General features: G+C 60.9%; 40 protein-coding genes and 1 tRNA gene (1 of these 41 only partly in view). 31 read left to right on the top strand and 10 right to left on the bottom strand.

The genetic code is table 11. From position 1 onward, the window contains the following. A partial coding sequence (locus tag AB7M25_RS29475; protein WP_454238329.1) for a retention module-containing protein occupies positions 1-10,928 on the bottom strand: 10,928 nt, incomplete at its 3' end. A 358-nt stretch (positions 10,929-11,286) separates the two neighbouring features. On the opposite strand from AB7M25_RS29475, the gene AB7M25_RS29470 reads away from it, so the two are divergent. The 12 genes from AB7M25_RS29470 to AB7M25_RS29415 all read left to right on the top strand — a co-directional run bounded on the left by AB7M25_RS29470 (position 11,287) and on the right by AB7M25_RS29415 (position 27,364). After that, positions 11,287-12,639, top strand: a complete 1,353-nt coding sequence (locus AB7M25_RS29470; protein WP_454238328.1) for a TolC family outer membrane protein — start codon at positions 11,287-11,289, stop codon at positions 12,637-12,639. Positions 12,640-12,681: 42 nt separating this feature from the next. Next, complete coding sequence (locus AB7M25_RS29465) at positions 12,682-14,838, top strand: type I secretion system permease/ATPase (RefSeq protein WP_429518346.1); 2,157 nt, start codon at positions 12,682-12,684, stop codon at positions 14,836-14,838. Continuing rightward, the gene (locus AB7M25_RS29460; protein ID WP_429387351.1) at positions 14,828-16,192 is read left to right on the top strand and encodes an HlyD family type I secretion periplasmic adaptor subunit; all 1,365 of its coding nucleotides are present in this window, start codon (positions 14,828-14,830) and stop codon (positions 16,190-16,192) included. Before AB7M25_RS29465 ends, AB7M25_RS29460 begins: the two co-directional genes overlap by 11 nt. A gap of 370 nt (positions 16,193-16,562) precedes the next feature. Continuing rightward, entirely contained in the window at positions 16,563-17,450 is an 888-nt protein-coding gene (locus AB7M25_RS29455) for a TauD/TfdA dioxygenase family protein (protein ID WP_429387353.1), read from the top strand. Positions 17,451-17,468: 18 nt separating this feature from the next. Next, entirely contained in the window at positions 17,469-18,494 is a 1,026-nt protein-coding gene (locus AB7M25_RS29450; protein WP_015092949.1) for an ABC transporter substrate-binding protein, read from the top strand. Positions 18,495-18,499: 5 nt separating this feature from the next. Continuing rightward, entirely contained in the window at positions 18,500-19,360 is an 861-nt protein-coding gene (locus AB7M25_RS29445; protein WP_116582493.1) for an ABC transporter ATP-binding protein, read from the top strand. Positions 19,361-19,381: 21 nt separating this feature from the next. Beyond that, positions 19,382-20,248: an ABC transporter permease gene (locus tag AB7M25_RS29440; protein WP_007977620.1), complete on the top strand. Its 867-nt coding sequence runs from the start codon at positions 19,382-19,384 to the stop codon at positions 20,246-20,248. Positions 20,249-20,356: 108 nt separating this feature from the next. Continuing rightward, complete coding sequence (locus tag AB7M25_RS29435) at positions 20,357-21,286, top strand: LysR family transcriptional regulator (RefSeq protein ID WP_454238327.1); 930 nt, start codon at positions 20,357-20,359, stop codon at positions 21,284-21,286. A 209-nt stretch (positions 21,287-21,495) separates the two neighbouring features. Continuing rightward, positions 21,496-23,028, top strand: coding sequence for an MFS transporter (locus AB7M25_RS29430; RefSeq protein WP_454238326.1), 1,533 nt, complete (start codon positions 21,496-21,498; stop codon positions 23,026-23,028). Positions 23,029-23,054: 26 nt separating this feature from the next. After that, the gene (locus AB7M25_RS29425) at positions 23,055-24,119 is read left to right on the top strand and encodes an HlyD family secretion protein (RefSeq protein WP_454238325.1); all 1,065 of its coding nucleotides are present in this window, start codon (positions 23,055-23,057) and stop codon (positions 24,117-24,119) included. Next, entirely contained in the window at positions 24,116-25,663 is a 1,548-nt protein-coding gene (locus AB7M25_RS29420) for an efflux transporter outer membrane subunit (RefSeq protein ID WP_429561031.1), read from the top strand. The genes AB7M25_RS29425 and AB7M25_RS29420 overlap by 4 nt, the downstream gene beginning before the upstream one ends. Positions 25,664-25,780: 117 nt before the next feature. Then, entirely contained in the window at positions 25,781-27,364 is a 1,584-nt protein-coding gene (locus tag AB7M25_RS29415) for a glycosyltransferase family 39 protein (protein WP_429387363.1), read from the top strand. 18 nt (positions 27,365-27,382) lie between these two features. Here the strand turns inward: AB7M25_RS29415 and AB7M25_RS29410 are convergent, their stop codons facing one another. Both AB7M25_RS29410 and AB7M25_RS29405 read right to left on the bottom strand, forming a co-directional pair. Further along, entirely contained in the window at positions 27,383-28,141 is a 759-nt protein-coding gene (locus AB7M25_RS29410) for a slipin family protein (RefSeq protein ID WP_429387365.1), read from the bottom strand. 2 nt (positions 28,142-28,143) lie between these two features. After that, the gene (locus tag AB7M25_RS29405; protein ID WP_104451599.1) at positions 28,144-28,677 is read right to left on the bottom strand and encodes an NfeD family protein; all 534 of its coding nucleotides are present in this window, start codon (positions 28,675-28,677) and stop codon (positions 28,144-28,146) included. A 199-nt stretch (positions 28,678-28,876) separates the two neighbouring features. On the opposite strand from AB7M25_RS29405, the gene AB7M25_RS29400 reads away from it, so the two are divergent. From AB7M25_RS29400 to AB7M25_RS29350, 11 genes are all read left to right on the top strand, one after another. Continuing rightward, on the top strand, positions 28,877-29,338 hold the full coding sequence (locus AB7M25_RS29400) for an aminoacyl-tRNA deacylase (protein ID WP_104451600.1): 462 nt from the start codon (positions 28,877-28,879) through the stop codon (positions 29,336-29,338). A gap of 132 nt (positions 29,339-29,470) precedes the next feature. Next, positions 29,471-29,716 carry a DUF2789 domain-containing protein gene (locus AB7M25_RS29395; RefSeq protein WP_429387367.1) on the top strand — a complete coding sequence of 82 codons (246 nt, stop codon included), beginning with the start codon at positions 29,471-29,473 and terminating at the stop codon, positions 29,714-29,716. An 82-nt stretch (positions 29,717-29,798) separates the two neighbouring features. Then, positions 29,799-30,044 carry a type II toxin-antitoxin system prevent-host-death family antitoxin gene (locus AB7M25_RS29390; RefSeq protein WP_007975643.1) on the top strand — a complete coding sequence of 82 codons (246 nt, stop codon included), beginning with the start codon at positions 29,799-29,801 and terminating at the stop codon, positions 30,042-30,044. After that, on the top strand, positions 30,034-30,315 hold the full coding sequence (locus tag AB7M25_RS29385; protein WP_007975642.1) for a type II toxin-antitoxin system RelE family toxin: 282 nt from the start codon (positions 30,034-30,036) through the stop codon (positions 30,313-30,315). Before AB7M25_RS29390 ends, AB7M25_RS29385 begins: the two co-directional genes overlap by 11 nt. A 132-nt stretch (positions 30,316-30,447) precedes the next feature. Next, positions 30,448-30,876 (top strand): MarR family winged helix-turn-helix transcriptional regulator, encoded by a 429-nt coding sequence (locus AB7M25_RS29380; protein ID WP_454238324.1) that lies wholly within the window; start codon positions 30,448-30,450, stop codon positions 30,874-30,876. Further along, positions 30,873-32,945 carry an FUSC family protein gene (locus AB7M25_RS29375; RefSeq protein ID WP_429387370.1) on the top strand — a complete coding sequence of 691 codons (2,073 nt, stop codon included), beginning with the start codon at positions 30,873-30,875 and terminating at the stop codon, positions 32,943-32,945. Before AB7M25_RS29380 ends, AB7M25_RS29375 begins: the two co-directional genes overlap by 4 nt. Then, positions 32,942-33,151, top strand: coding sequence for a DUF1656 domain-containing protein (locus AB7M25_RS29370; protein ID WP_007975639.1), 210 nt, complete (start codon positions 32,942-32,944; stop codon positions 33,149-33,151). The genes AB7M25_RS29375 and AB7M25_RS29370 overlap by 4 nt, the downstream gene beginning before the upstream one ends. Further along, on the top strand, positions 33,148-34,035 hold the full coding sequence (locus tag AB7M25_RS29365; protein WP_429397663.1) for an efflux RND transporter periplasmic adaptor subunit: 888 nt from the start codon (positions 33,148-33,150) through the stop codon (positions 34,033-34,035). Before AB7M25_RS29370 ends, AB7M25_RS29365 begins: the two co-directional genes overlap by 4 nt. Continuing rightward, positions 34,032-35,480 (top strand): efflux transporter outer membrane subunit, encoded by a 1,449-nt coding sequence (locus AB7M25_RS29360; RefSeq protein WP_454238323.1) that lies wholly within the window; start codon positions 34,032-34,034, stop codon positions 35,478-35,480. The genes AB7M25_RS29365 and AB7M25_RS29360 overlap by 4 nt, the downstream gene beginning before the upstream one ends. 93 nt (positions 35,481-35,573) lie before the next feature. Further along, entirely contained in the window at positions 35,574-36,209 is a 636-nt protein-coding gene (locus AB7M25_RS29355; RefSeq protein WP_104451604.1) for an NADH:ubiquinone oxidoreductase subunit N, read from the top strand. 283 nt (positions 36,210-36,492) lie between these two features. Then, a complete protein-coding gene (locus tag AB7M25_RS29350) occupies positions 36,493-37,998 on the top strand; it encodes a YdgA family protein (protein ID WP_454238322.1) in 1,506 nt (501 codons plus the stop codon). 72 nt (positions 37,999-38,070) lie between these two features. On the opposite strand, the gene AB7M25_RS29345 is transcribed toward AB7M25_RS29350, so the two are convergent. Then, a complete protein-coding gene (locus tag AB7M25_RS29345; protein WP_454238321.1) occupies positions 38,071-39,600 on the bottom strand; it encodes an FAD-dependent oxidoreductase in 1,530 nt (509 codons plus the stop codon). 139 nt (positions 39,601-39,739) lie between these two features. On the opposite strand from AB7M25_RS29345, the gene AB7M25_RS29340 reads away from it, so the two are divergent. Both AB7M25_RS29340 and AB7M25_RS29335 read left to right on the top strand, forming a co-directional pair. Continuing rightward, positions 39,740-40,300, top strand: a complete 561-nt coding sequence (locus AB7M25_RS29340; RefSeq protein ID WP_218475562.1) for a YbhB/YbcL family Raf kinase inhibitor-like protein — start codon at positions 39,740-39,742, stop codon at positions 40,298-40,300. Positions 40,301-40,343: 43 nt separating this feature from the next. Next, on the top strand, positions 40,344-40,607 hold the full coding sequence (locus tag AB7M25_RS29335) for a hypothetical protein (protein ID WP_429561023.1): 264 nt from the start codon (positions 40,344-40,346) through the stop codon (positions 40,605-40,607). A gap of 78 nt (positions 40,608-40,685) precedes the next feature. Here AB7M25_RS29335 and AB7M25_RS29330 read toward each other — a convergent pair whose 3' ends face one another. The 4 genes from AB7M25_RS29330 to AB7M25_RS29315 all read right to left on the bottom strand — a co-directional run bounded on the left by AB7M25_RS29330 (position 40,686) and on the right by AB7M25_RS29315 (position 42,482). Next, entirely contained in the window at positions 40,686-41,015 is a 330-nt protein-coding gene (locus AB7M25_RS29330; protein WP_429387387.1) for a hypothetical protein, read from the bottom strand. 61 nt (positions 41,016-41,076) lie between these two features. Then, entirely contained in the window at positions 41,077-41,607 is a 531-nt protein-coding gene (locus tag AB7M25_RS29325) for a DUF5384 family protein (protein WP_429387390.1), read from the bottom strand. A gap of 10 nt (positions 41,608-41,617) precedes the next feature. Then, on the bottom strand, positions 41,618-42,127 hold the full coding sequence (locus AB7M25_RS29320) for a hypothetical protein (protein WP_102700142.1): 510 nt from the start codon (positions 42,125-42,127) through the stop codon (positions 41,618-41,620). Positions 42,128-42,405: 278 nt separating this feature from the next. Then, a tRNA-Arg gene (locus AB7M25_RS29315) sits at positions 42,406-42,482 on the bottom strand. A gap of 348 nt (positions 42,483-42,830) precedes the next feature. On the opposite strand from AB7M25_RS29315, the gene gabD reads away from it, so the two are divergent. The 3 genes from gabD (at position 42,831) to AB7M25_RS29300 (ending at position 47,098) form a co-directional block, all read left to right on the top strand. After that, the gene (gene gabD, locus AB7M25_RS29310) at positions 42,831-44,273 is read left to right on the top strand and encodes an NADP-dependent succinate-semialdehyde dehydrogenase (protein WP_104450792.1); all 1,443 of its coding nucleotides are present in this window, start codon (positions 42,831-42,833) and stop codon (positions 44,271-44,273) included. Positions 44,274-44,469: 196 nt separating this feature from the next. Further along, positions 44,470-45,747: a 4-aminobutyrate--2-oxoglutarate transaminase gene (gene gabT / locus AB7M25_RS29305; protein WP_007975624.1), complete on the top strand. Its 1,278-nt coding sequence runs from the start codon at positions 44,470-44,472 to the stop codon at positions 45,745-45,747. Positions 45,748-45,883: 136 nt separating this feature from the next. Further along, positions 45,884-47,098, top strand: coding sequence for a response regulator (locus AB7M25_RS29300; RefSeq protein WP_104450793.1), 1,215 nt, complete (start codon positions 45,884-45,886; stop codon positions 47,096-47,098). A gap of 102 nt (positions 47,099-47,200) precedes the next feature. Here the strand turns inward: AB7M25_RS29300 and AB7M25_RS29295 are convergent, their stop codons facing one another. Then, complete coding sequence (locus tag AB7M25_RS29295; RefSeq protein WP_429387397.1) at positions 47,201-48,190, bottom strand: sensor domain-containing diguanylate cyclase; 990 nt, start codon at positions 48,188-48,190, stop codon at positions 47,201-47,203. Between the two features lie 250 nt (positions 48,191-48,440). Then, the gene (gene desA, locus AB7M25_RS29290) at positions 48,441-49,625 is read right to left on the bottom strand and encodes a delta-9 fatty acid desaturase DesA (RefSeq protein ID WP_007975621.1); all 1,185 of its coding nucleotides are present in this window, start codon (positions 49,623-49,625) and stop codon (positions 48,441-48,443) included. A gap of 146 nt (positions 49,626-49,771) precedes the next feature. On the opposite strand from desA, the gene dibA reads away from it, so the two are divergent. The 3 genes from dibA to AB7M25_RS29275 all read left to right on the top strand — a co-directional run. Then, a complete protein-coding gene (gene dibA / locus AB7M25_RS29285) occupies positions 49,772-51,685 on the top strand; it encodes a phosphodiesterase DibA (protein WP_429518353.1) in 1,914 nt (637 codons plus the stop codon). 267 nt (positions 51,686-51,952) lie between these two features. Next, positions 51,953-52,135: a sulfur starvation response protein OscA gene (oscA, locus tag AB7M25_RS29280; protein ID WP_007975618.1), complete on the top strand. Its 183-nt coding sequence runs from the start codon at positions 51,953-51,955 to the stop codon at positions 52,133-52,135. A gap of 115 nt (positions 52,136-52,250) precedes the next feature. Then, on the top strand, positions 52,251-52,730 hold the beginning of the coding sequence (locus tag AB7M25_RS29275; RefSeq protein WP_102701901.1) for a sulfate ABC transporter substrate-binding protein. It continues 534 nt past the right edge of the window; the window shows 480 of its 1,014 coding nt (coding positions 1-480); it begins with the start codon at positions 52,251-52,253; its stop codon lies off the right edge, out of view.

The raw sequence follows: 52,730 nt of genomic DNA, 5'->3' as shown, positions 1-52,730 counted from the left end.
TCGAACGCGTTGTAATGCTCGGTGATGTACTGGTGCACGTTGCTGGTGGTGACTTTGCTGATTTCCACGCCGGATTGCTGCGCCACGAAGGCTTGCATGGCTTGGTAACCCTCACCGGCAATGCCGTTGAAACTCACCAGGTCGCCGAACAGGATGTCGTTGCCTTCTCCACCGCTGACGGTGTCGTGCCCCGGCATCGTCGCTTCGGTATGGCCGATGATCGAGTTGGCCAGATCCTTCGGATCGATGTTGGTTTGTGGCGTTTGATTCGAGTCGTACGGCTTCAGGTCGTTGAGGCTCACTCCGTTGTTGAGGCCAATGGCCTCGACATTCGACAGTTTGCTCAGCAGTGCAAAGCTGCCGGTGGAGTTGCTGGTGGTGTCCCAGTCGGTGCTGTTGCCGTCGCCGTCACGACCCGAGAACTCGTAGGTACCGTCACCCTGGGCATGCAGATAGCCGAAGTCCTTGTATGACCAGTTATCTCCGTTGTCATTGCCATTGCCATTGCCATTGCCATTGTTGCCATTGTTGCCGTTGTTGCCGTTGTTGCCGTTGTTGCCATTGTTGCCGTTATTGCCGTTATTGCCGTTATTGCCGTTGTTGCCGTTGTTGCCATTGTTGTCGTTGCTGCTCTTGGTCCAGACCGTCACGTATCCCGAGGCGGTGATGTCGATCTGGTGCGTGCTGTCGGGGAACAGGCTGACCGCTTTTCCAAGCTGATAGTTGCTCGTGGTGATCAGGCTATCAAGCGTTGTGCTGCCATACAGGGTCGGGTTGGTCGACTCGCCGCTCTGGTAGTAAGTCGGCTTGCCGTCAGTAATGAAATACGTGAGATTCTTCGCCCCGGTGTTGGCCACGGCGTCCGCGCTCTGGAACCAGTTGGCCGTGGTTTTGAACACGTCCTCGTAGTTGGTGCCGCCGCCGGATGACATCGAGTCCAGTATCGCCTTCAACTGGGTCAGCGCATTCGGGTCATTGAGGTTCACCGACACCGACTTGTTGACCTGGGTGTCGAAGTCCGCCAGGAAGATGTTCACCGTGCCCGAGTTGCTGCCCAGGCTTTGCTTGAGGGTGTTGAACACCGACGTCAGCGAGTCCTTGGCCGAGTTGATCGACGAGGAACTCATACTGCCGGAGCTATCGACCATGAAGGCGATATTGTAGTTCTGACCCGGTACGACCGTCAGCCCACCGATATCCGCCACCACGATGTCATTGCCATCGGTGCCGGTGACATTGTCATTATCTGCGGTGGCAGTGAGCGGGTTATAGACCGCTGGATTGATCGTGATCGGAATCTGCGTCGTATTGCTGGCCGAGTCTCCCTGGCTCTCGGTCGAGACGGCCGTCACTGTCAGCGTGTTGGTGCCGGTGGCGTACGGTGCCGGGGTGTAGCTCAACTTGCTCACGTCCCACCCGCTGAGGTTGACGACGCCGTTACCGGTTGTGCCGGTAAAGGTGTGCATGCCATCGGTCAGGGTCGCGCCTGCCGGGATGCCGCCGATCGAGGTAATGGTCTGGGTTTCAGAGCCATCAGTGTCCACTGACGTTACCTTCAAGCCCAACGAGATGCTGCTGTTCTCGGCCACCTGAGACGTGGTGGCGGTCACGATCGGTGTATCCGCGACCGGGGTCACACTGATGTCCAGCGTAGTGCTTGAACCGGTATTGGTGGTGTAGGTCACAGTCGGAACCTTGCCACTCCAATTGTTGGCAGGGGTAAAGCTGTAGTCACCGTTGGCACCGAGCGTCAGCCTGCCCACGTTTGCGATGGTGGCAGTGCCCCCCGCGCTGTACTCGATGCCACCAATGGTGAACTTGGTCACGCTGAGAGCGTTGTCCACATCGCGGTCGTTGGTCAGTACGTTACCGGTGGCGATCTGGTCCTCAAGGGTGGTTTTGAGGTCCGCAGCCAGCACACTTTGGTCATCGACTGGCGTGACGCTAATGTTCAGGGTCGAGGTGACGTTGGGTCCCAAACCGTCGGTGACGGTGTAGGTGACAGTTGGCACCGTGCCGTTGTAGTTGGCGGCCGGGGTGAAGGTGTAGGCCCCGCTGGCTGCGATCACCAGTGTGCCGACATTGGTGATGGTCGCCGTGGTGCCGGCCGTGTAAGTGGTCGCACCGATGGTGAAGTTGACCACGCTGACCGGGCCGTCGACGCTCGAGGTGCCGGAGAGGACGCTGCCGGTCAAGGCGGTGTCTTCCAGGGTGGAGGGCGTTTCGTTGGCGTCGGTGAAGTTGTCGTTGACCGGCGATACGCTGATGTTCAGCGTACTGCTCGAGCCAGTATTGGTGGTGTATGTCACCTGTGGAACATTACCATTCCAGTCGGCAGCCGGCTTGAAGGTGTAGTCGCCGTTGCTGGAAATGATCAGCGTACCGACACCCGTGATGGTCGCGGTCTGGCCCGCCGTGAAACTGCCGTTGACCTCGTTCACACTGAAACTTGAGACGCTCAGGGCATTATCGACGTCGTGGTCGTTGGTCAGCACGTTGCCGGTCGCGTTGTGATCTTCTTCGATGGTACTCCTGTCCACCTGCAGCACGCTGGCGTCATCGACGGCAGCCACGTGCACCACCAGTGGCAGCGAGGTGCTCGCGCTTGGGGCATCGCCGTCTGTGGCGGTGGCCGTTACGGTCAGGGGAATGTCGCCATTGAAGTTCGTCGGTGGTGTCAGCTTGAGTGTGGACAGGTTCCAACCCGTAATGTCCACCGACGTCGAGCCGTTGGCAGCATTGAAGGTGTGGGTGCCATCGGTGAGGCTGGAACCCGCTGGCAAGCCGCTCAGTGTGAGGGCGAGCGTTTCCGAACCGTCGGCGTCATTGGTGTGGGCCTGGATGGTGGACAACAGGATCGCGTTGTCTTCAAGGCCCGAGTTGAGCACCTGAGTGACATTGATGTTGTCCAGCACGCCGCCCAGGCTGTTGCTGTCCCCTGCGCGGAACTCGAGTTTCTGGTTGCCATCGGCCGTGACCGGAATGTCGAAGCTGTAGTGCTGCATGCCCGTGGTCGAGGTGTTCAGGGTGCCAATGAGTTGACCGCCCCAGTACACGTTGATGAGCGAATTATCTACACCGGCACGCGGTGCATAGTCGAACGACACGTTGTACGTGGTGCCGGCCTTCGCATCGATAGTGGTGTAGAGGTTGCTCGCATCACCGGTATTACGCTCAAGTTCGATGACCTGGTTACCGCCGCCGGCGCCGTAGACGCTGGCTTTGCCGATTTCGACCATGCCCCCGCGGTTGTCAGTATGCCAGGCGCCGTTGCCGAGATTGCTGACATTGACGTCGCTGTGCGAACCATTCACAGCGACTTCCTGGAAGTCGGTCGAGGCAACAACACCGCCACCGGTCAGCGACAGGCTCGGGGTATCGGTGACTGGCGCAACGACGATGGTACCGGTCGCCGAAGTAGCAGAAGGCATGCCCCCGTTGTCGGTCGCGTTGTAGGTGAAGCTGGTGGTGCCACTCCAGTCGCCGGTGGGCTTGAAGTAAACCGTTGCACCATTGGCCGTTGCGGAGATCGCGCTGCTGGTGGTCAGCTCGATGGTCCCGGCGGCGTCTGCGTAAAACTTGCCATTGGCCGGCACGCTGGTCAGGGTGAAGTGATTGACGCTGCCGTCAATGTCATTGCCGCCGAGCTGCACGGCGATCAAATGATCTTCATCACCCCTGGCCGAAGTGGCGTTAACGGTCGGAGCGTCGTTGACCGGGTTGACCGTAATGTCCAGCGTGCTGGTGGAATGGGTGTTGGTGGTGTAGCTGATCTGTGGAACCGTTCCGTTCCAGTTCGCGGCAGGGGTGAAACTGTAATCGCCGTTGGTGGCGATAGTCACAGTACCGACGCCGGTGATAGCCGCGACTTGACCCGCGGCAAAGGAGCCGGGGACGCCTTGTATGGTGAATGTCGCGACACTCAGAGCGTTGTCGACATCGATGTCATTGCCAAGCACGTTGCCCGTTGCAGCGTGGTCTTCATCGATGGTCTTGGTATCTGCAATCAGGACGCTCGGGTCATCGACCGGGGTGACGTTGATGTTCAGGGTCGAGGTGACATTGCTGCCGGAGCCGTCGGTGACGGTGTAGCTCACCGTGGGTACCGTGCCGTTGTAGTTGGCGGCCGGGGTGAAGGTGTAGGCGCCGTTGGCCCCGATGACCAGGGTGCCGATGTTGGCGATGGTTGTGGTCTGGCCGGCGACGTACGTGGTCTCACCGATGGTGAAGTTGACCACGCTGACTGGGCCGTCGACGCTGCTCGTGCCAGTGAGCACGCTGCCGCTGATGGCGGTGTCTTCAGCGGTACTCACGCTTTCGCTGCTGTCGGTGAAGCTGTCATCGACCGGGGTGACATTGATGCTCAGGGTCGAGGTGACATTGCTGCCGGAACCGTCGGTGACGGTGTAGCTCACCGTGGGTACCGTGCCGTTGTAGTTGGCGGCCGGGGTGAAGGTGTAAGCGCCGTTGGCGCCGATCACCAGGGTGCCGACGTTGGCGATGGTCGCGGTCTGGCCGGCGGTGAAAGTGCCAGGAACGCCATCGATGGTGAAATTAACCACGCTGACTTGGCCGTCGACGCTCGAAGTGCCCGTCAACACACTGCCGCTGATGGCGGTGTCTTCTGCGGTGGTCACGCTTTCACTGAGGTCGGTGACGCTGTCGTCGACCGGCGTCACGTTGATGGTCAGGGTCGAGGTGACGTCCGTGCCCGAGCCGTCGGTCACGGTGTAGCTCACCGTCGGCACCGTGCCGTTGTAGTTCTCGGCTGGGGTGAAGGTGTAGGCGCCATTGGCGCCGATCACCAGGGTGCCGACGTTGGCGATGGTCGCAGTCTGGCCGGCGACGTAGGTGGTCTCGCCGATGGTGAAATCAACCACGCTGACTTGGCCGTCGACGCTCGAGGTACCGGTCAACACACTGCCGCTGATGGCGGTGTCTTCTGCGGTGGTCACGCTTTCACTGAGGTCGGCGAAGCTGTCGTCGACCGGGGTGACGTTGATGGTCAGGGTCGAGGTGACATTGCTGCCCGAACCGTCGGTGACGGTGTAGTTCACCGTCGGCACCGTGCCGTTGTAGTTCTCGGCTGGGGTGAAGGTGTAGGCGCCATTGGCGCCGATGACCAGGGTGCCGACGTTGGCGATGGTCGCGGTGCTGCCAGCAGCGTAGGTGGTATCACCGATGGTGAAATTAACCACGCTGACTTGGCCGTCGACGCTCGAAGTGCCCGTCAACACACTGCCGCTGATGGCGGTGTCTTCAGCGGTGGTCACGTTTTCGCTGAGGTCGGTGAAGCTGTCGTCGACCGGGGTGACGTTGATGGTCAGGGTCGAGCTGACGTCCGTGCCCGAACCGTCGGTCACGGTGTAGCTAACCGTTGGCACGCTGCCGTTGTAGTTCTCGGCTGGGGTGAAGGTGTAGGCGCCATTGGCGCCGATCACCAGGGTGCCGACGTTGGCGATGGTCGCAGTCTGGCCGGCGACGTAGGTGGTCTCGCCGATGGTGAAATCAACCACGCTGACTTGGCCGTCGACGCTCGAGGTACCGGTCAACACACTGCCGCTGATGGCGGTGTCTTCAGCGGTGGTCACGCTTTCGCTGAGGTCGGTGAAGCTGTCGTCGACCGGGGTGACGTTGATGGTCAGGGTCGAGGTGACATTGCTGCCCGAACCGTCGGTGACGGTGTAGTTCACCGTCGGCACGCTGCCGTTGTAATTGGCGTCCGGGGTGAAGGTGTAAGCGCCGTCGGCGCCGATGACCAGGGTGCCGACATTGGCAATGGTCGCCGTCTGACCGGCGGTGAAAGTCCCAGGAACGCCGTCGATGGTGAAGTTCACCACGCTGACTTGGCCATCGACGCTGCTCGTACCAGTGAGCACGCTGCCGCTGACGGCCGTGTCTTCAGCGGTACTCACGCTTTCGCTGAGGTCGGTGAAGTTGTCGTCGACCGGGGTGACGTTGATGGTCAGGGTCGAGGTGACGTCCGTGCCGGAACCGTCGGTCACGGTGTAGGTAACCGTTGGCACGCTGCCGTTGTAGTTGGCGTCCGGCGTGAAGGTGTAGGCGCCGTTGGCGCCGATGACCAGGGTGCCGACATTGGCGATGGTCACCGTCTGTCCGGCGACGTAGGTGGTATCACCGATGGTGAAGTTGAGCACGCTGACTTGGCCGTCGACGCTCGAAGTACCCGTCAACACACTGCCGCTGACGACGGTGTCTTCAGCGGTGGTCACGCTTTCACTGAGGTCGGTGAAGCTGTCGTCGACCGGGGTGACGTTGATGTTCAGGGTCGAGCTGACGTCCGTGCCCGAACCGTCGGTGACGGTGTAGCTGACCGTTGGCACTGTGCCGTTGTAATTGGCGTCCGGGGTAAAGGTGTAAGCGCCGTTGGCGCCGATGACCAGGGTGCCCACATTGGCAATGGTCGCCGTCTGGCCGGCGGTGAAAGTGCCAGGAACGCCGTCGATAGTGAAATTAACCACGCTGACTTGGCCGTCGACGCTCGAAGTGCCAGTGAGGACGCTGCCGCTGACGGCGGTGTCTTCAGCGGTGATCACGTTTTCACTGAGGTCAGTGAAGTTGTCGTCGACCGGGGTGACGTCGATGTTCAGGGTCGAGCTGACGTCGGTGCCGGAACCGTCGGTCACGGTGTAGCTCACGGTCGGCACCGTGCCGTTGTAGTTCTCGGCGGGGGTAAAGGTGTAGGCGCCGTTGGCCCCGATGACCAAGGTGCCGACGTTGGCGATGGTCGCCGTCTGGCCGGCAGTGAACATGCCAGGAACGCCATCGATGGTGAAATTCACCACGCTGACTTGGCCGTCGACGCTCGAAGTGCCAGTGAGGACGCTGCCGGTCACGGCCGTGTCTTCAGCGGTACTCACGCTTTCACTGAGGTCGGTGAAGTTGTCGTCGACCGGGGTGACGTTGATGGTCAGGGTCGAGGTGACGTCCGTGCCGGAACCGTCGGTGACGGTGTAGCTGACGGTCGGCACTGTACCGTTGTAATTGGCATCCGGGGTAAAGGTGTAGGCGCCGTTGGCGCCGATGACCAGGGTGCCGACGTTGGCGATGGTTGCGGTGCTGCCAGCAGCGTAGGTGGTATCACCGATGGTGAAATTAACCACGCTGACCTGACCGTCGACGCTCGAGGTACCGGTGAGGACGCTGCCAGTTACGGCGGTGTCTTCGCTGGTGGTCACGCTTTCGCTGAGGTCGGTGAAGCTGTCATCGACCGGGGTGACGTTGATGGTCAGGGTCGAAGTGACATTGCTGCCGGAACCGTCGGTGACGGTGTAGCTGACCGTTGGCACGCTGCCGTTGTAGTTCTCGGCGGGCGTAAAGGTGTAAGTGCCGTTGGCCCCGATGACCAGGGTGCCGACGTTGGCGATGGTGGCGGTGCTGCCAGCGGCGTAGCTGGTCTCACCGATGATGAAATTAACCACGCTGACTTGGCCGTCGACGCTGCTCGTGCCAGTGAGCACGCTGCCGCTGATGGCGGTGTCTTCGGCGGTGGTCAAGCTTTCGCTGAGGTCGGTGAAGTTGTCATCGACCGGGGTGACGTTGATGGTCAGGGTCGAAGTGACATTGCTGCCGGAACCGTCGGTGACGGTGTAGCTGACGGTCGGCACGCTGCCGTTGTAGTTCTCGGCGGGCGTAAAGGTGTAAGCGCCGTTGGCCCCGATGACCAGGGTGCCGACGTTGGCGATGGTGGCGGTGCTGCCAGCGGCGTAGCTGGTCTCACCGATGATGAAATTAACCACGCTGACTTGGCCGTCGACGCTGCTCGTGCCAGTGAGCACGCTGCCGCTGATGGCGGTGTCTTCAGCGGTACTCACGCTTTCGCTGCTGTCGGTGAAGTTGTCATCGACCGGGGTGACGTTGATGGTCAGGGTCGAGGTGACGTCGGTGCCCGAGCCGTCGGTGACGGTGTAGCTCACGGTCGGCACTGTGCCGTTGTAGTTGGCGTCCGGGGTGAAGGTGTAGGCGCCGTTGGCTCCGATCACCAAGGTGCCGACGTTGGCGATGGTCGCGGTGCTGCCGGCAGCGTAGCTGGCATCACCGATGGTGAAGTTGACCACACTGACGGGACCGTCGACGCTCGAGGTGCCCGTCAACACACTGCCGGTCACGGTGGTGTCTTCAGCGGTGGTCACGCTTTCGCTGCTGTCGGTGAAGTTGTCATCGACCGGCGTGACGTTGATGGTCAGGGTCGAGGTGACGTCGGTGCCCGAGCCGTCGGTGACGGTGTAGCTCACGGTCGGCACTGTGCCGTTGTAATTGGCGTCTGGAGTGAAGGTGTAGGCGCCGTTGGCGCCGATGACCAAGGTGCCAACATTGGCGATGGTCGCGGTCTGGCCGGCGTTGAAAGTACCAGGAACGCCGTCGACGGTGAAGTTCACCACGCTGACCGGGCCGTCGACGCTGCTTGTGCCAGTGAGGACGCTACCGGTCACCGGGGCATCTTCAGTGGTGGTCACGCGCTCACTGGCATCGGTGAAGCTGTCGTCGACCGGCGTCACGTTGATGTTCAGGGTCGAGGTGACATTGCTGCCGGAGCCGTCGGTGACGGTGTAGCTGACCGTTGGCACCGTGCCGTTGTAATTGGCGTATGGAGTGAAGGTGTAAGCGCCATTGGCCCCGATCACCAGAGTGCCGACATTGGCGATGGTCGCGGTCTGGCCGGCGGTGAAAGTCCCAGGAACGCCGTCGATGGTGAAGTTCACCACGCTGACCGGGCCGTCGACGCTGCTTGTGCCAGTGAGGACGCTACCGGTCACCGGGGCATCTTCAGTGGTGGTCACGTTTTCACTGAGGTCGGTGAAGCTGTCGTCGACCGGGGTGACGTTGATGGTCAGGGTCGAGGTGACATTGCTGCCCGAGCCGTCGGTGACGGTGTAGCTCACGGTTGGCACGCTGCCGTTGTAATTCTCGGCAGGCGTGAAGGTGTAAGTGCCATTGGCCCCGATCACCAGGGTGCCGACATTGGCAATGGTCGCCGTCTGACCGGCGGTGAAAGTCCCAGGAACGCCGTCGATGGTGAAGTTCACCACGCTGACCGGGCCGTCGACGCTTGAGGTTCCCGTCAACACACTGCCAGTGACGGCGGTGTCTTCAGCGGTGGTCACGCGTTCGCTGGTATCGATAAAACTGTCATCGACCGGGGTGACGCTGATGTTCAGGGTCGAGGTGGCATTGCTGCCGGAGCCGTCGGTGACGGTGTAGTTCACCGTCGGTACGCTGCCGTTGTAATTGGTGGCTGGGGTGAAGGTGTAAGCGCCGTTGGCGCCGATCACCAGGGTGCCGACATTGGCGATCGTCGCCGTCTGTCCGGCGGCGTAGGTGGTATCACCGATGGTGAAATTAACCACGCTGACCTGACCGTCGACGCTGCTCGTACCGGTGAGGACGCTGCCGCTGATGGCGGTGTCTTCAGCGGTGGTCACGCTTTCGCTGATGTCGGTAAAGCTGTCGTCGACCGGGGTGACGTTGATGGTCAGGGTCGAGCTGACGTCCGTGCCGGAACCGTCGGTGACGGTGTAGCTGACCGTCGGTACGCTGCCGTTGTAATTGGTGGCTGGGGTAAAGGTGTACGCGCCGTTGGCCCCGATCACCAGGGTGCCGACATTGGCAATGGTCGCCGTCTGACCGGCGATGAAAGTCCCAGGAACGCCGTCGATGGTGAAGTTCACCACGCTGACCGGGCCGTCGACGCTTGAGGTGCCCGTCAACACACTGCCAGTGACGGCGGTGTCTTCAGCGGTGGTCACGCGTTCGCTGGCATCGATAAAACTGTCATCGACCGGGGTGACGCTGATGTTCAGCGTAGAGGTGGAACCGTCGGTAACGGTGTAGCTCACGGTCGGCACCGTGCCGTTGTAATTCTCGGCCGGGGTGAAGGTGTAAGCGCCGTCGGCCCCGATCACCAGGGTGCCAACGTTGGCGATGGTCGCCGTCTGGCCCGCTGTGAAGGTGCCAGGAACACCGTCGATGATGAAGGTGACCACGCTCAGGGCGTTATCGATGTCGCTGTCGTTGCTCAGCACATTGCCGATCGCGGCGATGTCTTCAGCAATGGTTTGGGTGTCGGCAGTCAAAACGCTCGGATCATCGACCGCTGTCACGGTGAGGTCCAGAGTGCTGCTCGAGCCGGTGTTGGTGGTGTACGTGACTTGCGGTACGGCACCGTTGTAGTTGGCGTCCGGAGTAAAGGTGTAGTTGCCGTTGGCGCCGATGGTCAACGTACCGACGCCGACGATGGTCGCTGTCTGGCCTGCGGTGAAACTGCCGGTGACGCCGGCGATAGTGAAGCTGGTGACGCTGAGCGGCGACTCGGCATCGCTATCGTTGTTCAGTACGTTGCCCGTCGCGACGCTGTCTTCGGCCAGAGTGCCCGTATCCGCGGTCAGTACACTCGGAGCGTTGATGGTCGTGATGGTCGTGATGTTCTGGTTGCCAGTATCGAGCGTAGTGGGAGTAGTCGTGGAGTCAGGACCGGTGGTTGGGAAGCCGATGGTCGGGTCGACGCGGCCAGCCGTGGCGTCGAGCATCACGAAGCTGTGACCGCCCCCGGCGGCACCACCCGAACCTGCGGCAGTCGGGCCGGCAGCGGTGGCTTCAAGGTCTTTGGTCGGGTCGGCACCGGCGGCAATGGCCTGTTGCAGCTCTTCAACGGACGGCGCGGCTTGTGCGGTGGCGGCTGCCAGGTCAGCGCTGGATTCCGGCGCGTCAGCGCTCCACTGGGTATCGCGGCCCAGGTCGAGGGTGCGGCCATCGGCCAGTTCCAGAGACACGGCACCGGAAAGGCCAGTGTCGATCTGGTCCCCGGCGAACAGTTTGTCGCCTTCAACGAGAACGCGGCGGATGCCCTCTGGGGACACCACGAAAACTTGACCGACAATGCTTTTGACGATGGCAACAACACTGCTCATTGAAGACTCTCCGGGGTGTCACGTTCAGTAGACTTCCATAGACCTGATGGCATCTGCACCGACCAGTCTGGACGTTACATTGCAAAATAGATGCACAAGTTTGACGGCCTAATTCGTCAATATTTTGGCTATATTTTTTCGTTATTAACTTTATGCCAAACTATTGACCTTCTTGGGGCCATCCTAAACAATCGTCCCAGTAATGTCACATTGATATTTCAGCTGTGACCCTGTCTTCGGTGTGTGACCCAGTTCCGCTTTTGAGCTTTCCGACATACGGTCATTCCGCTTGCCATCTTCCGACAACGCGCGCCTTTCAGCCGTGATTCAAGACAAGAAGTCCTGGGAAATTCCTACAATGCGTTTGCCTTTGTTCATGGCTATACCCTTCGCTCTCGCCGCGTCTTTCGTACAGGCGCAATCCTTACCCGAAGCCATGCAACAGGCACTGGATGTCCATCCGGAAGTCCAGGCAGGGGTAAACAGTCGTTTGGCTGCGGACTATCAGTTAAAGGCCGCGCAAGGGGGATACCTCCCACGGGTCGACTTGCTGGGTGGTTATGGCCGCGAAGGCACTGACAGCGTCACCACACGCGGGGACGGCAGCAACCACCACTGGGAAAATCTGAACCGCAGTGAATCGAGCTTGCGACTGACCCAGATGGTTTTTGACGGTTTTGCGACGTCCAGCGAAGTAGGGCGTCAACAAGCCACCGTCAACTCCCGCGCCTATTCGCTGCTGAGTACTTCCGAGCGTACCGGGCTGACCGTGGCCCAGGTCTATCTCGACGTGCTGACCCGGCGTGAATTCGTGCGCCTGGCCGAGGACAACCTCAAGAGCCATCAACGCATTTACGACCAGATCCAGCTGCGCACCCAGCGTGGTGTCGGCAGCGGCGCCGATCTCGATCAGGCGGAGGCGCGGATGGCCCAGGCGCGCAACAACCTGATCACCGAGCAGACCAACCTGGCTGATGCCGAGACCAACTACCTGTCCGCTGTCGGCCAGATGCCCGATCAACTGGAGCGCCCGGCGAGTTTCCTGGCGCTGATGCCGGCCAATCTGAATGAAGCTCGCGCGCAGATGCTGGAAAACAGCCCGATCCTGCGTTCGGCCGAATCCGACATCGCCGCCGCCGAAAAGCAGTACGACACGGCCAAGTCGACCTTCTACCCACGTTTCGATGCTGAGCTGGGTCGCACCGCCGACAACGATATCGATGGTCAGAATGGCCACAACAACGAATGGCAGGCCATTCTGCGCATGCGTTTCAACCTGTATTCCGGCGGCAGCAACAAGGCCGACCTGGAGTCCAAGGCCTACCTGTCGAACCAGGCGCTGGACATCCGCAACAACGCCCTGCGCCAACTGAATGAAGAACTTGGCCTGGCCTGGAACGCCCTGAACAATGCCAATGCCCAGGTGCCGATCGCCCAGCAGTACGTTGATCACAGCACCGCCGTGCGTACCGCTTATCAGCGTCAGTTCAGCCTTGGCGAGCGCACGCTGCTCGATTTGCTCGACAGCGAAAACGAGTTGTTCTCCTCTTCTCGGCGTCTGGCGGAGATCAAGAACAGCCAGTTATTTACTCAGTACCGAATCAAGGCGACCATGGGCGAGTTGCTCAAGAGCCAGGGAGTGGTCGCACCGTTGGCATCCGTTGTGCAGAACGACGTGAAGCCGACGGTCCAATTGCCCGGTATGAATTGAGCGGGACCTTCTTTGTTCAATTGTTAGCCAAGAGTGCCGAGCGTGGAATCAGAAGTCAGTCGGGTTCAACTCATTCATGATCCGCGCGCGTTGCATGACGATCCATTGCTGGATGGCCTGCTTGCTCTTTGCATGCTGCACCAGAAACCGGCCAGCGCGGCCATGCTCACCACCGGCCTGCCACTGCCCGAGCAGCGTTTGAGTGTCGAGCTGCTGCCACGTGCGGCGGCTCGCGCGGGGCTGCAAGGTCGGGTGCTGCAGCGTAAGCTGGGGGACATTCCGGCGATTGCCATGCCGGCATTGTTGCTGCTCAAGGACGGTCGCAGCGCCGTCCTGCTTGGCTGGCAAGGCGAAGATCAGATGCGGGTGCTGCTCAGCGAAAGCGATGGCGGTGAATCCCTGGTCAGCCGCGAGCTGCTGGCCGACGATTACACCGGCAAGGTCTTTTTTGCCCAGCCGCAGCACAAGTTCGACGTCAATCACGGCACGCTGATTCCGCGTGCGCGCTCGTGGTTTCGCGACACCCTCAAGCGTTCGCGCTGGCTGTACGCCGACGCCATTGCCGCCAGTTTTCTGATCAACATCATTGCCATGGCCGCGCCGTTGTTCGTGATGAACGTCTACGACCGTGTCGTGCCGAACCAGGCCGAAGCGACGCTATGGGTGCTGGCCGTCGGCATCTCTGGCGCCTACCTCTTCGACCTGATCCTGAAAAGCCTGCGCAGCCTGTGCCTGGATCTGGCGGGCAAGAAAACCGACCTGATTATCTCGGCCACGCTGTTCGAGCGCATCGTCGGCATGACCATGAAGTACCGGCCGGCACGGGTTGGCAGTTTTGCCCAGAACATCCATGAATTTCAGAGCCTGCGCGATTTCCTCGCCTCGCTGACCCTCACCAGCCTGATCGACCTGCCGTTCACCCTTCTGATTTTCATGGTTATCGCGATCCTCGGCGGCCATCTGGTGTGGATACCGGTGCTGGCATTCCCGATCGCCCTGGCCATCGGCTATGCGTTGCAGAAACCCCTGGTAGCGACGATGGAGCGGACCATGGCGCTGGGGGCCGAGCGTCAGTCGAGCCTGATCGAAACCCTGGCCGGGCTGGATGCGGTAAAGGTCAACAACGCCGAAAGCGAACGCCAGTATCAGTGGGAACAGACCATCGGCACCCTCAGTCGCCTTGAATTGCGGGTGAAGATGCTGTCCGGCCTGGCGATGAACATCACCTTGCTGATCCAGCAACTGGCCGGGGTGATCATGATCGTCTTTGGTGTGTACCAGATCATCGACGGTCACCTGAGCATGGGCGGTCTGATTGCCTGCTACATGCTCAGTGGCCGTGCGCTCAGCCCGCTGGCGTCGCTCTCCGGGTTGCTGACCCGCTATCAACAGGCGCGGGTGACCATGACGTCCGTCGACCAAATGATGGAGCTGCCCCAGGAGCGCAATTTCGAAGAGCGCCCGCTCAGCCGCAAGGTGTTGCAGGGCGCCATTGAATGCCGCCAGCTCAATTTCACGTACCCCCAACAACAGAACCTGGCGCTGAAGAACATCAATCTGGTGATTCGTCCCGGCGAGAAGATCGGCATCATTGGCCGAAGTGGCTCGGGCAAGAGCTCGCTGGCGAAACTGCTGGTAGGGCTCTATCAGCCGGATGATGGCTCGTTGTTGGTCGATGGCGTGGATATCCGCCAGATCGACGTCAGCGAGCTGCGCTACAACATCGGCTACGTGCCCCAGGACATTCAGCTGCTCGCCGGTACGTTGCGCGACAACCTGGTTTCCGGTGCGCGGTATGTCGAGGACGAACTGGTGTTGCAAGCGGCAGAGCTGGCCGGTGTCCACGAATATGCGCGCCTGCATCCGCAGGGTTATGAGCTGCAAGTGGGCGAGCGCGGGCAGAACCTCTCCGGCGGCCAACGGCAGAACGTGGCCCTGGCTCGTGCGTTATTGCTCAATCCGCCGATCCTGCTGCTCGACGAGCCGACCAGTGCCATGGATAACACCGGTGAAGAGCGCCTCAAGCAGCGCCTGGCAGCCGTTATCGAAAACAAGACCGTGGTGCTGGTGACGCATCGGGCATCGCTGTTGTCGCTGGTGGATCGGCTGATCGTGATCGACCGCGGGCAGATACTCGCCGACGGTCCGAAAGCTGCGGTGATGGAAGCGTTGAAGAAGGGGCAAATCAGTGTTGCTTAAGTCGGGTAAGGGTTCGATCCTTCGCTACTTCAAGGGCTCTGCTTCGCTTGAGGGCCAGCCGCTGCCGGAGGTCAACAAGGCGTTGATCGAAGATGCGCCGCGTGTGGTGCGGCTGACGATCTGGGCGATCATCGCGTTCTTCGTCTTCCTGATGCTCTGGGCCAACTTCGCGGTCATCGACGAAGTGACCAAGGGGGATGGCAAGGCGATTCCGTCGTCGAAGATCCAGAAAATCCAGAACCTTGAGGGCGGTATCGTTTCCGAGCTGTTCGTCAAGGAAGGCCAGATCGTCGACGCCGGTGCCCCGCTGCTTCGCCTGGACGACACGCGATTTGCCTCGAACGTCGGTGAAACCGAAGCCGATCGGTTGTCGATGGTACTACGGGTCGAGCGCCTGAGTGCCGAGGTCGACGATCGTCCGCTGAACTTCCCCGAGGATGTACTCAAGGCCGTGCCGGGTCAGGCCAAGAGCGAAGAATCGCTCTATATCAGCCGCCGCCAGCAGTTGCATGACGAGATTGGCGGCTTGCAGGAGCAGTTGATCCAGCGTCAGCAGGAGCTGCGCGAGTTCACCTCCAAGCAGGCGCAGTACCGCCAGCAATTGGGCTTCCAGCGTCAGGAAATCAGCATGTCCGAGCCATTGGTGGCCCAGGGCGCGGTATCGCCGGTGGAAGTCCTGCGCCTCAGGCGTGCCGAAGCAGAGACCCGTGGCCAGCTCGACGCCACCACCCTGGCTATTCCGCGAGCCGAGTCGGCGATCAAGGAAGTACAGCGCAAAATTGACGAAACTCGCGGCAAGTTCCGTAGCGAAGCCCTGACCCAGCTCAATGAAGCACGCACCGATCTGAACAAGGCCCAGGCCACCGGCAAGGCCCTGGAAGACCGGGTCAGCCGGACGCTGGTCACCTCGCCGGTACGGGGTATCGTCAACAAGCTGCTGGTCAACACCATCGGCGGGGTTATCCAGCCAGGCAGCGACCTGGTGGAAATCGTGCCGCTGGACGACACCTTGCTGGTCGAGGCGAAGATCCGCCCGCAGGACATCGCGTTCCTCCATCCGGGGCAGGAAGCGACGGTGAAATTCACCGCCTATGACTACACCATCTACGGTGGGCTGAAGGCCAAGCTGGAACAGATCGGTGCCGACACCATTACCGACGATGACAAGAAAACCACCTATTACATCATCAAGCTGCGCACCGACCGCAGCCACTTGGGCACCGACGAAAAACCCCTGTTGATCATTCCGGGAATGGTGGCTTCCGTGGACATCATCACCGGCAAGAAGACTATCCTCAGCTACCTGCTCAAGCCGATCATCCGCGCGCGGGCCGAGGCGCTGCACGAGCGCTAGATCTTAGTGGATTCACTGGCCCCATCGCGGGCAAGCCCGGCTCCCACAGGTTTTTGTGTCAAACACATGATCGTGTTTTAACAACGAACCTTGTGGGAGCCGGGCTTGCCCGCGATGGGGCCAGTCAAAGCACCACAAACCTGCCAGTAAGTGACAAATAACGTCACTCCTCAATCCATGCAGTCCCTTTTCAATCGCCATATCGTTATTCATTAACGGTATTTAAATTTCAATTCTTATATCTATAAAGTCAATCTCCTGCGTACCTGCCGACCAATCGGCGCGCCGCACGACACGAACCAACACGGGATCTCCGTGAGTTTCTGATCGACGCGCGCGCCCTTGAGCGTGCCGTGCGTGGGAGTGATTTATGTCTGCAGCCTCAGCTTCGCCAAGCATCGCGCCACAATTCTTTGAGATCCGCCCGTTCAGCGGAGCGGTGGGTGCCGAAATCCTCGGCCTCGATTTGTCCCGCCCGATCAATGATCAGGACTTCGCCCGCATTCACCGCGCGCACCTGGACCATCATGTGGTGGTGTTCCGCGACCAGCGCATCACCCCGCAACAGCACATCGATTTCAGCCGTCGTTTTGGCGTATTGCAGATTCACGTGCTCAAGCAGTTCCTGCTGGCAGGGCATCCGGAAATCCTCATCGTTTCCAACATCGTCGAAAACGGCCAGAACATCGGCCTGGGCGACGCCGGCAAGTTCTGGCATTCCGACCTCTCCTACAAACAACTGCCGAGCCTGGGCTCGATGCTGCATGCCCAGGAGCTGCCAGCGGAGGGCGGCGACACCTTGTTCGCCGACATGCACAAGGCCTGGGACAACCTGCCCAAGGCACTGCGCAAAGCGGTGGAAGGCCGCTCGGCTGCGCACTCCTACACGGCGCGTTACAGCGAAACCAAATTCGAAGGCAACTGGCGCCCGACCCTGACCCCGGAGCAACTGGCCCAGGTCGCCGAAGTCGTCCACCCGGTCGTGCGTACCCACCCGGAAAACGGCCGCAAGGCCTTGTTCGTCAGCGAGGGGTTCACCACCCGCATCGTTGGCCTGCCGGAGGACGAAAGCCAGCAACTGTTGGCCGAGCTCTACGCCCACAGCGTGTTGCCGCAAAACATCTACCGCCATCAATGGCAACCCCATGACCTGGTGTTCTGGGACAACCGTTCGCTGATCCACCTCGCCGCCGGCTGCCCCAGCCATCTGCGCCGCAAGCTGTACCGCACCACCATCCAGGGCGACGCGCCTTTCTGAATTGCCGGAGAATTGATCATGTCCAAACGTCTGCCCTTTGCACCCCTGGCCGCCGCCATCGGCCTGGGTTTCAGCCTGATCGCCGGCAGCCTGGTCGCGCCGACCGTGGCCCATGCCGAAGGTGAAATCCGCATCGCCGAACAGTTCGGCATTGTCTACCTGCTGCTCAACGTGGTGCGCGATCAGAACCTGATCGAGAAGTACGGCAAGCAGGAAGGTATCGACATCAAGGTCGACTGGACCCAGCTCTCGGGCGGCGCGGCGGTCAACGATGCGCTGCTGTCCGGCTCGATCGACATAGCCGGTGCCGGTGTCGGCCCGCTGTTGACCATCTGGGACCGCACCCACGGCAAGCAGAACGTCAAGGCCGTGGCTTCCCTCGGTAACTTCCCGTACTACCTGGTGAGCAATAATCCCAAGGTCAAGACCATCGCCGACTTCACCGAGAAGGACCGTATCGCGGTGCCGGCCGTGGGGGTTTCGGTGCAGTCGCGCTTCCTGCAGTACGCGGCCGCCAGGCAGTGGGGCGACAAGGAATTCAACCGCCTCGACAAGTACACCATCGCTGTTCCGCACCCCGACGCGACAGCAGCGCTGGTAGCCGGTGGCACCGAGTTGACCGGGCACTTTTCCAACCCGCCATTCCAGGATCAGGCGCTGGAAAATCCCAATGTACACGTGGTGCTGAACACCTATGACCTGCTTGGACCGAACTCGCCGACCGTTCTATTCGCCACCGAGAAATTCCGCAATGAGAATCCGAAAACCTACAAAGCCTTCATCGAAGCGCTGACCGAGGCCGCACAGTTTGCGCAGAACGATAAAGGCGCAGCGGCGGACACTTACATCCGCGTGACCAAGGCCAAAATCGACCGCGCCGCGTTGCTGAAAATCATCGACAACCCGCAGTTCGAGTTCAGCGTCACGCCGAAAAACACTTACCCGTTGGCCGAGTTCCTCTACCGCGTCGGCGCGATCAAAAACAAACCGGACTCGTGGAAGGATTATTTCTTCCAGGATGCCAAGCCGCTGCAAGGGAGCTGACCGAAATGAACGCCCCTTTGCAAGGCCACACGGTCAGCAATCCGATCGCGGCAGCCCAGGCGCTGCTGTCGGTCGACAACGTCAGCCTCGAGTACCGCACGCCGCAGCGGGTAGTGCGGGCGACCCATCAAGTCAGTTTCGAGATCGACCCGGCGGACCGTTTTGTCCTGCTCGGGCCGTCCGGTTGCGGCAAGTCGACCTTGCTCAAGGCCGCTGCCGGCTTCATCCAGCCAGTGGAAGGCGAGATCCGTCTGCAAGGTCAGCGCGTCGATGCGCCGGGGCCGGACCGGATCGTGGTGTTCCAGGAGTTTGATCAACTGCCACCGTGGAAAACAGTCAAACAGAACGTGATGTTTCCGCTGCTGGCCTCGAAAACCCTCAAGCGCAAAGAGGCTGAAGAGCGGGCGTTGCACTACCTGGACAAGGTCGGTCTGGCGGCGTTTGCCGATGCCTATCCGCACACCTTGTCCGGTGGCATGAAGGCTCGGGTTGCCATCGCCCGGGCGCTGGCGATGCAGCCGAAAATCCTCCTGATGGACGAACCTTTCGCTGCCCTCGATGCGTTGACCCGACGCAAGATGCAGGAGGAACTGTTGCTGCTCTGGGAGGAAGTGCGCTTCACGCTGCTGTTCGTCACGCACTCCATCGAAGAGGCGCTGGTGGTGGGTAACCGCATTCTGTTGCTGTCACCGCACCCGGGGCGAGTGCGGGCGGAAGTGCACAGCCACCAATACGATTTGCACAGCCTCGGCGGTGTGGCGTTTCAGGAATCGGCGCGCCGCATTCACCGGCTGTTGTTCGATGAAGGTCAATCGCCGCAAGCCGAGCATGAGCTGGATTTCGCTGACATCCGCATCGCGTATTGAGCCAGTTGAGAGGAGGGCCCGATGAGCCATTTATCATCCCCGCGTGAAGCGTTCGAAACGGTTTTGCAGCCACTGACCAGCGTGCCGCTGGAGCGTGAACTGCCCCTTGGCCAGCGCCTGTGGCAACAGGGCTGGTTGCGTAAAAGCCTGATCCTGGTGTTGCTCGCCGTGCTCTGGGAAGCCGTTGCGCGCTATCAGAACAACGACTTGCTGCTGCCGAGCTTCTTGCAGACCGCTCACGCGCTGTACGACGGCCTGCTCAGTGGCGAGCTGCTGGGCAAGGTATGGATCTCTCTGGTGGTGTTGCTCAAGGGTTACCTGATCGGCATCGTCCTGGCGTTTGGCCTGACGACACTGGCGGTGTCGACGCAATTCGGTCGCGACTTGCTCAGTACCCTGACGTCGATGTTCAACCCGTTGCCCGCCATCGCGCTATTGCCGCTGGCACTGTTGTGGTTCGGCCTGGGGCAGAACAGCCTGATTTTCGTACTGGTGCATTCGGTGCTTTGGGCCTTGGCGCTGAACACCTACGCAGGGTTTCTCGGCGTCTCGGAAACCCTGCGCATGGCTGGGCGTAACTACGGCCTCAAGGGCATGCGTTTTGTGCTGTTCATCCTGATCCCGGCGGCGCTGCCGTCGATCCTCGCCGGGTTGAAAATCGGCTGGGCGTTTGCCTGGCGGACGTTGATTGCTGCCGAGTTGGTGTTTGGCGCGACCAGCGGCAAGGGGGGGTTGGGGTGGTACATCTTTCAGAATCGCAATGAGCTGTACACTGACAAGGTGTTTGCCGGTCTGGCGGTGGTGATTCTGATTGGGTTGCTGGTGGAGAATCTGGTGTTTGATTCGTTGGAGCGGGTGACGGTGAAGCGCTGGGGGATGCAGCGCTGATCGGAAATCAAAAGATCGCATTGCTCTGGAGGCGCTGCCGAAGGCTGCGATTTTTTGATCTGCTAGCATTGCACCTGGATCAATCCTGATCGGCCATGAGTGCCCTGCATGCAACTCCCGGACATGAACCTGCTGGTCGCCCTCGACGCCTTGCTCGACGAGGGCAGTGTGGTGGGGGCGGCGCGGCGGATGAACCTGAGCCCGGCGGCCATGAGCCGGACGCTGACGCGCATTCGCGAAGCCATTGGCGACCCGATCCTGGTGCGCGCCGGCCGCGGCCTGGTGCCGACACCCAAGGCGCTGGAATTGCGCGAGCAAGTGCGCAGCGTTGTCGAGCAGGCCGGTCTGCTGTTTCGGTCGGCCGATGCGGTGGAGCTGAGTTCGCTGCGGCGGCGGTTCAGTATTCGGGCCAACGACTTCTTTGTCGGTGTTTACGGCGGCAAGTTGTTCGACACCCTCGACCGGCAGGCGCCGCACTGCGAATTGCGTTTCGTCCCGGAAGGCGATGGCGATGATGAGGCCTTGCGCGAAGGGCGGATCGATCTGAGCGTCAGCAACACCCGTCCGGTGACCCCGGAAGTGAAGGTTCAGAACCTGTTTTCCACCCACTTCGTCGGCCTGGTGCGCGAGGATCATCCGCTGCTGGACGAAGAGATCACGGCTGAGCGCTATGCCGGTTATTCACATATCAGCATGTCCAGGCGCGGCATTGCCCGGGGGCCGATCGATACCGCGCTCAATGCCCTGGGCCTGGAGCGGCGGGTGGCGGTGATCGCGCCAAGCTTTCATGCGGCGATGTTTGCCTTGCCCGATTCCGACCTGATCCTGCCGGTGCCCAAGGAAGCCTTGCTGAGTGTGCGGCGGCTGGGGTTGAAACTGCGCTCGTTCAACCTGCCGATTCCGTTGCCGACCCTGATGCTGACCCAGGCCTGGCACCCGCGCTTCGACAAGGACCCGGCGCACCGCTGGCTGCGTGAAACCCTGAAAACCTGCTGCGATGAAACGTGGCTGGCTGCTCAGCCTGAAAGTCACCGCTGACCCCCTGTGGGAGCGGGCTTGCTCGCGAAGGCGGTTCATCATTCAACATTGATACTGGCTGACCCAACGCCTTCGCGAGCAAGCCCGCTCCCACAAGGGGTTTTGTATCATTGCGTCTGGCGCACTTATAACCTGCCGATAAGTTGATTTTCGTCAGGCATCACGCTTTTTAGAATGCTTCGGTCTTTCCACGCCGGAGCTCGCAGTACATGACTTCCCTTACGGTCACGGCACCTGTCGCGGCGGCCAGCACGGCAGCCGCACCGCCGGTCTTCGGCCCGCGGATCATCATCGGCCTGGTGGGCGTGCTGCTGGCGGTGCTGGTGTCGGGCCTGAACGAGATGGTGACCAAGGTCGCGCTCGCCGACATCCGCGGTGCGTTGGCCATCGGCTACGACGAAGGCACCTGGCTGGTCGCCTGTTACACCGCGACGTCGGTGGCGGCCATGGCGTTTGCGCCCTGGTGTGCGGTGACGTTCTCGTTGCGGCGTTTCACCCTGTGCGCCATCAGCCTGTTCACCCTGTTGGGTGTGTTGTGCCCCTTCGCCCCGAATTACGAAAGCCTGCTATTGCTGCGCACCTTGCAAGGCCTGGCGGGCGGCGCACTGCCCCCCATGTTGATGACCGTGGCCCTGCGGTTTCTGCCCGCCAACGTGAAGTTGTATGGCCTGGCCGGCTATGCCCTGACGGCGACGTTCGGTCCGGGCCTGGGCACGCCATTGGCCGGGCTGTGGACCGAATACGTCGGCTGGCAATGGACTTTCTGGCAAATCATCGCGCCGTGCCTGATTGCCATGGTAGCGGTAGCGTATGGCTTGCCCCAGGACCCGCTGCGCCTGGAGCGCTTCAAGTCCTTCAACTGGCGCGGATTGCTGCTGGGCTTTCCCGCCATCTGCATGCTGGTGATCGGCATCCTGCAGGGCAACCGCCTGGACTGGTTCGAGTCGAACCTGATCTGCGGATTGCTCGGTGGCGGGCTGTTGCTGCTGGTGCTGTTTTTGGGCGGCGAGTGGGCGCAGCCGATGCCGTTTTTCAAGATGCAGATGCTCGGCATCCGTAACCTGTCCTTTGCCCTGCTGACCCTGGCGGGCGTGCTGGTGGTGTTGCAGGCGGTGATCATCATTCCGTCCAGCTACCTGGCGCAGGTTCAGGGTTATCGCCCGGTGCAGACCGCACCGATCATGCTGCTGGCGGCGCTGCCGCAATTGATTGCGCTGCCGTTGGTGGCGACGCTGTGCAACTTTCGCTGGGTCGATTGCCGCTGGGTATTGGGCATCGGCCTGAGCATGCTGGCGTTGTCGTGCGTCGGCGGCTCGCAACTGACGTCCGCGTGGATTCGCGACGATTTCTATGTGCTGCAATGGCTGCAGATTTTCGGTCAGCCCATGGCGGTGTTGCCGCTGCTGATGCTGTCCACCGGCAGCATCAACCCGATGCAAGGGCCGTTCGCATCGGCCTGGTTCAACACTGTCAAAGGCCTGTCGGCGGTCATCGCCACCGGGGTGATCGAAGCGCTGACCACGGCACGTCTGCATTTTCACTCGACCATGCTGGTCGATCGTCTCGGCAACTCGCCGCTGACCGAGCGCGACAGCGCAAGTCTCGCTCATCGTCTGCATGAGCAAGCGCTGGTGCTCACGTCCTCTGATCTTTACCTGTGCATGGCCGGTGTCGCCGTGACCTTGATCCTGCTGATTTTCTGGCTGCCGACGCGGATCTATCCGCCGCGCACACCGACCTGAATGCTCCACTGAAACAGAAGGTTTTTATGAACACCCAAGCAAAGCAGAAAGTCGCGGTGGCCGTGGCCGTCGCATTGGCCGTCGGAGGGGCGTTGTACCTGGCAATGCCCGGCCTGTTCGGCCAGCGTACCCAGCAGAACACCAACGATGCTTACGTCTCGGCGGATTTCACCCTGGTCGTGCCGCGGGTCGCCGGGTTTATCAAGGAAGTGCTGGTCGAGGACAACCAGCAGGTCAAGGCGGGGCAATTGCTGGCGCTGATCGATGACCGGGATTTGCGCGCCGCCGCTCAGGCCGCCGACGCCGAAACGCTGGTGGCCAGGGCGCAACTGCAAAACGCCCGGGCGACCCTGGAGCGCCAGGCCTCGGTGATTGCCCAGGCGCAATCCTCGGTGGTTTCGGCCAAGGCGGAAATGGCCTTTGCCGAGCATGAATTGAACCGCTACAAGCACCTCGCCGGGGTGGGCGCCGGCACGGTGCAAAATGCGCAACAGGCGCAAACACGCATCGACCAGGCCGGCGCGCGGCTGGCCAATGCCACGGCGGTACTGGCGGCGGAGCGCAAGCAGGTGGAGATCCTGACGGCCCAGCGCGATGCGGCAGAAGGTGGTCTGAAGCGGGCGCAAGCGAAGCTGGAAATGGCCAGCTACGAGTTGTCCTATACGCGGATCGTGGCGCCACAGGACGGTATGGTCGGAGAGCGCGCGGTGCGGGTCGGTGCCTACGTGACGCCGGGCAGCAAGATCCTTGCCGTGGTGCCGCTGGCGCAGGCTTATGTGATGGCCAATTTCCAGGAAACGCAACTGACTGATGTGCAGCCGGGGCAGGCGGTGCAAGTGCGCGTCGACAGCCTGGGCGGTGCGGCACTCAACGGTCGTGTCGAAAGCATCGCACCGGCCACCGGGGTGACGTTCGCCGCGATCAAGCCGGACAATGCCACTGGCAACTTCACCAAGGTGGTGCAGCGGATACCGGTGAAGATCGTGCTGGAGCCGGGACAACCGCTGGCCGAGCGCTTGCGGGTGGGGATGTCGGTGGAAGCGAGTATTGATACTGTCAGCGCCAAGGCGAAAGAGGTTGTTCAGCGATGAAGATTTTCGTTGATCGCGCTGGCGCCTTCGCGAGCAAGCCCGCTCCCACAGTTGACCGCATTCCCCTGTGGGAGCGGGCTTGCTCGCGAAGAGGTCATCAGCCTCGCCTGACTTTTTCTGCCTTGCTTGTGCTGAGCCTGTCAGCCTGCACCGTCGGCCCGGACTTCCAGAAGCCTGATGCACAGCAAATCACCGAATGGGCAAAACCGGCCAAATCCGCCGCCAGCCAGGCCATCGCCGAAACAATGGCCGAGCGCTGGTGGGAAGTGTTCCACGACCCGAAACTCTCGGCCTTGAGCCAGCGCGCCCTGACCGACAACCTCGACCTGAAGCTGGCGGGCAGCCGTTTGCAGCAAAGTCGTGCGGTGCGTCAGGTCATCACTGCCAACCGCTACCCCAACACGGCCGCCAGTGGCAGTTACGGGCGCAATCGCAACAGTGGTGAAGGCTTGAACGACCCGTCAGGACACAACGGCCAATCCGCCTTCAACTTGTGGAATGCCGGCTTTTCCGCTTCCTGGGAGCTGGACTTCTGGGGCCGCGTGCGTCGGGAAACCGAAGCGGCCGACGCCACTTTGGAGGTTGCCGAGAACGATCGGCGTGGTGTGCTGCTGTCGGTGCTGGCCGAAACCGCCCAGGACTACATTCAATTGCGCGGTGTGCAGAACACCCGGCTCGTCACCGAACAGAACCTCGACGTCGCCCGCCATAGCCTCAAGCTTTCGCAACTGCGCCTGGCCGACGGCGTCGCGACGGATCTGGATGTCGCCGAAGCCGCCGCGCAGGTGGCGGCCATCGAATCGCGCCTGCCCGCGCTGGAGCAGCGCCAGTGGCAACTGATCAATGCCTTGAGCCTGTTGATGGGCGAAGCGCCCCAGGCATTGGCGGCGGAGTTATCCACAGACGCCCCGGTGCCACAAACGCCGCGCCAGGTCGCCATTGGCTTGCCCTCGCAACTGGCTGAGCGTCGGCCGGACATTCGCCAGGCCGAAGCGCGACTGCATGCCGCCACGGCCAGCATTGGCGTAGCCAAGGGGGATTTCTATCCGCGCATCACCCTGTCGGGGAACATCGGCTCCCAGGCCATGCAGCTGAGCGATTTCGGCTCCTGGGGTTCGCGTTCGTTCGGGATCGGCCCGCAGTTCAGCTTGCCGTTGTTCGACGGTGGGCGTTTGCGGGGCGTGCTCCAATTGCGCGAAGCACAACAACAGGAAGCGGCCATTGCCTATCAGCAAACCGTGTTGCGCGCCTGGCATGAAATCGATGACCAACTGACCGCCTACAACGCCAGCCAATTACGCCGCGACAGCCTGGCCGAAGCCGTGCGTCAGAACCGCATTGCGCTGGACACCGCGCAACAGCAGTACGTTGAGGGCGTGGTGGATTTCGTCACCGTACTCACCGTGCAAGGGGCGTTGCTGGCCACGCAGGAGCAGTGGGTCGAGAGTTCGACCGGCGTGTCGCTGGCGGCCGTCGGGTTGTACAAGGCGTTGGGTGGGGGGTGGGAGTCGGTGTATCCGTTGACCGAGACGGCGCAGCGCTGACGGTGCAGCCGCCGGCTATCGCTCCATCAGCGTGTCGGCATCGACGTTGCTCGGCTTGAAGGTCTAAAGTGATGCGCAAACAATCGGGCTCTTCACTCAACTTTACAAGGGGAGGCAATGGAGGCGCGCAGAGAAACGCCGATGGGCGACACTCAGGGACCACACGCCAATCCTGGTTTCGCCAGGGGCGCGCAACCGTTGATCCGCTGGGCGCGGGAGCATTGGCTGGTGCCGATTCTGGTATTGGCCGCGCTGGTGCGATTCTACGATCTGACCGCTGCCGCGATTTGGGGCGACGAGGGCTCCAGCCTGCTGCTGGCCCGTTATTCATTACCTGACATCTGGGTGCACGCCGCCTACGACGTGCACCCGCCGCTGTACTTCATACTGCTGCACGGCTGGATCGCGATGTTTGGCGACGGCATATTGTCGATCCGCTGCCTCAGCGCCCTGCCGGGGATCGCCTCGGTCGGGCTCGGCGTGTGGCTGGTCGATCGGCTCGCCACCCGCCGAGCCGCAATATGGGCCGGCGTCCTGTTGGCGCTGCTGCCCACGGCGGTGCGCTACAGCCAGGAAGTGCGAATGTATTCGCTGCTGGGACTGTGGTTGCTGGGGGCAACCATTGCGCTGGTGTACTGGATCCGCAAGCCGCAGCGCCGGCGCTATCTGGTGATCTATGTCGTGCTGATGAGCGCGGCGTTTTACACCCATTACTTCACAGCCCTGTGCGTGCTCTGCCATTGGTTGTACCTGGGGATCATCCGCGTGCAGCCGGGGCATCGTCTGCGGCACATCCAGCGGAATGACTGGTGGCTGGCCAATGTGGCTATCGTGGCATTGTATCTGCCGTGGCTGCCGGGGTTTGTCGACCTGCTTCGGCACCTGGATCAGCTCAGGGCCAATGGCGATGTTGGCTGGGAGTTGCCCGTCAGTCTGGACTCCTTACCCTCGATGGTCTGGTCATTGCTGACTCAGGACGACGGCGAAAGCCTGCCAGTACTGCTTTTCATTGCCTTGCCTTTGGCCTTGCCGTTGCTGGCATGGGTGGCGCTGGCGCGTGACCGAAGCGTGTCCCGCGGCAGTGCGTTGCTCGCGGTCTACACCTTTGTCCCGATGCTGCTGGTGTTCGCGGTGTCGTTTTTTTCGCCGATATTCATCGAGCGATACCTCACCGCCTATGCGCTTGGCCTGCCGTTGCTGGCGGCATTGGCGATCGATCGCCTGTACAGCGGCTCCCGGGTGCTGGCCCTGACGGTGCTGGTGCTGTTCGTCGGTGTGGAACTGGTGGGCCTGAAAAACAATGCGACGGTAGACGTCCATGATCAGGTCAATGTCCTGGTGGAGGACGTCAATCTGCATTTTCAGCCGGGCGACCGGATCGTCACCAGTGACATGCTCTGGTACTTGAGTTACGTCTACTACAACCGCACCAATACCCAGCCCCTGCTGTACACCCCGCCGCGAACCGATGGCACTTCGAGCCGGCCGAATGACTATGGTTTCGGTACCTTGACGACGCCAGACGTGTATCTGGACCACTTGAGCGATCTGCCCAAGGGCACGGGAAGAATCTGGCTGATCGGTACCGCCGACGTTCCGGACGAGTTTGCACCGTTGCCGGCGCAATGGCAGATCGCTCGTCAGATGAAAGCCGGTGGGGTTGTCGCGAGGTTGTACCTGTCCGGCAATGCCGGGCAATGAGTGACGACATCGCAACCTTCAAGATTTCGACGACAAGTCAGCCATGCCCTTGAGCAATTCGATCGGCAATGGAAAGACGATGGTCGAGCTCTTGTCGCCGGCAATCGAACTCAGGGTCTGCATGTAGCGCAGTTGCATGGCCCCCGGTTGGCGGCCAAGCATTTCGGCGGCCTGCATGAGTTTTTCCGAGGCCTGCAATTCGCCTTCGGCGTGGATCACCTTGGCGCGCCGTTCCCGCTCGGCTTCGGCCTGCTTGGCGATGGCACGGACCATCGATTCGTTGAGGTCCACGTGCTTGATCTCGACGTTGGCGACCTTGATGCCCCAGGCGTCGGTCTGGGCGTCGAGCACTTGCTGGATGTCCAGGTTCAACCGTTCGCGTTCGGCCAACAGTTCGTCCAGTTCGTGTTTACCCAGCACCGCCCGCAACGTGGTTTGCGCCAATTGGCTGGTGGCGGCCAGGAAATCCTCGACCTGGATGATGGCCTTCTGCGGATCGAGCACGCGGAAATACAGCACCGCGTTGACCTTGACCGACACGTTGTCGCGGGTGATCACGTCTTGCGGCGGCACGTCCAGCACCACAGTCCGCAAGTCGACCCTGACCATTTGCTGGACCACCGGAATCAGCAGGATCAGGCCGGGGCCTTTGACCTGCCAGAAGCGCCCGAGCTGGAACACCACCCCGCGCTCGTACTCGCGCAGGATGCGGAACGTCGACCCCGCCAGTGCGATGAGCAACAGCAGCAGCGCGACAAGACCTAATTGCAAACCCATGACTATTCTCCGCCCGGCGCCGCGTCAGCCGCGGCCACTTGCAGCAGCAAGCCCTTGCGCCCCACCACCCGCACCCGTTGCCCGGGTTGCAGCGGCGTAGCGCTGAGTACCTGCCATTGTTCTCCTTGCAGATGAATCCAGCCGCCATAGGCGTTGCCGGCCTGCAATGACGTCACTGCCGTCACGCTGCCGAGCAACCCGGCATCACCGCTGACGGTGTGGCGCGGTCGGGTCTTCAGGGCGTGAATCACCAGGTAGATCAGTAGCAACGCGCTGACCACTGCCAGGCCGATCATCAACGGCACGGGCACTTCGGTGTTGGACAGGATCACCGCGCCGATCACGAACATCACGATGCCGCCCAGGCCGATCACGCCGTAATTGGGCAGGGCCGCCTCGGCGATCAGGAACGCGATGCCGAAGGTGATCAGCCAGATCCCCACGGGATTGGGCAGCAGCAATACAACCGTGTCGGCAGCGCAGGCCGATCCGCTCAACGCCAACAGCAACGCAACTGCACAGCAACGCGTGTTCACTTGACCCTCCGGGAGAGTCGGGGAGTGGCTCTGAGTACAGTTTAGTTGAGCCTCGGCCTGTATGAATTCTGCTCAATTCTCGTCGTCGGCCGATGGGCGGATTTCCCGCCGGATCACGCCGGCGGGCCTAGACTTTTACTACGCAAGCAACGCTTTAACCATCGTCTGCCAGCAATCACGGCGGACACCGAGGTGCATCATGCGTATGGCAAGAACTGTGCAGCGAAGCCTGGAAAAGGCTCAATGCGAATATGACATCGTCAGCCACCCCCACTCGGCCAGCAGCCTCGAAACGGCGCGGGTCGCCGGTATTCCTGCCGAACGGGTGGCCAAATCGGTGATCCTCGACGATCACCATGGGCACTACCTGATGGCCGTGCTGCCCGCCAGCCGTCACCTTGACCTGAGCAAGGTCCGCAGTAGCGGTGAGTGGCAGGTTTCCCGCGAAAGCAACCTGGCGCACCTGTTCGACGATTGCGAACGCGGTGCCGTACCGGCGCTGGGTGAGTCCTATGGGTTGGAGGTGATCATCGACCCGCTGCTGACCCGGCAGAAAGACATCTATCTGGAGGCGGGTAACCACGTCAACCTGGTGCGTATGGACATGCCCGAGTTCCTGAAAATGGTGCCCCATGCGGAGGTGCGGGAGTTGAGTCATTGAGTTTTGCACTGCCAATGCTGACGTCTTCGCGGGCAAGCCCGCTCCCACAGGGACTGCGATTAACCTGTGGGAGCGGGCTTGCCCGCGAATGACCGCGCAGCGGTCCCCTAAATTGGTCCCCAGGAGTTCAACATGGAAAGCCCGACCCACAACCTGCCATCCCTGTTCAAACAACTCGGCCTGCCGGACGACGCCGAAAGCATCGATAAATTCATTGCTACCCATTCACCGCTCAAACCGGAACTGCACCTTGCGGATGCATTTTTCTGGAGCCAGAGCCAGGCGGAGCTTCTGCGTGAGGAGATACTCGATGACGCGGATTGGGCGGAAGTGGTGGACCAACTGGATGTGATGTTGAGGAAGGGGCGGGGGGTGTAAATAACGGATAGGCGGCGGTTCACAGAGGTTGCTCTGATCGAACGAATTGACCAAAATTAAGACCTTATTTGAGGTCTTAATTATGCAAAATGTTTTGGCCGATATGGCTGTCAGCGTGTCTGAACTAAAGAAAAACCCCTCTGCCGTTTTGAATGGCGCCCATGGAGGGCCTGTTGCGGTGCTCAATCACAATCGCGTCATGGGCTACATGGTTCCTGCCGATGTGTTCGAAGCCATGATGGAGCGCCTTGATGATTTGGAGTTGGCGGAACTCGTGCGTTCTCGTCGTCATGAAACGCCGATCCCGGTAACGCTGGATGACTTATAAGCTCGAATTTCTCCCGTCTGCACGCAAAGAATGGGACAAGCTGGGGCACACCGTGCGTGAGCAATTCAAAAAGAAACTGTCAGAGCGGCTTGAGGTGCCTCGAATCCAGTCTGACGCGCTGCATGGCATGCCTGACTGCTACAAGATCAAGCTGAGGTCATCGGGGTATCGACTCGTCTACGAGGTGATAGATGAGCGCATTGTTGTTTCTGTCGTTGCAGTAGGAAAGCGTGAACGCAGTGAGGTGTATGAGCGCGCCAGGAAACGTTGAGGGCTCTCGGCAGGTCGCTGTTACGTATTTGTTTCAAAACTTGACGGAAAATCCTCTCCAATGCAATATTGATAGTTAGCAAACTAACAGTGTGTATTTTCCCTCGTGCCGAACAACCTCGACGTTCTCCAGATGAACATCAGCAGCGCCATGGTGGTGGCCGCCAGGCATTGGCGCAAAATCTGCCAGACCACGCTGGTCAACTATGGAATCTCCGAAGCCTGCGCCGTTCCGCTGTTGATGATCGGGCGCCTGGGCGAGGGCGTGCGCCAGGTGACGGTGGCGCAAGCCGCCGGGATGGAGAGCCCATCGCTGGTGCGCCTGCTGGATCAACTGTGCCATTCCGGTTACGTCTGCCGGACCGAAGATACGCAGGACCGCCGCGCCAAATGCCTGAGACTGACCGAAACCGGCCGGGAGCTGGTGCAGGCGGTCGAAGTGGAGCTGGTGCGCTTGCGCCAGGAGGTCCTTGAAGGCATTGACCAGAGTGATCTGGAAGCTACGCTGCGGGTACTGAGAGCTTTTGAAGCGGCCACGCCGCCATCGGTGGCCAACTCTTGAACGGATTTTTCGCAGGCATGCCCCCGGCGCGAGACTGGTTCTACGGGGTCCGCACCTTTGCCGCATCGATGATCGCGCTGTACATCGCCCTGCTCATGCAAATGCCGCGTCCGTACTGGGCGATGGCCACGGTGTACATCGTTTCCAGCCCGTTTCTCGGCCCTACCAGTTCCAAGGCGTTGTACCGGGCAGTCGGCACCTTTATCGGCGCGGCGGCGGCGGTGCTGTTCGTGCCGATGTTCGTGCAGAGCCCCTACGTGCTGGTGGTGGTGATTGCGCTGTGGACCGGCACGCTGCTGTTTCTGTCCCTGCATTTGCGCACTGCGAACAACTACGCCTTGATGCTCGCCGGTTACACCTTGCCGTTGATCGCCCTGCCGGTGGTGAACAACCCGCTGGGGGTGTGGGACGTGGCCGAGGCGCGGACCGAAGAAATCTTTCTCGGCATCGCCGTGGCGGCGGTGGTCGGTGCCATGTTCTGGCCGCGGCGCCTGGCACCGGTGTTCAATGATTCGGTGAGCAAATGGTTTACCGATGCATCGACCTACAGCCTGCGTTTCCTCAGCCGCAACGTGCAGCCTGAAGAGGTCAGTGCGTTGCGCGCATCGATGGTCGCCACCTTCAACTCCCTGGAGTTGATGATCGGTCAGTTGCCCCACGAAGGTTCGCGTCCGCAAACGGTGCGCAACACCAAGGAGTTGCGTGGGCGGATGATTCACCTGCTGCCGGTAGTCGATGCCCTTGACGACGCGCTTTATGCCCTGGAACGGCGTACGCCCGAGCTTGTGGATAAGTTCGCGCCGCTGCTGACGGCCACCACCGAATGGCTCGAGCACAAGGATGCCGACCTCGACCGCTGGCAAGCACTCAAGGATCAACTGGAGGCCCTGCAACCTGCCCCCGAAGCGTTGGATGATCGCAAGCAGCTGCTGTTCTCCAACGCGATTTATCGTCTCGGCGAGTGGATCGATTTGTGGCAGGACTGCCGCAGCCTGCAATACGCCATCCAGTGCGAAAGCCAGGACAGCTGGCGTGCGGTGTATCGGCACTGGCGGCTGGGGCGGCTGTCCCCGTTTCTGGATCGCGGCCTGATGTTGTATTCCGCGGCTTCCACCGTCACCGCGATTATCGTGGCCTCGGTGTTGTGGATTCTGCTCGGCTGGACCGATGGCGGCAGCGCCGTGATCCTGGCGGCTGTGGCGTGTAGCTTCTTCGCCTCGATGGACGACCCGGCGCCGCAGATTTACCGGTTCTTTTTCTGGACGGCGATGTCGGTGGTGTTCGCCAGCCTTTATCTGTTTCTGGTGCTGCCCAACCTGCATGACTTTCCGATGCTGGTGCTGGCGTTTGCCGTGCCGTTCATTTGCGTCGGCACCCTGACGGTCAAGCCGCAGTTTTACCTGGGTATGTTGCTGACACTGGTCAACACCTCGTCCTTCATCAGCATTCAGGGTGCCTACGACGCCGACTTCCTCAGCTTCGCCAACTCCAACCTGGCCGGTCCCATGGGGCTGCTGTTCGCGTTTATCTGGACCCTGATCGCCCGGCCGTTCGGGGCCGAACTGGCAGCCAAGCGCCTGACCCGTTTCAGCTGGCGTGACATTGTCGGCCTCTCCGAGCCGGCCACGTTGTCCGAACATCGGCTGTTGGGCATAAAGATGCTCGATCGGCTGATGCAGCACCTGCCGCGCCTGGCCATGACCGGCCAGGACTCCGGCGTGGCCCTGCGGGAAGTGCGGGTGGCGCTGAATCTGCTGGACCTGCTCGCTTATACGCCGCGGGTCCTCGGTGTGCCGCAGGTGCTGCTGCGCCAGGTGGTGGCCGAGGTGGGCGAGTACTTCAAGGCCTGTCTCAAGGCCGGTGAGCGCTTGCAGGCACCGAGCCCGCTGCTGATGACCCTCGACCGCACGCGTCGCGCCCTCAGCGGTGTCGGCGATGACGAAACCCGCCGGCATCTGCTGCACGCCCTGAGCGGCCTGCGCCTGGCACTGTTGCCCGGCGTCGAATTCGTCGGTGCCGCCGAGCCCGAAGAACCGCTTCCCCATGGCATTGATGGAGCGCCTTTATGATCGGTGACCTGGATGTCAGCGGGGTGTTTCTGCCCACGCTGCTGGTGCTGATGGGCATTACGTATGTGTTGTACCTGTTGGTGCACGGGGTGCTGACGCGCCTGCACTTTTACCGTCTGGTCTGGCACCGGGCATTGTTCAACGTGGCCCTCTACGCCCTGCTGCTTGGCGCCGTGGACTCACTCAGTCGATACCTGATGACATGAAAAAACCCTTTCTAACCCTTGGTCGCGTGGTGTTGACCCTGCTGATCGTGAGCTTCGCCGTGGTCGTGGTCTGGCGCATGGTGATGTATTACATGTTCGCGCCCTGGACCCGCGATGGGCACATCCGTGCCGACATCGTGCAAATCGCGCCGGATGTTTCCGGGTTGATCCAGCAAGTGGAGGTGCGTGACAACCAGTTGGTCAAGCGCGGCCAGGTGCTGTTCAGCATCGATCAGGACCGCTTCAAGCTGGCCCTGCGTCAAGCGAAGGCGGCTGTCGCCGATCGCGAAGAAACCCTGGCCCAGGCCCAGCGCGAGGCCAAGCGAAACAAAGGCCTCGGTAACCTGGTGCCGGGTGAGCAACTGGAAGAAAGCCAATCGAAAGTGGCCCGCGCCCAGGTGGCCCTGATGGAAGCCCAGGTGGCGGTGGACAGCGCGCAGCTCAACCTCGACCGCTCGGTGATCCGCAGCCCGGTGGACGGCTACGTCAACGACCGTGCGCCACGGGCCCAGGAGTTCGTCAGCGCCGGGCGTCCGGTGTTGTCGGTGGTCGACAGCAACTCGTTCCACATCGACGGCTATTTCGAAGAAACCAAACTGAACGGCATCCATATCGGCCAGAGCGTCGACATCCGGGTGATCGGCGACAATGCGCGCTTGCGCGGGCACGTGGAAAGCATCGTTGCCGGTATCGAAGATCGCGACCGCACCAGCGGCAACAACCTGCTGCCCAACGTCAATCCGGCCTTCAGTTGGGTGCGCCTGGCCCAACGGATTCCGGTGCGCATCGCCTTCGATGACGTGCCGGAAGATTTCCGCATGATCGCCGGGCGCACCGCCACGGTATCGATCATCGACGATCAGCAACGGGAGCCGGCGCAATGAGCAAGGCCTCGGGTTTGGCGGTCGCCGGTTTAGGTTTGCTGCTGTCGGCGTGCCAGATGGTCGGGCCGGATTATCATTTGCCCGAAGAGGCGGCTGTCCATCGTCCAGACTTCCAGGGCGATCTGGCGGTCGACGGCAAAACGGTGGTGTCCGCACCGGTACCGGCCGATTGGTGGCGCCTGTACAAGGACCCGCGACTCGACCAGCTGGTACAGCAGGCCATGGCCTCCAACACCGATTTGCGCGTGGCGGCGGCCAGCCTGTTGCGGTCTCGCGCTCAGGTGGATGAGGCCCAAGCGGCAGGCGGCTGGAGCGGCGGCGTGCAGATGGGGGCCCAGCGCTTGCAGGAGTCCGGCCAGGCGTTCCTGATACCGGAAAAAGTGCCGGTGGCCAACATTGGCGACATCGGCATCAGCGCGTCCTATCAGTTCGACCTGTTCGGTACCTTGCAGCGCGGTATCGAAGCGGCCAAGGCCAATGCCGATGCGACGCAGGCCGCCGCCGATACGGCACGCATCACCGTGGTGGCCGACGTGGTACGGGCCTACACCCAGGTGTGCGCGGCCAATGAAGAGCGGGAAATCGCCCAGCACTCCCTCGACCTGCAAGCGCAAAGCACCACACTGATCCAGCGCCTGCGCGATGCCGGGCGTGGCGATGAAACCCAGGTCACCCGCTCGCAAACCCAATTCAAATCCCTGCGCGCCGACATGCCGCGCTATGAGGCCTCACGTCAGGCCGGGCTGTATCGCCTGTCGATGTTGCTGGCCAAGCCGGTGGACCAACTGCCGGCCGGCACCGCCACCTGCGATGAGCTGCCGAAAATCGCGCAATTGGTTCCGGTGGGCGATGGCGCCGCGTTGCTCAAGCGTCGCCCCGATGTGCGGCAGGCCGAGCGGCGGCTGGCGGCCGCGACGGCCGGTATCGGTGTTGCCACGGGTGAGCTGTACCCGAATATCAGCATCGGCGCGACCATCGGTACCGTCGGTATTCTCGACGATCTCGGCGACCCATCGACCAACCGCTGGGGCTTTGGCCCGTCGCTGACCTGGAAGGTGCCGACCAACGGCGCCCGGGCGCGCATCCGCGAAGCCGAGGCGGTGACCCAGGCGACACTGGCGCATTTTGATGGGGTGGTGCTCAACGCGATTCGTGAAACCCAGACCAGCCTTGCCCAATACACGGCCTTACTGCAACGCCGCGACGCCTTGGCCGATGCCGAGCAATCGGCCAAACTGGCGGCTGAACAGACCCATCGCTTCTTCCAGGCCGGCCGCGAATCATTCCTGGCGGACCTGCAAGCGACCCGCACCTACACGGATGTCACGGCGCAATTGGCCGCTGCCAACACCCAGGTGGCCGCCAGCCAGATCGATTTGTTCCTGGCGTTGGGCGGCGGCTGGGAAAGCGGACGAACGCAAGCGTCGAACTCCGGCAAACCCTGAGGCCGTTGCTATGCTTTGAAGTGTTGGAAGGGCGCCTCGTGCAAAGCGCCCTTTCTTCGCACAAGGCTCGCGCAGGTCAGGGGGAAACCAACAATGAAAAACCCTTATGCTCTCGGCTTCTGGTGCGCCGTCGTGGCGTTGGTGCTGCTGTCGGCCACCTATTTCTACGGCGTCATGCTGGCCCACCAGATCGACAAGGCTCTGGCGTTCCTCGACAGTGCCGTCGCGTTGATAGCCGTGATGTCCGTTGCGGTGGTGGCCTGGGCGTCGGTCCAGAATCAGCGCATCAAAAAAAGACAACTCGAACAAGGCAAGACCCTGGTCCTGATCTGGGATACCAAGGTGGCGTTGCGTCGTGTCGAAACGGTGTTCGACCGTTATTTCTGGGGCAGTTACTGGCAACCGGGGCGCACGTTTCAGGAAGTCATGGGCGAATTGACCGGCACGCCGCTGGAAAAAAGCCTCGATACCCTGAAAAAACAATGCCTGGCGCTGGACCGGCAAGTGGCTGACGACGGTCGGCACTGGCTCAGCAATGCCCGGGAACTGGCCGATGTCGCCACGGCCATGGCCCGCGAACGCTATCAACTGGACGTCTGCGACCCACGCGCGGAAGTGACGGGTGGAGCGGTGATCAACCGCGACTTCGAAGTGCTGGTGTACACCTGGACGGCGCGGCTTAAAAGCTTTGATCATCAGCTGGATGAGATCGAAGTCCAGTATTCCTGATTCTGTGTTGGCTGTTCTGACGCTATCGCTGGCAAGCCAGCTCCTACAAGGATCACTCGATACCTGTAGGAGCTGGCTTGCCAGCGATGACGGCAGGACATCCGCCAAAACTCTGTGCCCTTTGTGAACCCCCCCCAAGACACTCTTTCACCTTTAATCATTGGGCCGTTCGTCGCGCCTGATGCTAATCTGCATTCCACTTTCAGCGCAGTCGAGCCGCAACCCGTCATGGGTTCAGGGAAGACGACCACACTTTCAACAACGGACATTGAACGGGTCATACATGAACAAATCAGCAGGCGTGCTACTGGGAATTGTTGTCGCAATCGGTGCCATCAGCGCAGGCGGAGCCTGGTTCACCGGCACCAGGCTTGAAGGTGTGCTCAATAGCTCGATTGCCGATGCCAACCAGGAGCTGCAAGCGGCCATGGTCGGTTCCAACGGCACCGCGTCGCTGGAGCTGGTATCGCTGGAGCGTCATGTATTCAGCAGCACCGCGCACTATCGTCTCAAGGGCGAAGGTGAAATGTTCGGCGAAGCACCGGTCGAGCTGCTGTTTGTCGATCACATCGAACACGGCCCGTTGCCGTTCTCGCGGCTGATGTCGCTGAAGTGGCTGCCGGTCCTGGCGACCAGTCACTACGAACTGGAAAAGACCCCGCTCACCGAGAAGTGGTTTGCCGCCGCCAAGGACAAATCCCCACTGACCGGCGTGGTCAACATCGGCTATGACAATGCCACCAATGGCACCTTCGAGTTGCAGCCGCTGGAAATGGCGCTGGATGACAAGTCGAGCATGAAATTCTCCGGCCTGAGCATGGACGTCGACGCCAGCGCCAAGGCGCAGAAGGTCAAGGCCAACGGCTACATGGACAGCCTGAAAGTGACCACCGTTTCCGAAGACCAGGCACCGGTGCAGGTTGAGTTGAACGGCCTGACCCTGGCCAGCAACCTGACCAAAAGTACCTACGGTTTCTACATCGGCGAGAACGTCCTTGAACTGGCCAGCGGCAAATCGACTTTTGGCGTCAAGCAGTCGGTGCTGGACTTCAAGAAATTCGAGATGAAGAACCTGACGGAAGAAAAGGGCAGCAACGCTTCCGGGCGTGCCGATTACAAAGTTGGCGAAGTGTCCCTGAACGGCAAGGCCATCGGTTCCGGTGCGCTGGCCATGAGCGTGAAGAACCTCGACATTCCGGCCACGATGTCGTTGATGCAGGTCTACCAGAGCAAACTGCAACCGTATGAGCGTGCGGCGGCCGAAGCGACGGCCGCGGGCCTGCCGGCACCGGAGCTGAAACTGACCGAAGCCGAAGAAGCGCTGCTCAAATCCAGCCTGGAAAAACTGCTGGCGGCCGGGCCGCAAGTGGCTCTGGAAAACCTGTCGTTCAACACCGCCAACGGCGAGAGCCATGCCAACATGGTGCTCGACCTGACCAAGCCACAAGCCATTGACCTGCCGACCGATCAGTTGGTCAGGCAGTTGATCGCACTGCTGGACTTCAAACTGCAAGTGTCCAAACCCATGCTGGTCGACGTGCTCACCGTGCAGTCGCAAATCGACGGTCAGACCGACGCCAAGCTGATTGCCGATCAGGCCACCGCCACCGCAGACATGTTCAGCAGCATGGCGGTCGGCAGCCAACTGGCAAAACTGGACGGCAACAACATCGTCACCACCTTGCGTTACGCCAACAATCAGGTGGACTTCAACGGCCAGAAAATGACCGTCGAAGAGTTTGCCGGTTTTGTCATGAGCAAGTTTGCGGAAACTGGCGCCACCGAATAACGGCGGCCGTTTACCTGGGAACGCCCGGCCTCTGCATTGCGCAGATGCTGGGCGTTTTGCTGTCCGGCATCGCTAGTTAACGTCACGGATCAGGCGCCATGCCTCATCCCAGGGCAACGGTTGTTTCATTCGCTCGGCAAGCATCGCCATGGCCCGGTCCATCTCGCAGGCTAGCGCCGCGGACACCACGCCATTTTTTCCGAACAGGCCTATGAAGGGCGGATCGTAAGGGTCGCCCTTGAACTCGACTTCGTCCCAGGCCTCGGCGTGCCCGAGGTAGTCGTAGGTCTTGCCGAAATGCCAGGTCCAGAAAAACGGCACGTCGAGGTAATGCTCGTCCCCGCCCAGCATATTGGCCGCTGCGATCCGCGCCTGTTGTTGGGCCAGTCGCCAGTGTTCGATGCGCACGTATTGGTTGTTCAGCGGGAAGGTGGCGATATCGCCAGCCGCCCAGAGGCCGTCGGCCACGCGCATTGCGCCGTCGACACGCAGCGACTGATCCTGTTCTTTCGCCAGCCCGGTGAAAGCGGCGGTGGCCGGCGTGACGCCAATGCCGACCAGCACCAGATCGGCCGCCAGGCGTTGGCCGTTGTCCAGGCGCACGGCTTCGACCTTGTCCGTTCCTTCGATCTGCGCCGCATTGCCTTGGGTATGAAACATCACGCCATGGGCTTCATGCCGCGCGCGAATGGCCTTGCCGACCGTTTCGCCGAACTGTTTGGCAAATGGCACTGCGTGGCGGGCCAGCACGGTCACGTCCAGGCCAAGCTGGCGCAGGGACGAGGCGGACTCCATGGCAATAAAACTGTCGCCGATGATCACCACACGCTGGCCGGCGCTGGCGCTGTGCAGAATCTGCTGCGCATGGGCTCTGGAGCGTAAAACGAACACTTGCGGCAAGTCGGCGCCGGGCAGCGTCAACAAGTTGGGTATGCCGCCGGTGGCCAGCAGCGCGGCGTCGTAGGTCAGTGATTGGCCGTCAGTCAGCCGCAGTGTGCGGTTTGATGCGTCCAGGCTGGCCACTTCGCCCTGCAGGCGCTCGATCCGCTGCTCCCGGTAAAACGCCTCGTCGCGCAGCGGCGGAACCTCCTGCGGCGGCATTTCCCCGGCGATCACGTATTTGCTCAGCGCGGTGCGGTCGTATCCGGCATCGGCTTCGCGGTCGATCAACAGCACCCGGCCACCGAAACCTTTCTCGCGCAACGCCGCCGCTGCCGCCGTGCCTGCCGCGCCAGCGCCGATAATGATGAAGGTTCGTGGATCGTCGGCCGGTGGCGTGTGGGCGTCCGATAATGGCTGGTCGCTGACCCAGATGTCGCCGTCACGGACCTCGAGGGGATAGCGCTTGAGACTGTCCAGGGCTGGCGGTTCGCACAGGCCGCCATCCTCGATCCGAAACTGCGCCTTGTGCCACGGACAGGTCAGGCGTCCGTTGCATACTGCACCGTCAGCCAGCGGGGCGCCGGCATGCGGGCATTCGGCCTGATAAGCGCGAAGTTGCTCACCGGCCCGCAACAGGAGAATCTTGCTGCCCTGGACTTGCACTTCCAGACCCCGGTCTTCGGGCACATTGGTGACACGCGCAACGCGATGCAGAGTCATGATTGCTCTCCAGACAGACGTTTACTTATGAGTCTGGTGCTTATCGCGAGGTTCAGCCAATTCCCCCCTGCCACGGCGTGAACGGTCCGGCTATAGTTTGCACGCCGACGACGGCCCAACACGCACAAGGTGCTCCGGTATGACCCGATTGACCTCAATCAACGCTTGGCTCGCAGCCGCCGCTGTCGCCCTTTGCGTGCAGTTCCCGGCGCAGGCCCAGGAACGCTTTACCCTGAATATTCCCGGAGTTTCCGATGACCGTCTGTTCACATCGGCCGCTGCGAGCGATTCCGCAGGTTGTGGCGGACACAACATTTCCCCGGCATTGAACTGGAACGCCGGCCCGGCTGCCACCCAAAGCTATGCCATCGTCATGCACGACCCGGACGGCCAGAAAGGCCAGGGCATCGATCAGTGGGTGCATTACGGCATCAAGGCCGGCACCCACCAGATCCCGGCCGGTGCCGGGAGTAAACCCGGCCTCGAGGGCGTTGGCGGTACCAACAGCCAAAACACCATCGGCTACATCGGCCCTTGCCCGCCTGTTGGCGATAGCGCGCACCACTACATCATCCAGATCTACGCCCTGGACCTGGCCCCGGACGCCTTGCCCGCCGGCCTGACCCGTGCGCAGCTGCTGGAAAAAATCAAAGGCCACGTCCTGAGAAACAGCAGCGTGGTACGGCGCTATCACCGCTAAACGCGGATTTGCAGAAAACTGAAGTGCGAAGCATCGTGGGGATTTGGCATCCGCCCCCGAAAGCGCGCACTATCAGGCCATAGCCGATGCGTTGGAGGATGCCGTGGCAAAAAAAATCGACCGCATCGCCCAAATGCTCAACTGCCCGCAAAAGGGTGAAGAACTGCGGCGAGCGATTACCGAGAGTCGCAAGGATTTTCTGCTGAACCAGCCGGAAGAGGACGTTGTTGAAGACGACGACCTTGAGGAGGAGCTTTTCGAGGACGACGAGGATGAGTACGACGAGTTCGACTGGACCACAGAATGAAAAAAACCGCCTTTGGCGGTTTTTTTTTGGGGTCCAGGCAAAAGCCCTGAAGTGTTGTGACTGGCGTAATTACAAGCGTTAAAGCCCGTTGGGGAGAAACTTGGTTGCGCCGCTGACATCATCGATTTTCTTGATGCGAAAGGCTTTCAGGCAAGTTTCGTCGCGGGTGTTGGTGTCGGAGCAATATTGCTTGATGAAATCGGCAAAGATCAAATCCTGGCCATTAACGGTGAGGACGCGCTTGTAATATTCACCATTGATACCCTGGGCTTGACGACTGTCAGTCATCTCCTGATCCACCACCAGGCGTCCGTGCAGGTCGACAGCGGGGACCTGGGCTTTGGGATCTTCTTTGGAGCAGGCGCTCAGGAGCAGGCCTGCGGCAATCAGCGTACATAAACGCAGCATAGGAATTCATCTCTGATAACGGATGCCCCGGACCAGAGTCCGGGGCAGATCGATAGGAGGATTACTCGCCGAACAAGCGGCTGGAGCGATTGACTTCAGCCTTGCCGGAATCTTCCAGAAGAGCCTTGGCACCTGAGGTCACATTGCGTGCCGAGTCGGCTTCAGACTGGATCACGTCGGTGCGTGCCGCGCTGTCACGCAACTCCGCATCGATGTAGTCGTTGGCGCGTGCGGTGCGCGCGCGTTTCGCCTGCAGTGCCAGGCGGCGCTCTTCCAGCTCCAGTGCGCGTAGCTCGTCTTCGTAGCCTTCTTCACGGGTTTGAACACGCTTGTGTTCAAGCTCCTGTGACTTGCGCTGCTCAAGGGCCTTTTGCTGCGCAGCTTGCTGTGCCGCTGCCCGTTGCCGACGGTCAGCCGCGATACGAGCATCCTCGCGTGCCCGGTCGGCTGCCGCCTGGCGGACGCGTTCGGCCTGAGCGGCTGCTTCAGTCTGTTTGGTCTGCTGTTCGACTTGATACAGGCTGTCGAACTGGTTTGCCAATACCGGCAGGGTGAGCAGTGCGAGGGCGGAGCCCAGAACAATATGTTTCATGTCCGACCCCTTAGCTCTTCTTGGGTTCTGGACAGGTCGCATTCGGCTGAATGCGTGTTTCGTTGGAGACCGTCATCACCATCAGGGAGATTTCGCCAACCTTGAACTCACAAGGGCGACCCACCTGGGCAGACGTGTAGATCTTGCCGCTTTCGGAATAACCAATCAGCACGCCCGGTACCAGGGTGGTGTCATTGACCAGCGAGCCTGCCATGGCGCCTGCAGCGCCACCGGCTACACCGCCGACAATGGCCGTGTCGGTGTTTTTCGTGTTACCCAGAGCGGCACCACCGATCAGACCCAGCACCCCACCCGCCATCATGGCGGCTTTTTTGTTCTTTTCGTTGCTGACTTTTATCTTGCTCGGCGAAATCGTCAGGATTTTTACGGTTTTAGCTTCCTGCTGGCTGTTTACCTGACTGGCGTCGAATACATCTGCTTGATATTCCTCACCGGACGTTTGGCATCCAGCAAGAACAGCAGCAATCGAAAGCACCAGGCAGCGTTTTAGCATCATCATTTCCAATATCTCTATGAGCGTAAGAAATCCCGAGCGGGACAATCCATTGTGATTTGAGGGCAATGTGCCACTATTCTAATCAAACTGAACAAGGTAAGGCCAAGAAAAGTTTGGAGCGAGGGAGGATTGGGTGTGCCAGGCTGGAGCCGGGTAGCGCGTCGTTATGCGCAACGTTCGGGGGTAGTTTCTCTAGAAGGGGGCCGCATCCATGACGGCGAACACACGCCCACAAAAAAGCCCCAGGCCCATAAGGCCTGAGGCTTTCTCGTTACAACGTATGGTGCACCAGGCGGGATTCGAACCCACGACCCCTGCCTTCGGAGGGCAGTACTCTATCCAGCTGAGCTACTGGTGCAGCGGGCGCCATGATACTCATATGCACTGCGGGCGTCCATGCTGCTGAATCGCCTGCGTTTTTTTAAAGCTGTAACGGGCGTTTGCTACGTTGATCAGAAAATACGGGCAAAAGCGTCGTTTTCGTTCTTTTTTTCGAACAGCCTATTGTCCTTTACCCCCTTTGATCCTAGGATTCGTTTGAGATTTCAAACGCTCTTGTCTGGGTGCTGAACCGCACGAGTTCAATCAGTGCGCTATTTATGTGCTTCAGCCCGGTGAATGATTTCCCTGACGGCAGCCTATCGAGGCGCCTTTCTACAATCATAATTTGCTCCGCGCGTGCGCGGTGCTGTTAAGGAAAGCCGACATGCAGCTTAAAGACACCCAGTTGTTCCGCCAGCAAGCCTTCATCGATGGCGCGTGGGTTGATGCCGACAATGGTCAGACGATCAAGGTCAACAACCCGGCAACGGGCGAAATTCTGGGCACCGTGCCGAAAATGGGCGCTGCCGAAACCCGCCGTGCAATCGAAGCCGCTGACAAAGCGCTGCCGGCCTGGCGTGCACTGACCGCCAAAGAACGTGCGAACAAGCTGCGTCGCTGGTTCGAACTGATCATCGAGAACCAGGACGACCTGGCTCGCCTGATGACCCTGGAACAAGGCAAGCCATTGGCCGAAGCCAAGGGCGAAATCGTCTACGCCGCTTCCTTCATCGAGTGGTTCGCCGAAGAAGCCAAGCGCATCTACGGTGACGTGATTCCGGGCCACCAGCCAGACAAGCGCCTGATCGTGATCAAGCAGCCAATCGGCGTGACCGCTGCAATCACCCCGTGGAACTTCCCGGCTGCCATGATCACCCGTAAAGCCGGCCCGGCCCTGGCCGCCGGTTGCACCATGGTGCTCAAGCCTGCTTCGCAAACCCCGTTCTCGGCCTTTGCCCTGGCCGAACTGGCCCAGCGTGCCGGCATCCCGGCTGGCGTGTTCAGCGTTGTTTCCGGCAGCGCCGGCGACATCGGCAGCGAACTGACCAGCAACCCGATCGTACGCAAGCTGTCCTTCACCGGTTCGACCGAAATCGGTCGTCAACTGATGTCGGAATGTGCCAAGGACATCAAGAAAGTGTCCCTGGAGCTGGGCGGCAACGCGCCGTTCATCGTGTTCGACGACGCGGACCTGGATAAGGCCGTCGAAGGCGCGATCATTTCCAAGTATCGCAATAACGGTCAGACCTGCGTCTGCGCCAACCGCCTGTACATTCAGGATTCGGTCTACGACGCGTTCGCCGAGAAGCTGAAAGTGGCTGTGGCCAAGCTCAAGATCGGTAACGGTCTGGAAGACGGCACCACCACTGGCCCGCTGATCGACGAAAAAGCCGTGGCCAAGGTGCAAGAGCACATCGCTGACGCCATTTCCAAAGGCGCCACCGTGCTGTCCGGCGGCAAGTCGATGGAAGGCAACTTCTTCGAGCCGACCATCCTGACCAACGTGCCGAACAACGCCGCCGTGGCCAAGGAAGAAACCTTCGGTCCATTGGCTCCACTGTTCCGCTTCAAAGACGAAGCCGATGTGATCGCGATGTCCAACGACACCGAGTTCGGTCTGGCCTCGTACTTCTATGCTCGCGACCTGGGCCGTGTGTTCCGTGTGGCTGAAGCCCTGGAATACGGCATGGTCGGCGTCAACACCGGGTTGATCTCCAACGAAGTCGCGCCGTTCGGCGGCATCAAGGCCTCGGGCCTGGGCCGTGAAGGCTCCAAGTACGGCATCGAAGATTACCTGGAAATCAAATATCTCTGCCTGGGCATCTAAGCTCGAAGGTATAAGCCGGGAAGGCATTGCTTGAAACGCAAAGGGCACGAGAGCGCTGTCCCTTTGCGTGCGTAAAACCGGAATATTCTCGGTGGCCGGGAATGCCGTGGCAGTCGATCATCGCATGCTGCCGCCGCTGTTCCCCGCTGCTTAATCCTTGAACCACGCCGCCCGATGAGCGGTGAATGAGGAATGTATGAGCAAGACTAACGCTTCTTTGATGGCCCGCCGTACCAATGCAGTTCCACGTGGTGTTGGCCAGATTCACCCGATCTTCGCCGAGTCTGCGAAGAACGCGACCGTGACCGACGTTGAAGGTCGTGAGTTCATCGACTTCGCCGGCGGTATCGCCGTGCTCAACACCGGCCACGTGCACCCGAAAATCATCGCGGCCGTGACCGAGCAGCTGAACAAGCTGACCCACACTTGCTTCCAGGTGCTGGCCTACGAGCCGTACGTAGAAGTGTGCGAAAAAATCAACGCCAAGGTGCCAGGTGATTTCGCCAAGAAAACCCTGCTGGTGACCACCGGCTCCGAAGCCGTGGAAAACTCGATCAAGATCGCCCGTGCCGCTACTGGCCGTGCCGGCGTGATCGCCTTCACCGGCGCCTACCACGGTCGCACCATGATGACCCTGGGCCTGACCGGTAAAGTCGTGCCTTACTCGGCCGGCATGGGCCTGATGCCAGGCGGCATCTTCCGAGCGCTGTACCCGAACGAACTGCACGGCGTAAGCATCGACGATTCGATCGCTTCCATCGAACGCATCTTCAAGAACGACGCCGAGCCGAAAGACATCGCCGCGATCATCATCGAGCCGGTTCAGGGCGAAGGTGGTTTCTACGTGGCTCCAAAAGAGTTCATGAAGCGTCTGCGTGCCCTGTGCGACCAGCACGGCATCCTGCTGATCGCTGACGAAGTACAGACTGGCGCTGGCCGTACCGGTACTTTCTTCGCCATGGAACAGATGGGCGTTGCTGCCGACCTGACCACTTTCGCCAAATCCATCGCTGGCGGCTTCCCGCTGGCCGGTGTGTGTGGCAAGGCCGAGTACATGGACGCCATCGCTCCAGGCGGCCTGGGCGGCACCTACGCCGGTAGCCCGATCGCTTGCGCCGCGGCCCTGGCCGTGATGGAAGTGTTCGAAGAAGAGCACCTGCTGGATCGTTGCAAGGCCGTTGGCGAGCGTCTGGTGACTGGTCTGAAGGCCATCCAGGCCAAGTACCCGGTGATCGGCGAAGTCCGTGCCCTGGGTGCAATGATCGCTGTCGAGCTGTTCGAAAACGGCGACAGCCACAAGCCGAACGCCGCCGCTGTGGCATCGGTTGTGGCCAAAGCTCGCGACAAGGGCCTGATCCTGCTGTCCTGCGGCACCTATGGCAACGTTCTGCGCGTCCTGGTACCGCTGACCTCGCCGGACGAGCAACTGGACAAAGGCCTGGCGATCATCGAAGAGTGCTTCGCCGAGCTGTGATCACTTAGTGTGACCTGATCGACAAAAAACCCGCTTCGGCGGGTTTTTTCATGCCCCTGGAAACACATCCCGCGCATTAACGCTGTATCGAATGGCCCGCATTGGCTAAGGTTCCTGCATTGCCAGGGAGAGCTGTATGACGACTGTCATTTTACCCGCGGTTCCGAGAGTACTGATCGCCGAGGCCGACCCCTGGTCCCGGGATCTGCTCAAGGAAGTGTTGTTGAACGTACGCTGCGATGCGCGGCTGGATTTGTGCGCCGATGGCCAGCAGGCGCTGGAGTTATTGGCTGCCAACCCTTATGACCTGGTCATCGCCGATTGGGAGTTGCCGGGTGTCGATGGCCTGAATGTCCTGCGCAACATTCGCCAGCGCAAACGCAACCCGCCGCTGCCCTTCATCCTCATGAGCAGTCGCAACGACAGTGCCAGCGTGCGCGAGGCCTTGCCGCTGGCGCCGGCCGCGTACCTGACCAAACCCCTGAATATGGAAAGCCTGACCCATCGGTTGCAGGGGTTGCTGCTGCACGCGGGGGAAGAAGTCTCGTGCGAAGTGCCGGCGCTGGCGCCGGGCATGACGTTGTCGGTGTTTCTGGAGCGTCGACGGGAGTTGGCCGACGGCGCGCCGCTGATGACCGACGTGCAAGTCGCGGTCAAACGCAGCCTCAATCCCAATGGCCTCGACCTGACGGTGCTGGAAGACGAAATCCGCACCGATCCGCAGGTCACGGCTGTGCTGATTGCCGCTGCCAACAGCGCGGCCCAGCACCGCGGCGCCGGTGTGCAAACCCTGTCCCAGGCGCTGCATCGCCTGGGCACCGGACAGAGCATGAACCTGATTCTCGGCCTCGCGCTCAAGCGCAGTGCCCGGCTCAGCGATCCGCAATTGGCCGACTATGCCGAGCGTTACTGGGAGCTGTCACTGCACACTGCCGAATACGCGCGAACCCTGGCGCGCTTGCTCGATCTGGACCAGGAGCGTTGTTATTGCGCCGGCATGTTGCATCGTCTCGGCGATCTGGCGTTGCTGCGCTGTCTGCAGGAATGGCAACAGGCTGGCGGCGCACTGGACGAGTTGGAAGAAGTGGGTGAGGCGCTGGTTGAATATGGCGCGGCCTATGGCTCGGCCCTGCGTACACGCTGGCGCCTGCCGCTGGAGTTGCGGGAGCTGATTGCGGCGGCCTACCAGCTCGGTGGCGGGGTTTATTCCCGCGAAGCGCTGGTGATGAACATGGCGGCGCAGATGGCGCGCCTGACCGAGCATGAGGGCATCGAGGAGCTGGCCAAGAGCCGGACGGCGCGGTTGCTCAAGATCGGCTTGCCGGAGCTGATGCGGTTGCGCAAGAAGTAAGCTCCCCCGCTTACCCTTGTAGGAGCTGGCTTGCCAGCGAAGGTGGTGTATCTGATACACCGGGTTGTCTGGATCGCTGGCAAGCCAGCTCCTACAGGGGCCTCAGGCAGTGACAATCCGGTTCTTGCCCTCGCGCTTGGCCTGATACATCGCGGCATCCGCCCGGGAAAACAGGTCCTCCACGTTTTCGTCCGAGGCGCTCAGGCTGGTCAGGCCCTGGCTGACAGTGATGCCGAACGCCCGGCCTTCATGGTTGAAACTCAACTGCTGAATCTGCCGATGCAGGCGTTCAGCCACTTGCAGGGCCATTTGTGGCGTGCACCCGGGAAACACCGCAGCAAATTCCTCACCGCCAATGCGTCCGAACAGGTCGCGACGGCGCAGTGCTGCGCGGCCGCTTTCGGCAATGCGTTGCAGCACGTTGTCGCCTTCCTGGTGACCGTAGGTGTCGTTGATCGTTTTGAAGTCATCAATATCCAGCATCAGAAACGACAGCGGCTCGCCCTGTTGCCGGGCGTGTGCGAACTCGCGGTGAGCGCATTCGAAGAAATGATGGCGATTGCTGCTCTGGGTCAGCGCGTCGGTGGTGGCCAGGCGATGCAGTTCGGTTTCCATCTGCTTCTTGTGGGTGATGTCTTCGGCAAAGCCGACGATGATCACCGGTTGCCCCGGCTCGGCCAGGCGATTGATGAAGCACTTGTCGCTGAGCCAGCGCACCTGGCCGTCGGCGGCAATGATTCGATACTCGCGGTCTTCGACGGCGCCTTTGTCCAGCACTTCGGCCAGGCTGCGTTCGGCGTAGTCGAGGTCGTCAGGGTGAATGCTGTCGCGCCATTGATTGCAGTCGGCCAGCAACAGATCGGCTGAACGGCCAAAGATCCGTTCATAGGCCGGGCTGACGTAAAGCACCCGGCGGGTTTCCCAATCGAATGCCCACAGCACCGCGTTGACGCTTGCCAGCAAGGTGTTGAACAGCTGTTCCCGTTCGGTCAGGCGTGCGACTTCGCCTTGGGCGTGCATCAGCGCCATCAGGGTCTGCGCGGCCTCGGGCCAATGTGACGGAGATGAGTCTTGCAGGTTCTTTTGGGCCATCGACACAAATCTCAAAGGGCATGCCGCATGATTGATAGCGGCCAACACCAAGCCCGCCGGGGATGGCGAAGTGTCTTTGAGATAAGGGTTTCAAGATGAAGTTCCCGCCTTTTGTGGCGAGGGAGCTTGCTCCCGCCGGGCGGTACGGTCAGTTCAGGATAACGCGGGCTGGTAGGAGCCCGGCTTGCCGGCGATAGCGTTTTACAGGGCGCTATCGCCGGCAAGCCGGCTCCTACAGTGAGGCTTCCGGTCAGACGGCGGCAGGGCGCAGGGAGTAGGTTTTCAACTGATCGGCGAAGTCGCGCAGGGATTGAATCCCGCTGGCTTCGGCTTCGTGCACCCAGTCCTTGATGGCCGCGAGCATGTCGTGGCCATTTGAGCTGGTCTTGACCCAGATCTGTTGCAGGGCCAGGCGTTTCTCGTAGATTACCTTCAGTGCCTGACTGTGCTCGAGCATGTTCTGGATGCGTACATGGTGTTTGTCATCCAGCAGGCTGGTCTCTCGCGAAAGCAGGCGTTTGGCCCGGCGGAACTGGTGACGTACCGAGTGATCGACTTTTTCCAGCTCTTGTTTGACCAGCGGGCCGATCACCAATTTGCGGTACTGGGCCATGATCTGGAAACGGTTGTTGAGGATCGCCATGGCGGTGTCCATGTCCAGGTTGCCCTTGCCTTCGACGCGATGGGCAATCGGCGCAACCCGTTGAACCTTGGCCAGGCGCAGGAAGCTGAAGACTTTGATCCACGCCCAGCCCAGATCGAACTCCCACTTCTTCACCGACAGTTTTGCCGAATTAGGGTAGGTGTGATGGTTGTTATGCAGTTCTTCGCCGCCAATCAGGATGCCCCACGGCACCAGGTTGGTCGCCGCATCGCGGCATTCGAAGTTGCGGTAGCCGATGGCATGGCCCAGGCCATTGACCACGCCGGCGGCCCACACCGGGATCCACATCATCTGGATGGCCCAGATGGTGATGCCGATGGTGCCGAACAGCAGCAGGTCGATAACCGCCATGATCGCCACACCCAGCAGCGGGAAGCGGCTGTAGAGGTTGCGCTCGATCCAGTCTTCGGGGCAGTTCTTGCCGTAGATGCGCAGCGTCTCGGGGTTCTCCGCTTCGGCGCGGTACAGCTCGGCGCCTTTGCGCAGCACCGTGGACAGCCCCTTGATGACCGGGCTGTGCGGGTCATCGACGGTTTCGCATTTGGCGTGATGCTTGCGGTGGATGGCCGTCCACTCGCGGGTGTTCTGCGCCGTGGTCAGCCACAGCCAGAAACGGAAGAAATGCTTGAGGCCCCCATTCAGCTCCAGGGAGCGATGGGCCGAGTAACGATGCAGATAGACCGTGACGGCGATGATCGTGACGTGGGTCATCAGCAGGGTGACTGCCACCAGTGACCAGGCCGACAAGCCGAGTAAACCTTCGTACCACATAGGCTGTAGGGCCCTCGATAAAGAAAAAACAGCCGTTGCATTATCACTAAGCCCACACAGAAAACCAGTCGCCCTTTCAGATAAGAGTGGCTGGATGTGTCTTTAAACTATAATTCCAACCTTTTTGTATGGACATGGATCGCCGGATGCCTGCCACCTATCGCGATGCCTTACATGCAGCGCTGCTCTACCTGTTGCTTTCTGTGGTTTGGCTGCAGATCAGTGACTATTTATTAAACAGTTTCTTCGATAGCTCCGCCGAGCGACTGCGATGGCAACTGATCAACGGTTACGCTTGGGTGCTGTTCAGCGCCGGATTGATCCTCATTGCCCGGGCGCGGCTTCTGCGGGGTATCGGCGCCAAACTGCGTGAGCGCGATGCCGACCGCATGCGCTTGCGACAGGCGGCGGCAGTGTTCGACTGCACCCGTGAAGGGGTGCTGGTCACCAATCGGGAAGGCGCGATCGTCCATGTGAACCGGGCCTTTATGGAGATCACCGGTTATGCCTGTGAGGAGGTGCTGGGGCAGCGGCCCAATATGTTCAAGTCGGGGCGCCATCCAGCGCAATTCTATCAAGCGATGTTCGCCGCGCTTGCAAGCGCCGGGGAGTGGAGCGGGGAAATCTGGAACCGGCGCAAAAGCGGCGAGATATACCCGCAATGGCAGACAATCCGCCTGATCCAAGACGACGACGGCCAGCCGAGCCAGTATGTGGCGGTGTTTTCCGATATCAGCGCAATCAAGAACTCCGAACACGAGTTGATGCACCTGGCGCACCACGACCCGCTGACCGACCTGCCGAACCGTCTGCTGTTCACCGACCGCGCCGAACAGGCCCTGGCCTCGGCACAGGTGCACAAGCGCGGTTGCGCGCTGCTGATGATCGATCTCGATCACTTCAAGATGATCAACGACAGCCTCGGGCATACCATCGGCGATCAGTTGCTCAAGGCGGTGGCCGGGCGCCTGGCCGCCATGTTCGGCCCGGGCATCACTTTGGCGCGCTTGGGCGGGGATGAGTTCGCGGTACTCGCCGAAAGCTGTCCGCAACTGGTTCAGGCCGCTGCGTTGGCCCAGCGGATTATCGATGGCCTCAAAGAACCGTTCCTCATTGATGGGCACCAGCTGTTCATCAACACCAGCATCGGCATCAGCCTGTTCCCCAGCGATGCCTTGAGCGTCGAGCAACTGCTGCGTAATGCCGACTCTGCGCTGTTCAAGGCCAAAAGCACGGGGCGCAATGACTATGCCCTGTACACCGAAGAGCTGACGGCCCACGTGCAGCAACGGGTCGAGATCGCTTTCGAATTGCGCCGCGCCCTGGACCAGCAGGAACTGCAGGTTTATTACCAGCCGGTTCACGACCTCAAGACCAGCCGCCTGATGGGTGTCGAGGCGCTGGTGCGTTGGCAGCACCCGCAGCGGGGGCTGGTGTCACCGGCGGAATTCATTCCGGTCGCCGAACGAACTGGTCTGATTGCCGAAATCGATGCCTGGGTCATGGCGCAGGCGTGCCGGCAGATGTGTCAGTGGCAGCAGGACGGGGTGGTGCTGTCGTTTGTGGCGGTCAACGTTTCTTCGCGCCTGTTCGCCCGTCGCGAGTTGTATCAGCAGGTGGCGCAGGTGCTGCACGAAACCGGGGTGGAACCGGCCTGTCTGGAGCTGGAAGTGACCGAAAGCGCGGTGATGGACGATCCGGAAGTCGCGCTGGAGCAGATGCATCGCCTGCGCGAGTTGGGTGTGCGCCTGGCCATCGACGACTTCGGCACGGGTTATTCATCGCTGTTGCGGCTCAAGCGCCTGCCGGTGCAAAAACTGAAAATCGACCAGGGCTTCGTCGCCGGATTGCCGTGGGACGAGGATGATGCGGCGATCTCGCGGGTGATCATCGCCCTGGCCCAAAGCATGGGCATGCAGGTTCATGCCGAAGGGATCGAGCAGGTCGAACAGGCGGCTTTCCTCCTCGAACAGGGCTGTGATCTGGGGCAGGGCTACTGGTTCGGGCGGCCGCTGCCGGCGGCGCAGCTGGATTGGATGCATGTGCCCGTCGTCCACTAAAACGATACCTGTAGGAGCTGGCTTGCCAGCGATAGCGGCCTTGGGTCTACGCAATATTTGAGGTCCCCTCGCCGGCAAGCCGGCTCCTACAGGTCGTCTTTGCGCCTTTATCCCTCGCAAAGCCTTGTCCCACCAGATAATGTTTTCTGGTTATATAAACATTCTTAAATAGTCTTTTTAAGAATATCCAGACCTCACTAGTATTGCTCCCAAGCCGCAAGCAGTGCCGACACTGCGAGGCAATCTCTCGGTTGAAGGAGCAGCAACATGAGCGCATCCCTGCGTAGCGTCGACGGTCAAGACGAAGCCACCATCCTGCGTGAAATCCAGAGTGCCCTGCGCGACCTGCGTTTTGGTGCCGTGGAAATCACTGTGCACAACGCGCAGGTGGTGCAGATCGAACGCAAAGAAAAATTCCGTTTGCAGCAGCCAGGCAACAAGCCGGGCTGAAGTGGATCGCAGCCCCCGTAGGAGCTGCCGAAGGCTGCGATCTTTGAACCGGCAACGCGATTCCCGAAATCCATAAAAAAAAGCCAACAAACCAAGAATTCCAGGAGCTTTCACCATGTCGTCGATTCGTCATTTCGCTTTGGCCGCCCTGGCCAGCGCCCTTTTTGCCGGTTCCGCAGTTGCCAAGGACTACGAGCTGCTCAACGTGTCGTACGACCCGACCCGCGAGCTGTACCAGGACTACAACGCCGAATTCGTCAAGTTCTGGCAAAAGGAACATGCCGGCGACACCGTGAAAATCCAGCAATCCCATGGTGGCTCGGGCAAGCAAGGCCGGGCGGTGATCGATGGCCTGCGCGCCGACGTCGTGACCCTGGCCCTGGCCGGTGACATCGACGAAATCGCCAAGCTCGGCAAGACCCTGCCGGCGGACTGGCAAAAGCGCCTGCCGGACGCAAGCACGCCTTACACCTCGACCATCGTGTTCCTGGTGCGCAAGGGCAACCCCAAAGGCATCAAGGACTGGGGTGACCTGGTCAAGAATGATGTTTCGGTGATCACGCCGAACCCGAAAACCTCCGGCGGTGCGCGCTGG

The sequence above is a fragment of the Pseudomonas sp. AP3_22 TE3818 genome (assembly GCF_053628995.1).
Note: the sequence above shows the minus strand (reverse complement) of the source record. Positions and strands in the feature narration are given on the sequence as shown.

Coding starts and splice junctions, on each gene's coding strand:
- AB7M25_RS29470 (WP_454238328.1), top strand. CDS start 11,287: ATGCGTTTGCCTTTGTTCATGGCTATACCCTTCGCTCTCGCCGCGTCT.
- AB7M25_RS29455 (WP_429387353.1), top strand. CDS start 16,563: ATGTCTGCAGCCTCAGCTTCGCCAAGCATCGCGCCACAATTCTTTGAG.
- AB7M25_RS29450 (WP_015092949.1), top strand. CDS start 17,469: ATGTCCAAACGTCTGCCCTTTGCACCCCTGGCCGCCGCCATCGGCCTG.
- AB7M25_RS29445 (WP_116582493.1), top strand. CDS start 18,500: ATGAACGCCCCTTTGCAAGGCCACACGGTCAGCAATCCGATCGCGGCA.
- AB7M25_RS29440 (WP_007977620.1), top strand. CDS start 19,382: ATGAGCCATTTATCATCCCCGCGTGAAGCGTTCGAAACGGTTTTGCAG.
- AB7M25_RS29435 (WP_454238327.1), top strand. CDS start 20,357: ATGCAACTCCCGGACATGAACCTGCTGGTCGCCCTCGACGCCTTGCTC.
- AB7M25_RS29430 (WP_454238326.1), top strand. CDS start 21,496: ATGACTTCCCTTACGGTCACGGCACCTGTCGCGGCGGCCAGCACGGCA.
- AB7M25_RS29425 (WP_454238325.1), top strand. CDS start 23,055: ATGAACACCCAAGCAAAGCAGAAAGTCGCGGTGGCCGTGGCCGTCGCA.
- AB7M25_RS29420 (WP_429561031.1), top strand. CDS start 24,116: ATGAAGATTTTCGTTGATCGCGCTGGCGCCTTCGCGAGCAAGCCCGCT.
- AB7M25_RS29415 (WP_429387363.1), top strand. CDS start 25,781: ATGGAGGCGCGCAGAGAAACGCCGATGGGCGACACTCAGGGACCACAC.
- AB7M25_RS29410 (WP_429387365.1), bottom strand. CDS start 28,141: ATGGGTTTGCAATTAGGTCTTGTCGCGCTGCTGCTGTTGCTCATCGCA.
- AB7M25_RS29400 (WP_104451600.1), top strand. CDS start 28,877: ATGCGTATGGCAAGAACTGTGCAGCGAAGCCTGGAAAAGGCTCAATGC.
- AB7M25_RS29395 (WP_429387367.1), top strand. CDS start 29,471: ATGGAAAGCCCGACCCACAACCTGCCATCCCTGTTCAAACAACTCGGC.
- AB7M25_RS29390 (WP_007975643.1), top strand. CDS start 29,799: ATGCAAAATGTTTTGGCCGATATGGCTGTCAGCGTGTCTGAACTAAAG.
- AB7M25_RS29385 (WP_007975642.1), top strand. CDS start 30,034: ATGACTTATAAGCTCGAATTTCTCCCGTCTGCACGCAAAGAATGGGAC.
- AB7M25_RS29380 (WP_454238324.1), top strand. CDS start 30,448: ATGAACATCAGCAGCGCCATGGTGGTGGCCGCCAGGCATTGGCGCAAA.
- AB7M25_RS29370 (WP_007975639.1), top strand. CDS start 32,942: ATGATCGGTGACCTGGATGTCAGCGGGGTGTTTCTGCCCACGCTGCTG.
- AB7M25_RS29365 (WP_429397663.1), top strand. CDS start 33,148: ATGAAAAAACCCTTTCTAACCCTTGGTCGCGTGGTGTTGACCCTGCTG.
- AB7M25_RS29360 (WP_454238323.1), top strand. CDS start 34,032: ATGAGCAAGGCCTCGGGTTTGGCGGTCGCCGGTTTAGGTTTGCTGCTG.
- AB7M25_RS29355 (WP_104451604.1), top strand. CDS start 35,574: ATGAAAAACCCTTATGCTCTCGGCTTCTGGTGCGCCGTCGTGGCGTTG.
- AB7M25_RS29350 (WP_454238322.1), top strand. CDS start 36,493: ATGAACAAATCAGCAGGCGTGCTACTGGGAATTGTTGTCGCAATCGGT.
- AB7M25_RS29345 (WP_454238321.1), bottom strand. CDS start 39,600: ATGACTCTGCATCGCGTTGCGCGTGTCACCAATGTGCCCGAAGACCGG.
- AB7M25_RS29340 (WP_218475562.1), top strand. CDS start 39,740: ATGACCCGATTGACCTCAATCAACGCTTGGCTCGCAGCCGCCGCTGTC.
- AB7M25_RS29330 (WP_429387387.1), bottom strand. CDS start 41,015: ATGCTGCGTTTATGTACGCTGATTGCCGCAGGCCTGCTCCTGAGCGCC.
- AB7M25_RS29325 (WP_429387390.1), bottom strand. CDS start 41,607: ATGAAACATATTGTTCTGGGCTCCGCCCTCGCACTGCTCACCCTGCCG.
- AB7M25_RS29320 (WP_102700142.1), bottom strand. CDS start 42,127: ATGATGATGCTAAAACGCTGCCTGGTGCTTTCGATTGCTGCTGTTCTT.
- gabD (WP_104450792.1), top strand. CDS start 42,831: ATGCAGCTTAAAGACACCCAGTTGTTCCGCCAGCAAGCCTTCATCGAT.
- gabT (WP_007975624.1), top strand. CDS start 44,470: ATGAGCAAGACTAACGCTTCTTTGATGGCCCGCCGTACCAATGCAGTT.
- AB7M25_RS29300 (WP_104450793.1), top strand. CDS start 45,884: ATGACGACTGTCATTTTACCCGCGGTTCCGAGAGTACTGATCGCCGAG.
- AB7M25_RS29295 (WP_429387397.1), bottom strand. CDS start 48,190: ATGGCCCAAAAGAACCTGCAAGACTCATCTCCGTCACATTGGCCCGAG.
- desA (WP_007975621.1), bottom strand. CDS start 49,625: ATGTGGTACGAAGGTTTACTCGGCTTGTCGGCCTGGTCACTGGTGGCA.
- dibA (WP_429518353.1), top strand. CDS start 49,772: ATGCCTGCCACCTATCGCGATGCCTTACATGCAGCGCTGCTCTACCTG.
- oscA (WP_007975618.1), top strand. CDS start 51,953: ATGAGCGCATCCCTGCGTAGCGTCGACGGTCAAGACGAAGCCACCATC.